The organism is Actinophytocola sp. (assembly GCF_049647105.1).
GTDB lineage: Bacteria > Actinomycetota > Actinomycetes > Mycobacteriales > Pseudonocardiaceae > Actinophytocola.
Genome location: NZ_JBARWZ010000276.1, coordinates 1 through 57346, shown reverse-complemented (window position 1 = coordinate 57346; position 57346 = coordinate 1). Strand labels below are relative to the sequence as shown.

56 protein-coding genes and 1 tRNA gene (1 of these 57 cut by a window edge) are annotated in these 57346 nt (G+C 70.1%); 35 read left to right on the top strand and 22 right to left on the bottom strand.

What is annotated here, in order from left to right; translation table 11 throughout:
- From WBA97_RS32490 to WBA97_RS32470, 5 genes are all read left to right on the top strand, one after another.
- On the top strand, window positions 1-625 hold the 3' portion of the coding sequence (locus WBA97_RS32490; RefSeq protein ID WP_424234796.1) for an ABC transporter permease. The gene continues 23 nt to the left of window position 1, outside the view; only the last 625 of its 648 coding nucleotides appear in the window; the start codon falls outside the window, past its left edge; its stop codon occupies window positions 623-625.
- Window positions 618-1751: an ABC transporter ATP-binding protein gene (locus WBA97_RS32485; RefSeq protein WP_424234795.1), complete on the top strand. Its 1134-nt coding sequence runs from the start codon at window positions 618-620 to the stop codon at window positions 1749-1751. The genes WBA97_RS32490 and WBA97_RS32485 overlap by 8 nt, the downstream gene beginning before the upstream one ends.
- The gene (locus WBA97_RS32480) at window positions 1748-2521 is read left to right on the top strand and encodes an ABC transporter permease (RefSeq protein WP_424234794.1); all 774 of its coding nucleotides are present in this window, start codon (window positions 1748-1750) and stop codon (window positions 2519-2521) included. The genes WBA97_RS32485 and WBA97_RS32480 overlap by 4 nt, the downstream gene beginning before the upstream one ends.
- Entirely contained in the window at window positions 2518-3492 is a 975-nt protein-coding gene (locus WBA97_RS32475) for a glycine betaine ABC transporter substrate-binding protein (protein WP_424234793.1), read from the top strand. The genes WBA97_RS32480 and WBA97_RS32475 overlap by 4 nt, the downstream gene beginning before the upstream one ends.
- A 255-nt stretch (window positions 3493-3747) precedes the next feature.
- On the top strand, window positions 3748-6489 hold the full coding sequence (locus tag WBA97_RS32470; RefSeq protein ID WP_424234792.1) for an FAD-binding and (Fe-S)-binding domain-containing protein: 2742 nt from the start codon (window positions 3748-3750) through the stop codon (window positions 6487-6489).
- Here WBA97_RS32470 and WBA97_RS32465 read toward each other — a convergent pair.
- From WBA97_RS32465 to WBA97_RS32445, 5 genes are all read right to left on the bottom strand, one after another.
- On the bottom strand, window positions 6467-7762 hold the full coding sequence (locus tag WBA97_RS32465) for a HAMP domain-containing sensor histidine kinase (protein WP_424234791.1): 1296 nt from the start codon (window positions 7760-7762) through the stop codon (window positions 6467-6469). The two genes, WBA97_RS32470 and WBA97_RS32465, sit on opposite strands and share 23 nt — an antisense overlap.
- 494 nt (window positions 7763-8256) lie before the next feature.
- Window positions 8257-8931 (bottom strand): response regulator transcription factor, encoded by a 675-nt coding sequence (locus WBA97_RS32460; RefSeq protein WP_424234789.1) that lies wholly within the window; start codon window positions 8929-8931, stop codon window positions 8257-8259.
- A gap of 19 nt (window positions 8932-8950) precedes the next feature.
- Window positions 8951-9109: a hypothetical protein gene (locus WBA97_RS32455; RefSeq protein WP_424234788.1), complete on the bottom strand. Its 159-nt coding sequence runs from the start codon at window positions 9107-9109 to the stop codon at window positions 8951-8953.
- Entirely contained in the window at window positions 9106-9489 is a 384-nt protein-coding gene (locus WBA97_RS32450; RefSeq protein WP_424234787.1) for a hypothetical protein, read from the bottom strand. The genes WBA97_RS32455 and WBA97_RS32450 overlap by 4 nt, the downstream gene beginning before the upstream one ends.
- 71 nt (window positions 9490-9560) lie before the next feature.
- Window positions 9561-10034 carry a DUF6474 family protein gene (locus tag WBA97_RS32445; RefSeq protein WP_424234786.1) on the bottom strand — a complete coding sequence of 158 codons (474 nt, stop codon included), beginning with the start codon at window positions 10032-10034 and terminating at the stop codon, window positions 9561-9563.
- Between the two features lie 82 nt (window positions 10035-10116).
- Here WBA97_RS32445 and WBA97_RS32440 point away from each other — a divergent pair, with 82 nt between their 5' ends.
- On the top strand, window positions 10117-11757 hold the full coding sequence (locus WBA97_RS32440; protein WP_424234785.1) for a TM0106 family RecB-like putative nuclease: 1641 nt from the start codon (window positions 10117-10119) through the stop codon (window positions 11755-11757).
- A gap of 300 nt (window positions 11758-12057) precedes the next feature.
- Window positions 12058-12813: an SDR family NAD(P)-dependent oxidoreductase gene (locus tag WBA97_RS32435; protein WP_424234784.1), complete on the top strand. Its 756-nt coding sequence runs from the start codon at window positions 12058-12060 to the stop codon at window positions 12811-12813.
- 165 nt (window positions 12814-12978) lie between these two features.
- Here WBA97_RS32435 and WBA97_RS32430 read toward each other — a convergent pair whose 3' ends face one another.
- The gene (locus tag WBA97_RS32430) at window positions 12979-13941 is read right to left on the bottom strand and encodes an aldo/keto reductase (RefSeq protein ID WP_424234783.1); all 963 of its coding nucleotides are present in this window, start codon (window positions 13939-13941) and stop codon (window positions 12979-12981) included.
- A gap of 125 nt (window positions 13942-14066) precedes the next feature.
- Here WBA97_RS32430 and WBA97_RS32425 point away from each other — a divergent pair, with 125 nt between their 5' ends.
- Entirely contained in the window at window positions 14067-15008 is a 942-nt protein-coding gene (locus tag WBA97_RS32425) for an oxidoreductase (protein ID WP_424234782.1), read from the top strand.
- Window positions 15005-15697: a class I SAM-dependent methyltransferase gene (locus tag WBA97_RS32420; RefSeq protein WP_424234781.1), complete on the top strand. Its 693-nt coding sequence runs from the start codon at window positions 15005-15007 to the stop codon at window positions 15695-15697. Before WBA97_RS32425 ends, WBA97_RS32420 begins: the two co-directional genes overlap by 4 nt.
- Before the next feature lie 2 nt (window positions 15698-15699).
- On the opposite strand, the gene WBA97_RS32415 is transcribed toward WBA97_RS32420, so the two are convergent.
- Complete coding sequence (locus WBA97_RS32415; protein ID WP_424234780.1) at window positions 15700-16293, bottom strand: class I SAM-dependent methyltransferase; 594 nt, start codon at window positions 16291-16293, stop codon at window positions 15700-15702.
- A 133-nt stretch (window positions 16294-16426) separates the two neighbouring features.
- On the opposite strand from WBA97_RS32415, the gene WBA97_RS32410 reads away from it, so the two are divergent.
- From WBA97_RS32410 to yidC, 4 genes are all read left to right on the top strand, one after another.
- Window positions 16427-17440 carry a hypothetical protein gene (locus WBA97_RS32410; RefSeq protein ID WP_424234779.1) on the top strand — a complete coding sequence of 338 codons (1014 nt, stop codon included), beginning with the start codon at window positions 16427-16429 and terminating at the stop codon, window positions 17438-17440.
- Window positions 17437-19359 (top strand): glycosyltransferase, encoded by a 1923-nt coding sequence (locus WBA97_RS32405; RefSeq protein ID WP_424234778.1) that lies wholly within the window; start codon window positions 17437-17439, stop codon window positions 19357-19359. The genes WBA97_RS32410 and WBA97_RS32405 overlap by 4 nt, the downstream gene beginning before the upstream one ends.
- A 16-nt stretch (window positions 19360-19375) precedes the next feature.
- Window positions 19376-19684: a DUF6412 domain-containing protein gene (locus WBA97_RS32400; protein ID WP_424234777.1), complete on the top strand. Its 309-nt coding sequence runs from the start codon at window positions 19376-19378 to the stop codon at window positions 19682-19684.
- A gap of 65 nt (window positions 19685-19749) precedes the next feature.
- Window positions 19750-20589 (top strand): membrane protein insertase YidC, encoded by an 840-nt coding sequence (gene yidC, locus WBA97_RS32395; protein WP_424234776.1) that lies wholly within the window; start codon window positions 19750-19752, stop codon window positions 20587-20589.
- A 21-nt stretch (window positions 20590-20610) separates the two neighbouring features.
- On the opposite strand, the gene WBA97_RS32390 is transcribed toward yidC, so the two are convergent.
- From WBA97_RS32390 to WBA97_RS32340, 11 genes are all read right to left on the bottom strand, one after another.
- The gene (locus tag WBA97_RS32390) at window positions 20611-24147 is read right to left on the bottom strand and encodes a glycosyltransferase (protein ID WP_424234775.1); all 3537 of its coding nucleotides are present in this window, start codon (window positions 24145-24147) and stop codon (window positions 20611-20613) included.
- A gap of 22 nt (window positions 24148-24169) precedes the next feature.
- Window positions 24170-25297 (bottom strand): SHOCT domain-containing protein, encoded by a 1128-nt coding sequence (locus WBA97_RS32385; RefSeq protein WP_424234774.1) that lies wholly within the window; start codon window positions 25295-25297, stop codon window positions 24170-24172.
- 101 nt (window positions 25298-25398) lie between these two features.
- Window positions 25399-26550 carry a hypothetical protein gene (locus WBA97_RS32380; protein WP_424234773.1) on the bottom strand — a complete coding sequence of 384 codons (1152 nt, stop codon included), beginning with the start codon at window positions 26548-26550 and terminating at the stop codon, window positions 25399-25401.
- Window positions 26551-26750: 200 nt separating this feature from the next.
- Window positions 26751-27701: a lysylphosphatidylglycerol synthase domain-containing protein gene (locus tag WBA97_RS32375; RefSeq protein ID WP_424234772.1), complete on the bottom strand. Its 951-nt coding sequence runs from the start codon at window positions 27699-27701 to the stop codon at window positions 26751-26753.
- Window positions 27694-28401, bottom strand: coding sequence for a class I SAM-dependent methyltransferase (locus WBA97_RS32370; protein ID WP_424234771.1), 708 nt, complete (start codon window positions 28399-28401; stop codon window positions 27694-27696). Before WBA97_RS32370 ends, WBA97_RS32375 begins: the two co-directional genes overlap by 8 nt.
- On the bottom strand, window positions 28398-29420 hold the full coding sequence (locus WBA97_RS32365; protein ID WP_424234770.1) for a glycosyltransferase family 2 protein: 1023 nt from the start codon (window positions 29418-29420) through the stop codon (window positions 28398-28400). The genes WBA97_RS32370 and WBA97_RS32365 overlap by 4 nt, the downstream gene beginning before the upstream one ends.
- The gene (locus WBA97_RS32360) at window positions 29417-31162 is read right to left on the bottom strand and encodes a hypothetical protein (RefSeq protein ID WP_424234769.1); all 1746 of its coding nucleotides are present in this window, start codon (window positions 31160-31162) and stop codon (window positions 29417-29419) included. The genes WBA97_RS32365 and WBA97_RS32360 overlap by 4 nt, the downstream gene beginning before the upstream one ends.
- Window positions 31163-31245: 83 nt before the next feature.
- On the bottom strand, window positions 31246-32997 hold the full coding sequence (locus WBA97_RS32355; protein ID WP_424234768.1) for a hypothetical protein: 1752 nt from the start codon (window positions 32995-32997) through the stop codon (window positions 31246-31248).
- A 9-nt stretch (window positions 32998-33006) separates the two neighbouring features.
- Window positions 33007-34326 carry an alginate O-acetyltransferase AlgX-related protein gene (locus tag WBA97_RS32350; RefSeq protein ID WP_424234767.1) on the bottom strand — a complete coding sequence of 440 codons (1320 nt, stop codon included), beginning with the start codon at window positions 34324-34326 and terminating at the stop codon, window positions 33007-33009.
- Window positions 34327-34345: 19 nt separating this feature from the next.
- Entirely contained in the window at window positions 34346-34627 is a 282-nt protein-coding gene (locus tag WBA97_RS32345; RefSeq protein ID WP_424234766.1) for a hypothetical protein, read from the bottom strand.
- Between the two features lie 211 nt (window positions 34628-34838).
- Window positions 34839-34911, bottom strand: a tRNA-Gly gene (locus WBA97_RS32340).
- Between the two features lie 183 nt (window positions 34912-35094).
- Here WBA97_RS32340 and WBA97_RS32335 point away from each other — a divergent pair.
- The 4 genes from WBA97_RS32335 (at window position 35095) to WBA97_RS32320 (ending at window position 39194) form a co-directional block, all read left to right on the top strand.
- On the top strand, window positions 35095-36489 hold the full coding sequence (locus WBA97_RS32335; RefSeq protein ID WP_424234765.1) for a sigma-70 family RNA polymerase sigma factor: 1395 nt from the start codon (window positions 35095-35097) through the stop codon (window positions 36487-36489).
- A gap of 73 nt (window positions 36490-36562) precedes the next feature.
- Window positions 36563-37015: a DUF983 domain-containing protein gene (locus WBA97_RS32330; protein ID WP_424234764.1), complete on the top strand. Its 453-nt coding sequence runs from the start codon at window positions 36563-36565 to the stop codon at window positions 37013-37015.
- A gap of 27 nt (window positions 37016-37042) precedes the next feature.
- The gene (locus WBA97_RS32325; protein ID WP_424234763.1) at window positions 37043-37906 is read left to right on the top strand and encodes an Fpg/Nei family DNA glycosylase; all 864 of its coding nucleotides are present in this window, start codon (window positions 37043-37045) and stop codon (window positions 37904-37906) included.
- Window positions 37907-37949: 43 nt separating this feature from the next.
- The gene (locus WBA97_RS32320) at window positions 37950-39194 is read left to right on the top strand and encodes a histidine kinase (protein WP_424234762.1); all 1245 of its coding nucleotides are present in this window, start codon (window positions 37950-37952) and stop codon (window positions 39192-39194) included.
- Between the two features lie 153 nt (window positions 39195-39347).
- Here the strand turns inward: WBA97_RS32320 and WBA97_RS32315 are convergent, their stop codons facing one another.
- Entirely contained in the window at window positions 39348-39662 is a 315-nt protein-coding gene (locus WBA97_RS32315) for a hypothetical protein (RefSeq protein ID WP_424234761.1), read from the bottom strand.
- A gap of 47 nt (window positions 39663-39709) precedes the next feature.
- Here WBA97_RS32315 and WBA97_RS32310 point away from each other — a divergent pair, with 47 nt between their 5' ends.
- The 8 genes from WBA97_RS32310 (at window position 39710) to WBA97_RS32275 (ending at window position 47584) form a co-directional block, all read left to right on the top strand.
- Entirely contained in the window at window positions 39710-40543 is an 834-nt protein-coding gene (locus WBA97_RS32310) for a S49 family peptidase (RefSeq protein WP_424234760.1), read from the top strand.
- Between the two features lie 55 nt (window positions 40544-40598).
- Window positions 40599-41432: a LytR/AlgR family response regulator transcription factor gene (locus tag WBA97_RS32305; RefSeq protein ID WP_424234759.1), complete on the top strand. Its 834-nt coding sequence runs from the start codon at window positions 40599-40601 to the stop codon at window positions 41430-41432.
- Between the two features lie 10 nt (window positions 41433-41442).
- A complete protein-coding gene (locus tag WBA97_RS32300) occupies window positions 41443-41877 on the top strand; it encodes a hypothetical protein (protein WP_424234758.1) in 435 nt (144 codons plus the stop codon).
- Window positions 41878-41899: 22 nt separating this feature from the next.
- Window positions 41900-43687, top strand: a complete 1788-nt coding sequence (locus tag WBA97_RS32295) for a cation acetate symporter (protein ID WP_424234757.1) — start codon at window positions 41900-41902, stop codon at window positions 43685-43687.
- 64 nt (window positions 43688-43751) lie between these two features.
- Window positions 43752-44768, top strand: coding sequence for a sensor histidine kinase (locus WBA97_RS32290; RefSeq protein WP_424234756.1), 1017 nt, complete (start codon window positions 43752-43754; stop codon window positions 44766-44768).
- Window positions 44765-45520, top strand: coding sequence for a LytR/AlgR family response regulator transcription factor (locus WBA97_RS32285; protein WP_424234755.1), 756 nt, complete (start codon window positions 44765-44767; stop codon window positions 45518-45520). Before WBA97_RS32290 ends, WBA97_RS32285 begins: the two co-directional genes overlap by 4 nt.
- Window positions 45520-45870, top strand: a complete 351-nt coding sequence (locus WBA97_RS32280) for a hypothetical protein (protein ID WP_424234754.1) — start codon at window positions 45520-45522, stop codon at window positions 45868-45870. The genes WBA97_RS32285 and WBA97_RS32280 overlap by 1 nt, the downstream gene beginning before the upstream one ends.
- A 25-nt stretch (window positions 45871-45895) precedes the next feature.
- A complete protein-coding gene (locus WBA97_RS32275) occupies window positions 45896-47584 on the top strand; it encodes a cation acetate symporter (protein WP_424234753.1) in 1689 nt (562 codons plus the stop codon).
- Here WBA97_RS32275 and WBA97_RS32270 read toward each other — a convergent pair.
- On the bottom strand, window positions 47557-47772 hold the full coding sequence (locus tag WBA97_RS32270; RefSeq protein ID WP_424234752.1) for a hypothetical protein: 216 nt from the start codon (window positions 47770-47772) through the stop codon (window positions 47557-47559). The two genes, WBA97_RS32275 and WBA97_RS32270, sit on opposite strands and share 28 nt — an antisense overlap.
- A 77-nt stretch (window positions 47773-47849) precedes the next feature.
- Between WBA97_RS32270 and WBA97_RS32265 the strand changes: the two genes are divergently transcribed.
- The 4 genes from WBA97_RS32265 to WBA97_RS32250 all read left to right on the top strand — a co-directional run bounded on the left by WBA97_RS32265 (window position 47850) and on the right by WBA97_RS32250 (window position 50940).
- Window positions 47850-48674, top strand: a complete 825-nt coding sequence (locus WBA97_RS32265; protein ID WP_424234751.1) for a helix-turn-helix domain-containing protein — start codon at window positions 47850-47852, stop codon at window positions 48672-48674.
- A gap of 11 nt (window positions 48675-48685) precedes the next feature.
- Window positions 48686-48862, top strand: a complete 177-nt coding sequence (locus WBA97_RS32260; protein WP_424234750.1) for a DUF397 domain-containing protein — start codon at window positions 48686-48688, stop codon at window positions 48860-48862.
- 138 nt (window positions 48863-49000) lie between these two features.
- Window positions 49001-49336, top strand: coding sequence for a DUF485 domain-containing protein (locus WBA97_RS32255; protein WP_424234749.1), 336 nt, complete (start codon window positions 49001-49003; stop codon window positions 49334-49336).
- On the top strand, window positions 49333-50940 hold the full coding sequence (locus WBA97_RS32250; protein ID WP_424234748.1) for a solute symporter family protein: 1608 nt from the start codon (window positions 49333-49335) through the stop codon (window positions 50938-50940). The genes WBA97_RS32255 and WBA97_RS32250 overlap by 4 nt, the downstream gene beginning before the upstream one ends.
- A 49-nt stretch (window positions 50941-50989) precedes the next feature.
- On the opposite strand, the gene WBA97_RS32245 is transcribed toward WBA97_RS32250, so the two are convergent.
- Window positions 50990-51379: an SgcJ/EcaC family oxidoreductase gene (locus WBA97_RS32245; protein ID WP_424234747.1), complete on the bottom strand. Its 390-nt coding sequence runs from the start codon at window positions 51377-51379 to the stop codon at window positions 50990-50992.
- Between the two features lie 102 nt (window positions 51380-51481).
- Here WBA97_RS32245 and WBA97_RS32240 point away from each other — a divergent pair, with 102 nt between their 5' ends.
- Genes WBA97_RS32240 through WBA97_RS32225 form a run of 4 tightly spaced genes read left to right on the top strand, consistent with a single transcriptional unit; the run spans window position 51482 to window position 54140 of the window.
- Window positions 51482-52003, top strand: a complete 522-nt coding sequence (locus WBA97_RS32240; protein ID WP_424234746.1) for a SigE family RNA polymerase sigma factor — start codon at window positions 51482-51484, stop codon at window positions 52001-52003.
- On the top strand, window positions 51990-52856 hold the full coding sequence (locus WBA97_RS32235; protein WP_424234745.1) for a hypothetical protein: 867 nt from the start codon (window positions 51990-51992) through the stop codon (window positions 52854-52856). The genes WBA97_RS32240 and WBA97_RS32235 overlap by 14 nt, the downstream gene beginning before the upstream one ends.
- 47 nt (window positions 52857-52903) lie before the next feature.
- Window positions 52904-53242, top strand: coding sequence for a rhodanese-like domain-containing protein (locus WBA97_RS32230; protein WP_424234744.1), 339 nt, complete (start codon window positions 52904-52906; stop codon window positions 53240-53242).
- Between the two features lies 1 nt (window position 53243).
- Window positions 53244-54140, top strand: a complete 897-nt coding sequence (locus tag WBA97_RS32225; RefSeq protein WP_424234743.1) for a DUF4328 domain-containing protein — start codon at window positions 53244-53246, stop codon at window positions 54138-54140.
- A 3-nt stretch (window positions 54141-54143) separates the two neighbouring features.
- Here WBA97_RS32225 and WBA97_RS32220 read toward each other — a convergent pair whose 3' ends face one another.
- Window positions 54144-55328 (bottom strand): cytochrome P450, encoded by a 1185-nt coding sequence (locus WBA97_RS32220; RefSeq protein WP_424234742.1) that lies wholly within the window; start codon window positions 55326-55328, stop codon window positions 54144-54146.
- 32 nt (window positions 55329-55360) lie between these two features.
- Between WBA97_RS32220 and WBA97_RS32215 the strand changes: the two genes are divergently transcribed.
- On the top strand, window positions 55361-56155 hold the full coding sequence (locus WBA97_RS32215) for a glycerophosphodiester phosphodiesterase (RefSeq protein ID WP_424234741.1): 795 nt from the start codon (window positions 55361-55363) through the stop codon (window positions 56153-56155).
- An 11-nt stretch (window positions 56156-56166) separates the two neighbouring features.
- Window positions 56167-57108 carry a DUF5926 family protein gene (locus WBA97_RS32210; protein ID WP_424234740.1) on the top strand — a complete coding sequence of 314 codons (942 nt, stop codon included), beginning with the start codon at window positions 56167-56169 and terminating at the stop codon, window positions 57106-57108.
- The last annotated feature ends 238 nt before the right edge of the window (window positions 57109-57346 follow it).

The following is a 57346-nucleotide window of genomic DNA, read 5'->3' as shown; positions in this document are numbered from 1 at the left end:
CGACCGATGGCCGCGGCTCGCCGCCGAGGCCTACCAACACGCCAGCGTCGTCATCCAGTGCACGCTCGTCGCCGCGCTCATCGGCGTTGTCGCAGGTATCGCCGTGTATCGCAGCCCGGTCGGCTCGACCATCGCCACCGCGCTGGCGAGCACGATCCTGACGATCCCGTCGTTCGCGCTGCTCGGTCTGCTCATCCCGTTCGTCGGGCTCGGGGTGGCACCGACGGTCACCGCGCTGGTTTTGTACGCCCTGCTGCCGATCATTCGGAACACCATCGTCGGTCTAGGCGGAGTCGACAACGCGGTCACTGACGCGGCCCGCGGCATCGGCATGAACCGGCTTCGGGTGCTGACGCTCATCGAGCTGCGGCTCGCGTGGCCCGCGATCCTCGCCGGCATGCGGGTGGCGACGCAGATGCTGATGGGCATCGCCGCGATCGCCGCGTACGCGAAGGGCCCGGGACTCGGCACCGAGATCTTCTCCGGGCTGAACCGTGCGGGCGCCGCCAACGCAACCAACCAGGCGCTCGCGGGCACGATCGGGATCGTGCTGATGGCGCTGCTCATCGACGGGCTGTACCTGCTGGTCGCCCGCCTCACCACCTCGAGGGGGATCCGTGCCTGAGCAGACCAGCGTGGGCATCGAGCTGGCCGACGTGACGAAGCGGTACGCGGGCCAGGCGGAGCCCGCGGTCGACGGGTTCACGATGACGATCAACCCGGGCGAGACGACGATCTTCGTCGGCCCGTCCGGTTGCGGCAAGACCACCACCATGCGGATGATCAACCGGCTGATCGAGCCGACGTCCGGCCGCATCGCCATCGGCGGCGACGACGCGTTGTCGCTGAACGCAGACGACCTGCGGCGGCGCATCGGGTACGCGATCCAGCAGGCGGGCCTGTTCCCGCACCTGACCGTCGCGCAGAACGTGGCGGTCGTGCCGGGCCTGCTGAAGTGGCCGAGGAAGCAGATCACCGAACGGGTCGAGGAGATGCTGTCGCTGGTCGGCCTCGACCCGGCGGAGTTCGTGCACCGGTACCCGCGCCAGCTGTCGGGCGGGCAGCAGCAGCGGGTCGGGGTGGCGCGGGCACTCGCGGCCGACCCGCCGGTGCTGCTGATGGACGAGCCGTTCGGCGCGGTCGACCCCATCACCCGGGGCAACCTGCAGGACGAGCTGCTGCGGCTGCAGGCGGAGCTGCACAAGACCATCGTGTTCGTCACCCACGACTTCGACGAGGCGGTGAAGCTCGGCGACCGGATCGCGGTGCTGGGCGACCGGTCGCGGATCCTGCAGTACGACACCCCGGAGGCGATCCTCGCGAACCCGGCGGACGACACGGTGGCCGGCTTCGTCGGCGCGGGTGCGTCGCTGAAGCAGCTGACCTTGTTGCGGGTGCGGGACATCGAGCTGGGCGAGGCGGCGACCGCCGCCCTCGACGAAGCGCCTTCCGCTGTGCGGCAACGACTTGACGCGGAGGACCGCAAGTTCGTGCTGGTGCTGGACGAGCGGAGCAGGCCGCTGCGGTGGGTGCATGCCCGGCAGCTCAGTGGCGAGTCGCTGGCGGCGCTCGGGAGACCGGTCGGCGTTGTCGTGTCCACGCAGTCGACGCTGCAGGACGCACTGGAGGCGATCCTCACGGAGGGCGGCGACGCGGTCGTCACGGGTTCGCGCGGCGAGTACGCCGGGACCGTGCAGCTGGACACGGTGGTCGCGAAGATCCGCGAACTGCGTGAGGAGCACCAGTCGTGAGTGTCACGGACGCGGTGCTGACGACCGAGTCCGGGTCGCGGCGTGCGGAGCTGCTCCGCCTGTTCCTGCAACCGATCGCGGCGGTGGTGCTGGTCGGCGGCGTGCTGGTGTGGGCGTTCAGCCAGGAACTGGACGCGATCGAGGTGGTGTCGCTCAACGCGGCCACGCTGCTGACGGCGACGTGGGAGCACCTGCTGATCACCGCCGCGGTGACGGTTCTCGTTGTGGTGGTGGCGATCCCGCTCGGCATCGTCCTCACCCGGCAGTGGGCGCGGTGGTTCGCGCCGCTGTTCCTCGGCGTCGCGACGATCGGCCAGGCGGCACCCGCGATCGGGGTGATCGTCCTCTACTTCTTGTGGACAGAACAGGAAGGGCTGTGGGCGGCGGCCATCCCGCTGGCGTTCGTGTCGCTGCTTCCGGTGCTGCGCAACACGATCGTGGGCATCCAGCAGATCGACCCGGCACTCGTCGACGCGGGGAGAGGCATCGGCATGTCGTCGTTCACGGTGTTGCGCAGGGTGGAGCTTCCCCTTGCCGTACCACTCATTCTGGCCGGCCTGCGGACGTCGCTGGTGCTGGCGGTGGGCACGGCGACGCTCGCGTTGTTCGTGAACGGCGGCGGCCTCGGCTTCGTGATCGACTCCGGCTACAAGGTGGCACGCACGACGGTGCTGCTCACCGGCGCCGCACTGGCGGTGGGGCTGGCGTTGCTGGTCGACTGGCTTGGCGCGCTCGCGGAGCGGTACCTCGGCCCGAAGGGGTTGCGGTGAAGCGGCTGGCCGCGCTGGCCGCGGCGTGTGCGGTGCTGGTCGGCGGATGCGGGCTGGAGGCGGGTTACAAGCTGCCGTTCGAGGTGAGCCCTGGCTCGATCCAGCCGGAGCCGTCTTTGGCGGGTGTGTCCATCCGGGTGGGGTCGAAGAACTTCACCGAGCAGATCCTGTTGTCCTACATCGCGGAGGTCGCGTTGTCGGCGGCGGGCGCGGACATCGAGGACCTGACGAACATCCAGGGATCGCCCGCGGTGCGGCAGGCACTGGAGGCCGGCGACATCGATCTCTACTGGGAGTACACGGGGACCAGCTGGATCAACTTCCAGCAGGAGACCGTGCCCATCCCAGACGAGCAACAGCAGTACGACGCGGTGAAGAAGGCGGACCTGGAGCGGTTCGGCATCGCGTGGCTGGAGTACTCGCCGGTGAACGACAAGTACGCGCTGGCCACCACCCGCGAGTTCGCCGACGAGCACGGGCTGAAGACGATGTCCGACATGGTCGCGCTGCTGGAAAAGGATCCGTCGCTCGGTTCGTTCTGCATGGAGTCGGAGTTCATCAGCAGGCAGGACGGGCTCCTCGGCGCCGAACAGAAGTACGGCTACGACGTGCCGGACGGCGACATCAAGACCTTCGGTGTCGGCGCCATCTACGCGACGCTGGCGACGGGCCGCACGTGCAACTTCGGCGAGGTCTTCACCACCGACGGCCGCATCCTGACCCTGGACCTCGCGGTACTGGAGGACGACAAGAAGTCGTTCCCGCAGTACAACGCGGCGGTGACGGTCCGCAAGGAGTACCTGGACCGCTACCCGGCGATCGCGGAGGTGATGGAACCGGTGTCGGCGAAGCTGAACAACGAGGTGATCCTGGAGCTGTCGGTGAAGATCGACGGCGAAGGCCAGGACCCGGCGGTGGTCGCCCGCGACTGGCTGGTGAAGGAAGGCTTCGTGACGAACCCGGCGGACTGACGGCGGCCGACTGACGGTGGCCGACTGACGGCGGCGGACTGACGGCGGCGGACTGATGGAGGGTCGGCCTCCGGCCCCCGGTCACCACGCTACGGCAAGGCACCGACAACGCCCGGCCGTCGCGCTGTGGCCCTGTGGACAACCGCCGCACCTGTGGACAACCACCCGAAACCGTCGGCCCCTTCTGGCAGGCTGGAAACCGGGGGCCGGAGGCCGACCCGCCTCGAGTCCCGATCCGTGGCAGCATCGGTGGCCATGGATCTTCAGCGCAGGCTGACCGAGACCGTGTCGGGTGACGTGAGCTTCGACGCGGGCACCAGAGCGCTGTACACGATGGACGCCTCCAACTACCGGCAGGTGCCGGTCGGGGTGGTGCGGCCGGACAGCGTCGACGACGTGGTGGCCGCGGTGGCCGCGGCGCGTGAGCACGACGTGCCGGTCGTGCCGAGGGGCGGCGGCACCAGCCTCGCAGGCAACTCGACCGGCGGCGGGCTCGTGCTGGACCTGACGCGCCTCGACCACTTCACCATCGACCCGGAGACTCGCACGGCGCGGATCGAGCCGGGCGTGGTGCTCGACGACCTGCGGGCCGCGGCCGCGCCGCACGGGCTGACGTTCGGGCCGGACCCGTCGACGCACAGCCGCTGCACGCTCGGCGGCATGATCGGCAACAACTCGTGCGGCTCGCACTCCGTCGCGTGGGGCACGACGCTCGAGAACGTGGTCGAGCTGGACGTCCTCACCTACGACGGCGTCCGCATGACCGTCGGCCGTGACCGCGAACTCCCGCCGGAACTGCGGAAACTGGTCGACGAGAACCTCGCGGTGCTGCGCACGGAGTTCGGCAGGCTCGGGCGGCAGGTGTCCGGGTACGCGCTGCACCACCTGCTGCCAGAGCACGGCCGCGACCTCGCGAAGGCGCTGGTGGGCACGGAGGGCACGTGCGTGACGGTGCTCGGCGCGACGGTCCGGCTGGTGGACCTGCCGAAGGAGCGGGCGCTCCTGGTGCTGGGCTTCGCGGACGACGTCGCCGCGGCCGACACGGTGCCCGCGATCCTGCCGCACCGGCCGCTGACCGTGGAGAGCATGGACGAGCGGATCGTCGCGTTGCGCGCGGCCCGCAACCCCGAGCCACCGCCCGCCCTGCCCGACGGCGGCGCGTGGCTGTTCGTCGAGGTCGACGGGGTGGCGGCCGCGCACGCCATCGCCGAGGTGGTCGGCGTGCCGCACCAGGTGCTGACCGACCCTGCGGCGCAGCGTGCGCTGTGGCGGCTGCGTGAGGAGGGGTCGGGCATCTCGACCCGCATGGCGGACGGGTCGGAGGCGTGGCCCGGCTGGGAGGACACGGCGGTGCCGCCGGACCGGCTGGGCGCCTACCTGCGGGAACTGCGTGCGCTGCTGGCGAAGCACGGCCTGCGCGGGGTGACCTACGGCCACTTCGGCGAGGGCTGCATCCACATCCGCATCGACTTCGACCTCGTCCACGACGATGGGCGCGTGGTGTTCCGCCGGTTCATCGAGGAGGGCGCGGACCTGGTGGCCCGGCACGGTGGATCGCTGTCTGGCGAGCACGGCGACGGACAGGTGCGTGCTGAGCTGCTGCCGCGCATGTACTCACCGGCGGCGATGGCGTTGTTCGAGCGGTTCAAGGCGTTCTGGGATCCGCGCGACCGGATGAACCCCGGCATGGTGGTGCGCCCGTACCGGGTGGACGAGAACCTGCGGTTCGTCCCGCTGTCGGCGGTGCGGACGGCGTTCGCCTACCCGCACGACGACGGTGACTTCGGGCAGGCCATGCGGCGTTGCGTGGGGGTCGCGAAGTGCCGCAACCACTCGGGTTCGGTGATGTGCCCCAGCTTCCAGGTGACCGGCGAGGAGCGGCACTCGACGCGCGGCAGGGCGAGGTTGCTGTACGAGATGCTGGCGGGTGACGTGATCACCGATGGCTGGCGCTCGACCGAGGTGCGGGATGCCCTGGACCTGTGCCTGTCGTGCAAGGGGTGCAAGAGCGACTGCCCGGTGAACGTGGACATGGCCACCTACAAGGCGGAGTTCCTGCACCACCACTACCGGCGGCGGCTGCGGCCGGCGTCGCACTACTCGATGGGGTGGCTGCCGCTGTGGCTGCGGCTGGCGGCCCGGATGCCACGGGTGGCGAACGCGGCACTGTCGGGCCGGCTGGCGCCGATGCTGAAGCGGATGGGCGGGATCGCGCCGGAGCGTGCGCTGCCGGAGGTCGCGCCGGAGTCGTTCACCCGGTGGTTGAGCCGGAATCCGGGTTCTGGCCGGCCGGTGGTGTTGTGGCCGGACACGTTCACGAACTTCTTCACGCCGTCGGCGGGGATCGCGGCGGTGCGGGTGCTGCGGGCGGCGGGCTTCAACCCGGTGCTGCCGAAGGGTTCGGTGTGCTGCGGGCTGACGTGGGTGTCGACGGGTCAGCTTTCGGTGGCACGCAAGGTGATGCGGAGAAGCCTGAAGGTGCTGACCCCGCACCTGGACGCGGGCACGCCGATCGTGGGCCTGGAGCCGAGCTGCCTGTCGGCGTTGAAGACGGACGTGCCGGAGCTGACGGGCGACACCCGCACGGTGTCGAACTCGTTCACACTGGCGGGTTTCCTGCGTACGTACGCTCCAGAGTGGACTCCGCCCTCGGTGGACCGCGAGGCGGTCACGCAGGTCCACTGTCACCAGCACGCGACGCTGGGGTACTCGGCGGAGACCGAGCTGCTGGCGGAGGCGGGCGTGGACATGACGGCGGTGCCGACGGGCTGTTGTGGTCTGGCGGGCAACTTCGGCTTCGAACGCGAGCACTACGAGGTGTCGCAGGCACTGGCGGAACGCGGGTTGTTGCCCGCCGTACGGGCGGCGGCCGAGGACGCCGTGGTGATCGCGGACGGTTTCAGCTGCCGCACGCAGGTGGCGCACGGCAGTGACCGCAAGGCGGTGCACCTGGCGGAGGTGCTGGCGGAGGGACTCACCGAGGAAGGGTCACGCTGAACCTGGCGCCACCTTCCGGTGCGGGTCCGGCGTCGACGGCGCCCCCGAGCCGGGTGACGAGCCCGTGCACGAGTGCCAGCCCGATCCCGGTGCCGACGGGTCGGACCCCAAGGTAGCGCGAGTGGAGGACGCCACGCTGGAACGCGGCGCGGTAGTCCTCGTCGGAGAGACCGGGCCCGCCGTCACGCACTTCGAGCACCGCGCCACCGGGCACGACCCGCAACGCGAGCACGACCGGCGCTCCGGCGGGGGTGGCACGCAGGGCGTTGGAGGCGAGCCCGTCGACGACCTGCCGAACCCGCCGCGGATCGGTCCGCACGACGACGGGCTGTCCGGGACTCTCGACCCGGAACGGCACCCCCGCCACGGCACACCGGCTTTCCCACACCCGAGCGGACTCGGCGAGGAGAGTGGAGAGATCGACGTCGAGGACGTCGAGCCGGAAGTCGTCGGCCCCGAGCCGCGCGAGGTCGAGGAGATCGGACACGAGCCGGTCGAGCCGCCCGGCCTCGGTCTCGATGGTGCGACCGACGGCAGGCACCTCGTCACCGGTCACCACCCCGTCGGCAAGTGATTCGGCAAACCCGCGCACAGCGGTGAGCGGCGTCCGCAGCTCGTGCGACACCGAGAGGAGGAACTCGCGCTGCCGGGCCTCACTGCGAGCGAGGGCGTCGGCAAGCGCGTTGATCGCCTCCCCGACCTCCACGAGTTCCTTGGGCCCGTCCGCGGGCACCCGAAGATCACGCCGCCCGTGCCGCATGCTCACCGCGACGTCCGCTGTACGCCGCAGCGGACGGGCCAGCAACCGAGCGAGCACCATCCCGGCGAGCGCGGCGACCAGGATGCCGACCCCCAACGCCAACAGCAGGCTGCGAAGCAGGTCCCGCCCGGTCCCGCTGGCGAGATCCACCTGCTGGACGAGCGCGACCGCACCCCGGTCATCCACCGCGCGCCCCTCGACGATGTACTCGACCCCGCCGATGGTCACCGTCCCGTGCAAGGGCCGCTCGGCGGTCACCTGGGCAAACCCGGCTCGCCGCGCCGCACGCACGGCCTGCTGGTCGTCCCCGGCGATCCCACCGTTGCGCCCCCGCCGCACCACGCCCACGTTGAGCCCGTCGAGAATCTCGGCCACCCGCCGACCAGCAACCGGCACGTCCCCAAGCTGCGCGGACACGACGTCCGCCTGAGCGGAAAGCTGCTCCCGCAGAACATCCCGCGACTGCTTGACCACCAACCCGGCAGACACCAACCCGGCGACGAGCGCGGTCACCCCAGCCACCACATACCCGAGAATGGTGACCCGAGCCCACAACGAAGACCGCCGCCGCACCGCCTGATTAGAGTCCAAAGTGGACTCAGGCGGCCGTCCCGGCGGCCAGGAAGCCTGCCGCGCACCCCCGGCGCCAACCCGCCACGCGTCGGCCGACGCACCCGCAGGGTGCGGTTGCCGGACCGCGCTCCAAGGCCGTGGCGTCGGTCCCGCCCCGTCCCGCCACGGCTCGACCTGCCCGGCTTGAGGGGGCTGCTTGGCTTGCGCGGGATGCCCAGCTTGCAGAGGCTGCCTGGCGTGTGCGGCTTGCCTGGCGTGTGCGGCTTGCTGGATTTGCATGGTCTGCCCGGCCTGCGGCATCTGCTGAGTCTGCTCGGCCTGCTCGGCCCTGTCTTGTTCTGCTTCCTCCCTCTGCTCTGCCTTCGCCGGGGCTTCGAGGCGTTCGGCCGGTGTCTCGCTCGTTGGTGTCTCTGGGCTTGGGTCCGCTGGGCCGGTCATGGTGGGTCCGCGGCGTAGCCGATGCCTCTTACGGTGCGGATGGGGCTTGCCGTGCCGAGTTTGGCTCTCAGTTGGGCCACGTGGACGTCCACGGTTCTGGTGCCTGTCACCGAGTAGCCCCACACCGTGCTGAGGAGCTGACGCCTTTCGAAGACGTGCTTCGGGCGGCGCATCAGTTGGGCCAGCAGGTCGAACTCGGTGGAGGTCAGCGAGATCTCCACGTCGTTCGCCCATGCCTTGCGTTGGGTCAGGTCGATGCGGGTGCTGCCCAGCTCCAGCACCTCCGTTGCGGTCGGGCCTCTTCGCAGGACGGTGCGGACCCTGGCCACCAGTTCGCGTGGGCTGAACGGCTTCGTCACGTAGTCGTCGCCGCCCAGTTCCAGGCCCAGGACGCGGTCCACCTCGTCGTCGCGGGCCGTGACGAACAGGACCGGGGTCCAGTCGCCGTCCGCGCGCAGTGTCCGGCAGATCTCGATGCCGTCCATGGTGGGCAGCCCGACGTCCAGGACCACCGCCGCCGGGCGCATTCTGCGTACCGCTGCCAGTGCTTCCGCGCCGTCCTTCTCGACGTGCACGCCGAAGCCCTCCCGCAGCAGGTACCGCTGCACGAGGTCGGCGATGGCCGGGTCGTCCTCGACGACCAGCACGAGCCCCCGGCCCTCCTCAGGCATGGCTTTGTATAGCACTCATTCAGTCGCCGGCCATTTCTGACTCGATCGCGTCCAACGTGGATTCGACGTCGTTGACCTGCTGGTCCACACCGGACCCGCCGGGTGCGCCTTCGCCCCGGCAGCCCGCGCCGAGCACCAGGACCGGCAACAGGACGAGCGCGCAGGCCAGCCGCCTCACTTCGACTCGCAGTGCGCGGTGCGGAAGTCGGCGGCCCACTGCTTGGCCTTGGTCAGGTCGTCGACGCGGCCTGCGCGGCGGTCGGCTCGCTCCTCCAGTAACTGGGCGCTCGTCTCGCGGCCCGCTTCGCGTTCCGTGGCCGCGCGTGTGCGCAACCACTCGGCGGAGCCGCGGACCTCGGCGCCGCCGTTGATCCGTTCGAGCAGCCTGCCCGCGCGCTTCTCGATCCTGGGCACGCGCTTCTCGCAGAGGTTCTGCACCTGCTCGGGGCTGAGCGTGATCGTGACCGGCTCGGACGGGTCGGTCTGCGCGGTCGCCGTCGCGGCGCCGGCGAGTACGAGGCCGACGGCGAGTGCTGTGGTGGTGAGGAGTTTGTGCATGGGACCCACTTTGGCGGGCCGAGGTGAGCAGAAGGACAGGGAAATGTTCGGGTTTTGTAAGTGGGCCGGAGTCAGACGCCCAGTCGGTTCAGGAGGCGCTCTTCCAGCTGGTCCAGCTCGGTCGACGCGGCCTTGTGCGCGGCCTTGCGGCGGGCGGTCGGCATCCGCTCGGCGGCCCTGACCGCGGCGGCCAGCTGGCGCAGGGTCGTCTCGCCCCGGTCGGCGAACGTCCTGTCGTCCGCCGTGGCGTCCTGGCGCTCCCGCAGCTCGGTGATGGCGGCGGCGGCACCGGAGATCCGCGCGTGCAGCGCGCCGCCGCGGCCGGAGAAACGCGCGAGCTCCTCGATGGGCACGCCGAGGCGCCGGGCGCGGCCACGGTCGTACCGGTCGCGCACCTCGCCGAGCCCACGCAGTACGTGCGGTGCGACCACGGGGATCAGGGCAGGTCCGATGATCTTGGCGACGGCGAGGACGTTCTTCGCGTTCTTCGGCGTGAACCTCGACTCGGCGTCACCGTCGGCGGACTTGCGCTTCCTCAGTGCCATGGCATGAACTTATCGGTGCTGACCAGCCCCGGCACCCGCTGCCCGCCAGGTTCTGTCGGTGGTCCCGCCTAGACTGCGTACCGTGACGACATCGGTGCTACTCGACTCGGGCGTGGTGAACCGCTGCCGCCGTCGGGTGCATCTCGAGCACGACCCGACGATGGCCGACGCACCCACCGCGCCGCCCGATCCGACGGGCGAGCAGCGCAAGGCCGACGCGGCCGCGCACCGTCGCTCGATCGCCGACGAGATCGCGGGCCTGGTCGGCCCGGGCTGGACGGAGATCCCGCGCGGACCCGAGGTGCGCGCGAGCGACCGCGAGCGGATGACGCTGGACGCGATGGCGGAGGGCGCCCGGTTCATCTGGGCCGCCCAGCTGCCGCGGGATGTGGCGGGTGGCCGAAAAGGCCATATCGATCTGCTGGTCGCGGTCGACGGCGGGTACGTGCCGGTACTCGTGGTGCGGCACAAGGTGAGCGATCCGGGGTCGGGCGCGCAGACCTCACCGCTGTCGAAGCCCTGGCCGGACGCCAGGCGCCAGGACAGGCGGCGCCGCGTGCGCCCGCAGCCCAGGGACGTGCTGCGTCTCGCGCACACCTACCGGCTGCTGGAGGCGTGTGGGCGCGCCGCACCCGGCCCCGCGATCGCCGGGGTGGTCGGACTCGACGGCGACGCCGTCGTGTGGCACGACCTGGAGGCGCCGACCTGGCCCGGCGGCCGGGACGCGCTCGCCGAGTACGACGCCAGGTTCGCCGACCGGATCGCCGTGGCGAACGCGGCCGCGACCGGTGCTGATGCGCTGGCACAGCCGTCACGGATCGTCGAGTGCCGCTCGTGCCCGTGGTGGCCGATCTGCCAGGTGGAGCTGCAGCGCACCAGGGACGTGAGCCTGGTCGTGCGTGGCGAGGAGGCCGCGAGCCTGCGTACCGCGGGCGTGCGGACGGTCGACGACCTGGCTGTGCTCGACCCGGACGACGAGTCGCTGCCGCCGACCGGCATGCCGATGTCCGACGCGGTGGGCCTCGCGAAGGCGTGGCTCGCGGACCTGACCGTCGTGCGCAGGGTGCCCCGCATCCACGTGCCGCGTGCCGAGGTCGAGGTCGACGTCGACATGGAAAGCTTCGGTGACTCCGGTGCGTACCTGTGGGGTGCGTTGCTGAGCGGCGCCGACGTGGGCGAACCGGCGGGCTACCGGGCGTTCGCGACGTGGGAGCCGTTGCCGACCGACGACGAGGCGAGGTCGTTCGCCGAGTTCTGGCAGTGGCTCATGGTCGTGCGGCTCCGTGCGCGTGCACGAGGGCTGAGTTTCCGGGCCTACTGCTACAACGAACTGGCCGAGAACCGGTGGCTCCTGTCGTCCGCGAAGCGCTTCGCGGGCAAGCCGGGCATCCCGACGACCGGGCAGGTGCAGGCGTTCATCACGTCCGAAGCGTGGTTCGACCTGTTCGGCAGCGTGCGCGACCACTTCCTGTGCTCACGTGGCAAGGGGCTGAAGACGATCGCGCCCGCGGCGGGCTTCACATGGCGCGACAAGGAGGCGAGCGGCGAGAACAGCATGCGCTGGTACCGCGACGCCGTCGGCATGGACGGCGCCCGCCCGGACGACGGTCAGCGGACGCGGCTGCTCGAGTACAACGAGGACGATGTCCGGGCCACGCATGCGTTGCGGCGCTGGATGTCGTCACCCACCGTGTACGAGGTGCCATACGTTGGTGATTTGTAGCACACGGTGATCCGACGTATCCCCCGGACGGGTGGCAGATCACCCCGCATGGCGGACGCGCGTGCAGCGGCCCGCCTACCAGGCTTGATGTCATGGAACTCTTCGCCGCCGCCGGCCTCTTCGTCGGGCTCGCACTGCTCGCCGCCATCCCGCTGGTGATCCTGCTACACATGACACAACGTCACTCGGACGACAAGGGCTAGCCGGAACCGGCCGCGGTCGGGTTCCGGCCGGTCGGCATGATGCGGCGCCACGGACGGGACCAGGATGGCTGGAGTGATCGAGCGTTAACCTGTCGGCATGCTGATCAGTGACACTTCCGCCATCGTGACGGGGGGCGCTTCCGGGCTCGGCGGCGCGACCGCCAAAGCACTGGCCGACCAGGGCGCCCGTGTGTTCGCCATCGACCTGCCTGCCGCCATCGACAAAGCGCCAGAGGTCGCCGGGGTCACCTACGTCGGGGCCGACGTGACCGAGCCCGACCAGGTGCAGTCCGCCGTCGACGCGGCCGCGGGGCACGGGCCGCTGCGGACCGTCGTGAACTGCGCGGGCATCGGGCCGTCGGCGCGGATCCTGTCCAAGAAGGGGCCGCACGACCTCGCGCTGTTCAAGAAGGTCGTGGAGATCAACCTGATCGGCACGTTCAACGTGGTCACCCTCGCCGCGCAGGAGATCGCCAAGAGCGAGGCCGACGAGCACGGCCAGCGCGGCGTCGTGATCAACACGGCCTCCATCGCGGCGTTCGACGGGCAGATCGGGCAGGCCGCCTACGCCGCGTCCAAGGGCGGGGTCATCGGGCTGAACCTGCCAGCGGCCCGTGACCTCGCGTCATCCGGCATCCGCGTCTGCACCATCGCGCCGGGCATCATCGACACCCCGATGCTCGCGACGGTCAGCGACGAGTTCCGCGCGACCCTCGCCGCCGGGGTGCCGTTCCCGAAGCGCCTCGGCAACCCGGAGGAGTTCGCGAACCTCGCGCTGTCGATCATCGCGCAGGACTACCTGAACGGCGAGGTCATCCGCCTCGACGGCGCGCTGCGGATGGCGCCTCGCTAGTGTCTCGCGCCGGAAATTCGGTGCCTGAGTCGGCGGATCCAGGTTTCTGCTGGCAAGGCGCCGGTTCGCCCTCGTACTGGACCCGTACTTGGGTGGACCAGCAACGCCGCCAGCAGGAAGCTGGGCCGTCGAATCAGGTGCCAGATTTCCGGCGCGGGACACTAGTCATCGCCTGCCCGGCGGGCAGATCTCGTCGAGGACCAGCAGGTCGTCGTCGCTCGGGTGCCACTGCGTCGCGGCGGCGTTCGCGATCACCTGGTCCGGCGTGGTGGCACCGGCGATCACCGAGCCAACCGTTTTCTGCGCGGCCAGCCAGCCGATGGCGACCGTCGCCATCGGCAGGCCGCGCTCCTCGGCGAACGCGCGCAGCTTCTCGATGCGGTCCCACGGCGCCTCGGCCAGCAGGCGGGCGCGGCCCGCGAGCCGCGCGTTGGACGGCGGGTCGGTTTCGCGGTGGTACTTGCCGGTCAGCAGGCCGTTGGCCAGCGGAAAGTACGGCAGCAGCCCGAGCAGGAACCGCTGGCACGCCGGGATGATGTCCCGCTCCGCCTCGCGTTCCAGCAGGGAGTAGTGGTTCTCGGCGGCGACGATGCCCGACCAGCGGTTGGTGCGGGACAGCCACACGGTGTCCGCGACCTGCCAGCCCGCGAGGTTGCACACGCCCGCGTACCTGATCAGGCCCTCGCGCACGAGGTCGTCCAGCGCGGACAGCGTCTCCTCGATCGGGGTGGTCGGGTCGGCGCGGTGCAGCTGGTACAGGTCGATCCAGTCGGTGCCGAGCCTGCGCAGCGACGCCTCGACCGCACGCTTCACGTACCGCCGCGAGCCGCGGGCGCCGAAGTCCGGGCCGTTGCCGCCCTGCATGTCGACGCCGAACTTCGTCGCGATCACCGCGTTGTCGCGGCGGCCGGACAGTGCCTGGCCGAGCAGTTCCTCGCTGCGGCCGCGCGGCGCGCCGTACACGTCGGCGACGTCGAAGAAGTTGATCCCGGCATCGACCGCGGCGGCGAGGAGCGCACGGGAGCCGGCCAGCGACTCCGCTGCCGTTCCCGGGCGGCCCAGGTTGTTGCAGCCGAGGCCGACGGCGCTGACAACGAGACCAGATTCTCCCAGGTGACGGAGTTCCACGGCGACAGGCTACTGACGGTGTCGCTTCCGATCCAGCTGCCAATCGGGTTGGCATTGACATTGGACACATCGGTAATCCGCCGTCCGATCCCACGTGACCGGTTCCGTGAGGCAGGCTGTGCAGCATGAGCAAGGCATCTGAGGTGGACAAGCCGTCGGCGGCGGACTGGCTCGCCGACCACATCTCGAGCCAGGTCGGACGCGTTTTCGTGGTGACGGGGGCGAACAGCGGACTCGGACTGGAGACCGCACGGGCACTCGGCGCGCGGGGCGCCACGGTGATCATGGCGGCGCGGGACACCGAGAAGGGCGCGGCCGCGGTCGAGAAACTGCGCGCCGAACAGCCGGACGGCCGGTTCGACCTGCGGCACCTCGACCTCGCCGATCTTGACTCGGTGCGGGAGTTCGCCGCCGGGGTCGAGCACGTGGACGTGCTGGTCAACAACGCAGGCGTGATGATGCCGCCGAGGACCCTCACCGAACAGGGCTACGAGCAGCAGTTCGGTGTCAACCACCTGGCGCACTTCGCGCTCACGATCCTGTTGTTCAACACGCTGCTGGCCGGCCGGGACCCGCGCGTGGTGACGGTCAGCTCGGGTCTGCACAAGCGTGGGCGCATCCACTTCGAGGACCTGCAGGGCGAGCACGGCTACCACCGCATCAAGTACTACTCGCAGTCCAAGCTCGCGAACGTGGTGTTCGCCCTGGAGCTGCACCGTCGGCTGCGCACGGCCGGGTTCGGGCTGCGCAGCGTGCTCGCGCACCCCGGCTACGCGGCGACGAACCTGCAGTCCACCGGCCCGACCGGCGTCGGCAAGCTGATCATGAAGGTGACCAACCGCATCATGGCGCAGGAGGTCGCGATCGGCGCGCTGCCGCAGATCTACGCGGCGGCGGGCGCGGACGTGGAGAGCGGCCAGTTCTGGGGACCGGACGGCCGCAACGAGAGCAAGGGCTTCCCGACGCTCGTCGAACCGCTCGACGAGGCACGCGACCGTGAGCTGGGGAAACGGCTGTGGGACATCTCGGAGGAACTGACCGGAGTGCACATCGACCTGGCCCCGTGACCGACCGGCACGTCCGGTCGGTCGAGGACGTGCTGGTCCTCCTCGACGGCCTGTTCACGGAGCACAGCGCGGCCAGGTGGGACGACTTCTACGCCGACCGCGACAAGCCGGTGCCGTTCTTCGCGGCAAAGCCGGACGAGAACCTCGTGTCCTACCTCGACCGAGGGCTGGTCACGCCGGGGCGGGCACTCGACCTCGGGTGCGGGCCCGGTCGCAACGCGCTGCACCTGGCGGCGGCCGGGTTCACGGTCGACGCGGTCGACCTGTCGTCGGCAGCGGTGTCGTGGGCGAGGGAACGTGCCAGGGAAGCCGACGTCCGGTTCCTGTGCGGCGACGCGTTCTCGCTCGAACTGGGTGAGTACGACCTGGTCTACGACTCCGGATGCTTCCATCACCTGCCGCCGCACCGGCGGGTCAGCTACCTCGCGCTGCTCGGCCGGTGCCTGAAGCCGGGCGGACACTTCGCGCTCGCCTGCTTCGCGGCGGGGTCGATGGGGTCGGAGGTGCCGGACGAGGAGCTGTACCGCCAGGCCAGCCTCGGCGGCGGCGTCGGGTACTCACCCGAGTCGCTGCGGTGGATCTTCGCGGACCTGACCGAGATCGAGCTGCGGCGGATGACCGAGGAGCCGCCCGAGTCCGCGCTTTTCGGAATGCCGTTCCTGTGGACGGCCCTGTTCCGGCGGAGCTGACGTCACGTCGCGCTGATCAGCAGGTACCGCTCGTCCTCGATGCGGCTGCCCCACAACGCGGCGTCGTCGAGCCGTCGGACGATGGCCTCCTGGCGCCGGCCGAGCACCAGGGCCTGGCAGTCGGCCGCCGTGAGTCCGGCTCCGGTGAACCAGCGGCCCTCGATGAGCACCAGGCGTCCGCCGGGTCGAAGAAGTTCCACCCACCTGTCCAGCGCGGCGCCCGGATCGGGCAGCGCCCACAGCACGTGCCGTGCCAGCACGACGTCACACGACGCCGGGGGATAGGGCGGAACGGCGGCATCACCCTGCCGGAACTCCGCGGGCACGCCGGCGGCCAGGGCCTTCCTTCCCGCGGCGTCGATCATTCGGGCGGACAGGTCAAGGCCCCGCACCACGTGTCCGGCCCGCGCCAGCAGCACGGCAAGGCTGCCCGTCCCGCAGCCAAGATCAACCACTGAGGCCGGTGCCGTCGGCATCAGCGGCAGCAGCACGTCCGCCCACGCCGCCCGGACGTCCGGATCCCGCAAGCCATGATCGGGCTGCTCGTCGAAGGTGTCCGCCTGTGCGTCCCAGAACTCTCGCGTCTGCTCGCTCACCGCCACGATTCTGCCGGGACCCACCGACAATTATGTGTGCGGAACGTGACGTGGGACACGCCGAAGGAGGCTGGCTCGATTGGCTGAACACGGTCGGTATCGGCAGGGGTTCCGGGATGGGTACAGTCTCGCCGTGCCAGCACCAAGTACCGGGGTGGGCGCGGTCGCGATCTGGACATCGGCCGACCAGCCCGGCCTCGGAGACCAGCTACTCGGACGGGTGATCCAGCAGGAGCTGCTCGCGCGGCTGCCCGGCTGGCGAATTACTCTCTGCTCACCGGACGGCTGGCATCGCCCGGCCGTGGCGGACGGGGGTCTCGTCACCGAACCGCTGCGTGACCGCTCGCCCGGCGAACTCGCCGCGGCCGCGACGCTCACCGTCGTGTGCTCCGACGACCCGTTCACCCTCGACCTCGCCACCCGTCTCGACTCCGCGCACCCGGTGGTGCCGTTCGCGGTGCGGGACGTGCCTTCGGCGCTCGCCGCGCGGGCCGGGTTCGTCGCCGAGGCCGACCCGGCGCTCCTGCCGGACCGCGTTGTCGACAAGGCCACGCTGCCGACGCGGGTCGCCCAGCTGCGCCAGCTCGGTGAGCTGCCCGACGGCGACTACGACGTGTCCGAGCTGCCCGCCGATGCCGTGTTCGAGGACCGGTTCGCGATCCTGTCCGGCGCGAAGTCGGTGACCACCGACGACGAGCACGTCACGGCCGTGTGCGCGTGGCTCGGTGTGCCGTGCGACGGGCCCGCGCCGCGCGGGTCGGTGAGCGAGCTGCGGGCCGGTCTGGACCGGGTCGCGGACCTCGCGGAGAAGACGCTGGCGGAGCGGGGCGCCGACCTGGATTCCCGGGCCGCCGTGCTGGCCGAGGAGAACCACGCGCTGCGGCAGGCGCACTTGCTGCTGCGGCAGCGGATGTTCGTCGAGCGGCAGCGCCTCGCCGAGCCGCTCGCGGAAATCTGGCGGGAGCGGGACGCGGCCCTCGACGATGCGGCCGGGCTTCGAGCCCGCAACCACGAGCTGGCCAGGCAGAACGAGGAGATGGCCGCGCGGCTCGCGCACGTCGAGAGCGAACTGTCCGCCTGGCAGGGCACGAAACTGGTGCGCTGGACGCGGCCGCTGCGCGACGCGTACGGGAAGGCGCGGGGATGACGCCCAGGATCACCTTCGTGCTCGTGTCCTACGGCGGGCGCGAGCTGGTGGTGCGGTGCCTGGAGTTGCTCGCCGAACACACCTCCCAGCCGTACCGGGTGATCGTCGCCGACAGCGCATCGCCGGATGGCACCGGTGAGTGGCTCGAGCAGAACCTGACCGGCGCGACCGTGCTGCGGATGTCCGAGAACCTCGGTTTCGGTGCTGGCGGCAACCTCGCCGTGCGGCACGCGGATACGGAGTTCCTGTGCTTCCTCAACGCCGACATCGAGGTCACCGACGGCTGGCTGGACCCGCTGCTGGCGTTCCTCGACACGAGGCAGGAAGCCGCCGCCGTGTCACCGGTGCTGCTCAACCCGGATGGCAGCGTCCAGGAGGCGGGCAGCGTGATCGGCGGCGACGGCTGGTGCCGCGCCATCGATGATGGCCCACTGTTCGTCCGCGAGGTCGACTTCGCCTCCGCCGCCTGCCTTGTCATGCGCCGCAAGGCGTTCCTGCAGGCAGGCGGGTTCTCCCCGGAGTACGAGATCGCGTACTTCGAGGACGTCGACCTGATGCTGTCGCTGAAGGCGCACGGCTGGCAGACGTGGGTCGAGCCGGCGTCGACCGTCGTGCACGAACGTCACGGCAGCAGCTCGTCGGCACGCGCGAACGAGCTGATGCGGCTCAACCACACCACGTTCACCAGGCGCTGGACCGACGAGCTGGCCCGGCGCGCGCCGGTGGTCGGGCTCGACGAGCACCCGCACCGCACGTGGTGGCTGCGCGACCAGATCGCGCCGTACCGGGTGCTGCTGATCGACGACCGCGTGCCGCAGCCGGACCGCGGTCGCGGCGACGGCCGCACGATGGCCGTGGTCAACGCCTGGCGGGAGGCCGATCCCCGTGCGCGCGTCACGTTCTTCGCGGTGTCGCCTGAGCGGGCCGAGCAGGTGGCGCCCGCGCTCGCGGCACGCGGCATCGAGGTCGTGTACGGCGTCGGCGATCCAGGCCGCTGGTCCCGCGAACGCGCCGGGCTGTACGACGTGATCGTCGTGTTCCGGCCGCACAACTACGTCGGCTACGGCAAGCCGATCGCCGACGCCCAGCCGCAGGCCGTGAAGGTGTACGACGCGGAGGCGTTGTTCCACCGGCGCCCGGAACAACACTTCGGCACCGCCGACGACGCGCGGGACCGCAGGTCGTGGGCGGTGCAGGCGGACCTGTTGCGGCAGCAGGAGGTCGACGCGTTCACGTGGGCCGACGTCGCGGTGTGCGTGAGCGAGGAGGAGGCCCACTGGGCGCGTCGCGTCGCGCCGGGTTCCTCGGTGCACGTCGCGTGCTACCCCGTGTTCGTGCCGGACGAGGTGCCCGGCTTCGAGGCCCGGCGGGACATCGTGTTCTTCGGCGGTTTCGACTCGACGCCGCGCACCCCCAACGAGTTCGCCGTGCTGGAGCTGGCCGGCGAGGTGCTGCCACCGCTGCGGACGCGGCACCCCGACCTGCGGATGCGGGTCGTCGGCGCGGACCCGTCGCCAGCGGTGCTGGCGCTGGACGGCCCCGCGATCGAGGTGGTCGGCAAGGTGCCCGACCCTCGGCCGCTGCTGGAGTCGGCGCTGCTGCACGTGGTGCCGATGCGGTACGGCGCGGGCGTGAAGATCAAGTTCGTGGACTCGATGGCGGCCGGGCTGCCGTTCGTGACGACCCCGGTCGGCGGCGAGGGCCTGCACCTCGGGTGGACGGCCCGGCACCTGATCGGCTCGTCGCCCGCCGAGCACGTCGACCTGTGCCACAAGCTGCTGACCGATCCCGTGCTGTGGACCGAGGTGCAGCAGGGCCTGATGGAGATCTGCCGCGTCCACTTCTCGGCCGACGAGTTCCGCCGCCGCATGCGGGACGTGCTGGTGGCGTGCGCGGTACCACCGCCGGTCGCCGTCTGATCGGTACAGTGACGGCATGGCGCGGGCTTCTGTGGTGATGCGGGCGAGGCTGATCCTCGCCCTCTTCCTGCCCGCCCTGTTCATCGCGCTGCCCGCGGTGGGTGGCGCGAGCCCGCTCGGCCTGGCCACCGCGCTGACCGCGGGCCTCGCCGCCGCGCTGGTCATCGCGGTCGTGCTGCCGGTGCGGCTGGAGAAACCCGTACAGGTACGCACACTCAGCCTGCGTGAACGCGCGAAACTGACCGTCTTCCTGCGGTTGCGCGATCCTGACGCGCCGGGACGCACCCGGCCGCGAGCTCCGGGGTTCGGCAGCGCGGCTGCCTGACCTCTCTTTTGTAAGGCAGTCGCTCCCGCCTGCCCATGTACCCGCATGAACTCCAGGAGCGACCCTTGTTCGACATCTTCCTGTACCCGGTCTCGGCCATTCTCTGGTTCTGGCACACCGTCTTCGGCGCCCTGCTCAGCCCCGACAGCGGGGTGGCGTGGGTGCTCGCCATCGTGTTCCTCGTCTTCACCATCCGCACCCTGCTCATCCGGCCCGCGCTCGGTCAGCTGCGGGCCGGGCGGCGCACGCAGAAGCTCGCCCCGCAGGTGCGGAAGATCCGCGAGAGGTACGGCAAGGATCGCCAGCGCATGGCGCGGGAGATCCAGAAACTGCACGCCGACAACGGCACCAGCCCGTTCGGCGGCTGTCTGCCCGCACTGCTGCAGATCCCGGTTTTCCTGAGCCTGTACTGGGTGCTGCGTGACTTCACGCCCGGCGCGACGTCCAACCACGTCTTCGACCAGGCGGGCGTGACCTCGTTCCTGAACGCGGACCTGTTCGGCGCGATGCTCGGCAACTGGGTGAGCCAGCCGGTGGCCGACCTGCTGGCGTTCGGCACCGACCGGCCGAGGATGCTCGCCGTCGGTGTGCCGCTGATGCTGATCGCCGGTGCGGCCACGTTCCTGTCGATGCGGATGTCACTGAAGCGGCAGGCCACGCTGAACCCGCAGATGGCGGGCATCAGCAAGGCGATGATGTACCTCGCACCAGTCGGCATGCTGGCGTCCGGGCTGTTCTTCCCGGTGCCGATCGGGGTGCTGCTGTACTTCCTCGCCAACAACGTGTGGACGTTCGGTCAGCAGCACTTCCTCATGGCCAAGGTCGACCGCGAGGAAGCCACGCAGGAGAAGGACAAGCCGAAACCAGCCGCACCACGCCCAGGACAGAAGCCAAAGCGCCACTAGCCAGATCCTGTCCGGTGGATCCTAGAGTTGGGTGGGTAGGCGCAATCGCTTGCCGCGCAACGACTTCCACCGCACCGCTGCCGCCAGGAGCCTGCGTTCCGTGCCCGCCGTCTGCGGACGGTCGGCACGGGCGCGGCGGACCAGCGGTGTCAGGTCGCGCTCGACACGGGTCAGCTCGGCGATCTTCTCCCGCTCCGGGCCGAGCCGGTGCCAGTTGCGCATCAGCAGCACGGTCGAGTACTGGGCGACCCGCCGCAGCTCGTACTCCGCGACCGCCTCCAGTTCGGCGTCGTCCCGGCGGCCGCCGAGTGCGAGGCCGAGCCAGCCAAGCCCGGTCGGCAGGCCATCGTCGAGCCGGTCCTCGCGGTGCCCGGTGACCGCCGCGCCGTGCTGGCGGTAGGAGTACAGCGGCCGCTCCACGAACTCGATGCGCCCCGCGGCGAGCGCGGTCGCGGCCATCCAGTGGTCGTGGAACGAGGACGGGGTGCCGGGCGGGAACGGCAGCACGAGATCGCGGACCACGTCCGCTCGCACCATGCTCGACGCGCCGGTCACGGTGTTGAGCAGCAGCAACGCGTCCAGGTCGGTCTGCTGGTTGTGCCTTCGCCGCCAGAACGACGTGCCGACCACCTCGTCGTGCTCGTCGATCAGGCGCATGTCGGAGTACGCGAGCGTGACGTCCTGGTCGTCGAACCGCTCGACCAGCGTGTCCAGCTTGTCGGCGTCCCACACGTCGTCCTGGTCGGACAACGCGACGAAGTCGGCGTCGACGGGCATGTGGGTCATCGCGCGCTCGAAGTTGCGGTAGAAGCCGACGTTGTCGGGGTTGGCCACGACCACGAACCGGTCGTCGCCGTCGATCAGGCGCCGGATCGTCGCCACGTGCTCGTCGCCGGACGCGTCGTCGGAGATCACGCACACCCAGTTCGTGTGCTTCTGCCCGCGGATCGAGTCGAGCTGGTGTGCGAGGAAGTCCGGGTCGGGCCGGTAGGTCGCCATGCAGATCGAGACCTTCGGGCCGTCCGATGGCCAGCGCACGGCCGACGGTGCGAGGTTGGTCGGCGCCAGCGTCACGGGGGGCAGCTGCCGCGTCAGCGTGGTGCCGTCGACCAGCTCCACCATCAGCGTCAGCGCCAGCTCGCCGGGTGCGTCGGCACCCGCGACCGGGACCCGGAACGACACGCCGCAACCGTCGGGCACCCGCACCCCGCCGGGCCGCAGCGCGGCGGCCACGTCAGGGCGGTGGTGGCCGAGGCTGCCGGGCACGTGCCGCGAACCGGCCCGCACGGACACCGCGGTCACCCCGACCGACGCGTGCGCGACCCAGCCGTCCAGCTCCAGCACCTGGCCCGCGCCGACCGGCAGCGTCTCCGGCACCTGGAGGTCGAAGTGGAGTCCCGCCTCACGGGCGGACTCGGCGCGGCGCCGGTACCGGCCGGCGAGCTTGCGAGTCAGCCCGGGTGCCTGCCGGCCGAGCCTGCGCAGCAGGCCGTCCGGCTCGTCGCCCGGCCTGCCGATCGCGAGGTCGCGGACCCCGCGCATCAGCCTGCCCGCGGGCCACAGCGACTTCTGCGCGACCCGCACCAGCTTCGCGTTCTCCAGCGCGTCCAGCCGGGCACTCGTGCGGTGCAGCCGGCCGCGCAGGTCCTCGGCCTCCGCGTCGAGCGCGGCACGGGCCGCCTCGGTCCGCTGGTTGGCCTGCCACGCCTCCGCCGCCTCGGCGACGGCCGAGGTCAGGTCGTTGAACGCGCGCCCGATGCGGTCGTCCTTCAGGTCCATCTCGGACCGCGTCATCGCGAGCCCGTGCTCGGCCTGACCGAGGCGCTCGGTCAGGTCCGCGACGTGCGCGCGGTGCGCGGCCAGGTCGCGCGCCAGGTGCTGTTCGCGCAGCAGGGCGGCGTCCCGCTCGTGCTGGAGCGCGTCGTCGGACGCACGCAGCCGCCGCAGCCCGCCGGGGAGCTGCCACAGCGGCTCGCCGTGGTCGGCGGTGATGTCGTGGTCGATGGCGGCCGCGATCCTGGCGGCCGGATGACCGGTCACCTGCTCCTGGAGCGCGGCCTCGGCGGCCACCAGCTCGGCCCACCGGTGCTCGAGCGCGGCGGTCAGGCCGGTCAGCGCGCACAGCTCCTCGAGGATGCCCCGGACGGTGGTGCGGTCCGGCCACGGGTGCGGCGCGTGGCCATGCAGGGTCTCGCGGGCGAACTCCAGCAGCGCCCGCAGCATCACCAGCTCGGCGTCCACGCCGTCACCCGCGTGCCACTCCAGGTCGACGCGGGTGACCGTGCCGTCCGGCCCGATGATCAGGTTGCCGGGGTGCACGTCGAGGTGGTCCGGCGGCAGTACCGGCACGTCCTGGCGGTGCGGCAGGAACGGGTGGGGCAGGTCGGCGGTGTCGAGCGCCCTGGCCTGCGCGGTGCAGGTGCGGCGCCACAGGACGAACAGGCGCGCCAGCTCGTCGCGGTCGCACACCCGCATGGCGTCGAGCAGGCACGCGTCCAGCGGACGGCCGGGGTGCAGCGGCTCGGTCACCACGTGCACCTGGCGTAGCCACGAATCCGGGACGCCGAGTCCGCTGTGGATGGTCTGGAGCGTCTGGTCGTCCGCGAGCCGCCGCGTCCGTCGCCACTCGGGCCTGCGCGCGCCGCTGATCAGCCACGCGACGCCCGGCTGGACCACGTTCGCCAGCGCCGCCTGCGACTTCGACGCCACGACCAGGAACGACGGGGCGACCGAGACCCCCATGCCCTCGGCCATCGCGAGCCGGTGCGCGGCCCGGCCGGACACCGCACCGTCGTTGCCGCCGAACGAGCCCTGCAGCGGGTCGCGGACCAGCTTCTCCACCAGCTCGGGGTCCTGCCGGAGCGCGGACTCGTCCAGCACCACCCTCGGCAGCTTGTAGTCCGGGTAGGGGAACAGCCACCGCTGCGCCGTGAGGCCCGCACCCGCGAGCAGCTCGCCGAGCGTCCGGTGGGTCCACGTGCGCGGGCCGCGTTGCTCACCAGGGAAGTCCGCGAGACCGATCCACGAATTGTCGTGGTGGTCATCGAGGCCACCGAGTAGGTAGCGCAGTCCCAGCTGGTTCTCGATCGCGAGCACGACCACGCCGTCGTCGGACAGCGCGCCGGTCACCGCTGGCAGCAGCGCCGCCGGGTCGTTGTACTCCAGCACCCCGCACAACAGCGCGAGGTCGAACGGGCCGGCATCCGAGAGCCCGTCGGTCAGTGTGTCCTGGACGATCCGCACGTCGGCGAGGTCGCGACAGCGTTCCCGCGCCGCGGCCGCCCGGTCGGGCACGCCCTCGATGCCGAGCACCGACGCGCCCGCCTCGCCGAGCGCCCTGGACAGCACGCCCGAACCACAGCCAAGGTCCACGACCCGCAGCCCTGGCGCGATCCGCAGCGGCGCGAGCAGGCCGAGCCGTGCGGGGGAGAAGTGGTAGGCCGTCTCCCAGGTCTCGACAAGCCGCGACAGCTCGGTGGACCCCGCGCTCACATCCTGTGCGGACCGCAGGGCCGCCAGCACCGCCGACTCGGCGCCGTCGGCGTAGTCGATCGTCATGAGCCCATCGTCGCGCAGACCGTCACGGCGCAGGCGGGAACTTGTCGGTCTGTTCCGGGAGCAGCTCGTTGAACGTCGCCTCGACGTTCGCCGAGTCCTTGCCGTACACCTCGACCCGCACCAGGTAGCCGTCGTCGGTCAGGTAGTGGGCGCGGTACGCGGTGTCCTCGTCGGGCTTGCTCGCGGGCAGCCGCCGGACCTTGACCCCGTTCTCGTTGCTGAGCAGCTCGTACTTGGCCGCCTGGTAGTGCTGGTCGATCGCCGTGAGCACGGCGGCAGGGTTGGCCGTCTCGCCGATCTTGAACGCCCACAGACCGGTGCGGACGCCGGACTCGACGTCGGTGACGAGGCCGCTGACCTCGGAAACGCCGACGGACTGCAGCAGCTGCGCCTCTGGTTTGGTGGGCACCTCGTCCGCGACCGCCTGCGCGATCGGGACCGTCCGGTTGTAGACCTTGGCGCCGGGCAGATCGAGGAACGGGCCCTCCGGGATGTCCGGGGGCGGCGGCTTCGGCTTGGTGGTCTTCGGCTTCGACTGCTCCGAGGTCGGGTTGTTGGCCTGGTTGCCGCCGCTGTCCTTGAAGCCGAAGAACCAGATGGCACCGCCCGCGAGCGCGAGCACCACGACGACCGCCACGATGATGCCCGCGACCTTGCCCGCACCGCCGCGGGACTTCTCCTCGAAGACCTCCGGGCCCTGCCTGGGCCAGCTCTGCTGCCCGAACTCCGGCGGCAGGTCCTCGTTCGCCCACGGGGGCGGAGTCATGGCCTGCGGGTGCGGTTGCTGGCTCTCCCACGGTGGTGGCGGCTGCGGCGGCGGGAAGTGCGGGCGCTGCTGCTGCGCCTGCGTGTTCGGCACGATCTGGGTGCTGTCCGCGTCGGCCGCGCCGACCACCTGCGTGTGCTCGCCCGTGGTCCGCCCGGACACGATCTGCGTGTGGTCGCCGCTCTCGAAGCCCTGCTGCTGCGGGGGCTGCACGGGCCGGAACACCGCCGTCGGCTCGGCCGCCTGCTGCTGTGGCTGGTCAGGCGCGCTCTGACCGGACGCCTGTGCGATCACCCGGTCGCGCCGCGTGCGGTACTCGTCCGCGGAGATCTGGCCGGACGCCAATGCGCTGTCGAGCTGTGCGAGCTCGTCTTGCCAGGACATGAAGTGCCCTCCAACCAGATGAAATGGCCGCCGACGCACTGCCCCGCCGTGGCCTGGGAAAGACTATTGGGTGCGGGGTGCGGTCACACGCCCGGGTGGTTCTACTTCGCGGGTGGTGCCGCGTCCGTGACCGCGGTCATCGCCCGTTGGAACTGCACGCGCATCTCGTCGACGTCCCCGGCGGGAATCTGCAGCACGAACATCAGGATCGTGGTGTCCCCATAGGTGTACACCCCGCGCGTGCCAGAGGCCTCCGAGTTGGTGACGGTGGACACATCCACCGTGTCCGGTACGCCCTCGATCTCGGTCGGCTTGAAGCCGAGCTGCCCCTGGATGTCGATGATGCTGGCGGTCAGTTCCTCTGCCGCCTTCGCGTCCTCGCTCTGGAACGAGTAGAGCAGGTAGCTGTAGTCGCCATCGGTCGTGCCGTTGTGCACGAGCTGGTCGGCGCCCGCGCCCGCGAGCAGCGTCGCCTCGGCGGGCGCGATGACCTTCAGCTCGCTGGCCCGGCTGATGTCCATCCCGCCCGAGTTCAGGCCGGGCTCGCCGGGCAGCTCTATCTTCATGATGTCGACCGGCTCCGGGGCCGGTTCCTCGGCGGAGGTGGTCTGCTGCTGCCCGTCGTCCGCCGCCTCCTGCGGGGCCTCGTCGTCGCCGCTGAACGCGAAGAGCCACACGGCGCCGCCCGCGAGCGCGAGCAGGACCAGCACCACGACGCCGATCAGCCACGGCTTCCTGTCGCCGCGAGGTGGCTTGTTGCTGGTGAACAGGTCCTGCGCGTCCATGGGCGTGACGGCGGGCCCTGGCAGTTGCTGCGGCGGGAGCGGGAAGGCGCCGGTGGGGGCGGACGGGTCGGGGAACTGCGTGGCCCACATGGGCTGCTGCGGCGCGGCCTGCATGGGCACGTGCTCGGCGGTGACGACCTGCGTGCGCTCGACGTCACCGTTCGCGCCGCCCGCCTTGGCGGTCGCGCCGTCCATGGTGGCGGCGTCGATGACCTGGGTCTGCTCCGCCTCGGCGCTCTCGACGTTCACGACCTGCGTGACGTCGGCGTTCTCGCCGTCGTCCTGGGTCTCGCCATCTGGCGGGACGACTGGCTGCGGGCCGGTCGGCGGGCCGATGATCGACGACGGTGGTTGCGCGGACGATGCTGCCGCGAGGATCTCGTCCCGGCGCTTGCGGTACTCGTTCGCGGCGAGCTCACCGCCCGCTAACGCGCTGTCGAGTTGCCTCAGCTCTTCCTGCCAGGTCATCCAGCGCCCTTTCCGCAGTGTCCTGTCCGCGATTTTCCCACCTGCGCCCCATCGCACCGCAGGTGCCTCCACAAAAGCGGCACAGGAGGTCAGCGGGGACCGCCGTACCCGCAGGTGTCGAGATTAGGTGAGGAGTCACGTACCGCACTGGCACATGGTCCAGAAAAACGGCACGAGTTCGATCCGCCGCGGCAGCGGGATCACACGCCCGCGGCTTGTCCCGCCTTGGCCGCCTGGTTCTGGCGGGCACGGATCAGGCCGTACCGCAGCGCCAGGACCAGGTCCGCGAGGGTGTGGCCGACCCGCAGCATCAGGCTGACGGTGGCCGCGGCGGGTGCGCCCAGCAGCGGGGTGAGCGCGAGGATCAGCACCGCCTCACGGGCGCCGACACCGGCGGGTGCGAGGAACACGAGCAGGCCAACCAGCCAGCCGAGCGCGAACGCGCCGGTGCACACGAGCGCCAGTTGCAGCACCGAGTCCGTGAACGGGGCCGCGAGCACGTAACCGGCCGCGCCGTAGCCGAGCCACGCCGGCAGCATCCACAGCAGCGGCTTCAGGAGCCCGGACCACCGCAGCACGGGAGGTTCGGACCCGGACCGCTTCGCGAGCTTGCGCGCCAGGAAGTTGATCACCTTGGGGTGCAGCCCGACCAGCGCCAGCGGGATGCACAGCCCGGCCCAGCCGAACCTGTCCACCAGCGACGGCTGGCTCACCAGCAGCAACGCGCCGACGATCACCGACGTCACCGTGTGGATGACCAGGAACACCGACCCGGCGAGCAACGCCATGCCACCCGGCACACCACGCTCGCGGGCGAACTTCATCTGCGCGAGGAACGGCCACACCGAGCCCGGCAGGTACTTTCCGACCTGCGCGGGGAAGAAGATCTCCCGCGCGGCGCGGGAGGACACCGGCGACCCCAGCGCGCCGAGGCAGTGCTTCCACACCTCGGCGGTCGCCATGAGGCCCAGCACGATCGCGGCGAACGCCACGACCGGCCGCCACCACGCGATCTCGCCGAGCGCGTCGAGCATCGACGGGAAGTCGTCGCGCAACGCCCAGACGGCGACCCCGACGGCGACCACCACGAAGACCAGGGCCAGCACGTCCGCCCGTCGGCTCGGTTTCGGGGTGGCGGCCTCGCTAGTCACGCCAGATCAACCCGGTCGTCGTCGGATAGGGCAGCGTCGGCGTGCCCCCCTTGAGCAGCTCGATGCGCAGGCCTGGCATCACCGAGATGACCTCCCAGTACCGCTTGCGCTTGATGTTGTCGAACACGACGACGCCGCCGTCGGCAAGGTGGTCGAGCGAGCGGCGGAACGCGTCGACCCTGGCCCGGCCGTCCACCACGATCAGGTCGAACGGCCCGCCGACCTCGTCGATCGTCGAGACGTAGTCGCCGAAGTCGAGGTCGGTGTGCCCGACGCGACCGGAGCGCACGACGCTGTCGGCGGTGGCCGAGGTCGGCGGCACGGCGTGCAGCTTCACGTTGCCAGGGGAGTCGGCCAGCATCCCGCGCACCGACTCCGCCCACCCGGTGTCGTGCTCGACGCTGTCGACGTGCGCGGCGCGCTTGGCGAGCCACAGGGTGCTCGCGCCGGCGCCGTACTCGAAGATCCGCGCGTCCGGGCGGCCGGACAGGAACTCGTCCACCCGCTGCATCGCCGGGTAGCTCCACCAGGCCATGTCCATCCGGACCATGTCACCGGCGTCGAAGATCGAGAACAGGGTGCGGACGTGCCGCGCCTTCGGCGACGCGCTGTTCTCCAGCTTGGTCAGCAGGCCGGTCTTCTCCGCGGCCTTGCGGACGGTCCTGACACCCGACACATAGGCGCCACGCAACCCACTCATGCTTCCACCTTCTCGGAAACCACGACCTCCGCGTCACGGGCGGTCGGCTCGACGGGAGTTCGCTGGGAGATGAGGTCTGTCGCTTCTCGCCGGTTCGCGGTCCGGTGCAGCACGATCTCGGCGATCAACCCGATCGAGATCAGCTGCACGCCGAGGATCACGAGCAGGATGCCCAGCATCAGCAGCGGCCGGTCGCCAATGGCCTGGCCACCGAACAGCTTCACGATGGTCAGATAGGCCAGGACGAGGAAGCCGATGAAACCGGACGCCAGGCCCAGCCCGCCGAACAGGTGCGCGGGGCGGCGGCCGTACTTGGTGATCGTCATGACCGTCAGCAGGTCGATGGCGCCTCGGACGTACCGCTCGAAGCCGTACTTCGACTTGCCGTGCTCACGCGGGCGGTGGTTGACCGCCAGCTCCCGCACCCGGTAGCCGGACTGGTGCGCGAGCGCCGGGATGTAGCGGTGCAGCTCGCCGTACAGCGGCACCCGCCGGTACACCTCGGTCTTCGCCGCCTTGAGGCCACAGTTGTGGTCGTTGATCTTGAGACCGGTCATGACGTTGGTCATCGTGTTGAAGAACTTCGACGGGATCCGCTTGCCCAGCGGGTCCTTGCGGTCCGCCTTGTGCCCGGACACCAGGTCGGCACCGTCGTCCAGCTCGGCGAGCAGGCGCGGCACCTCGGCCGGGTCGTCCTGCAGGTCGGCGTCCATCGTGACGACGCGCTCGCCGCGTGCCTCGTCGACGGCGGCGGCCAGCGCGGCGGCCTTGCCGAAGTTGCGGCGCAGCCTGATGGCACGCACGCGCGGGTTCGCGGCGGCGAGCTGGTTCATCACGTCCCAGCTCGTGTCGGTGCTGCCGTCGTCGACGAAGATGACCTCGTACCCGGCCTCGACCGAGGAGAACGCCTCGTCGATCTGGCCGACCAGCGTCGCCAGCGTCGCCTCTTCGTCCTTGACCGGTATCAGGACGCTGACCTGCACTTCTGGCCGTGTTGTCGGCACTGTCTCAATACTCACTTCTGGTCCTCGTCGTCCGGAACTTCCGCAGGCATCCAGCGCTTCGCGCCGCTGTCCAGGATCACCACGACCCGGAGGTCATCCTCGTCCGGTCCCACCATGCCGAACCCGGTGTCCGCGTTGATGCCCAGATACTGCTGGGCGATGTCCGAACGCACCCGGTCACTGACGCCGCCCCCCACGACCTCGCCGGAGGAGTCGACAAGCACGGTACAGCGCACCGGGTCCTTCACTCCCGTCGCCCATCCCCACACCAGCTGTGACCCCGGCTTCTCCTCGACCTTGTCGACGGTGCCCGCGGGGGAGGCAGGAGTACGGCCTCCGGCGGGCGCGACCATCTCCTTCACGCCCGTGAGATCGATCGTGTCACCCAGTTCGGGGCCGCCGCACCCGAGCGTGAAGTCGTCGTTGAACGGGTAGTGACCGAGCGCCTCGAGCCGAGGCACCAGCTGATGCCCGGCCGGCGGCAGCGCCCATCCGAACGCGTTGAGGTAGCCGGCACGCAGCGCCACGGACTTGATCTCGTGGTCGGCGTCCTCGGCACGCACCGTGTCGGCGGTCGGCACCCCGAGCGCGAACCCGGTGACGCCCGCGACCACGAACGCGACGGCGAGCTTGCGCCAGTGCCGGGCCGCGAAACCGTTGACGACGGTGCCGATGATGACCAGCAGCGGCAGCGAGATCAGCACGGACACCGACGTGTAGCGGCTGTGCTGGCTGTAGTCGAGGCCGAAGTCGATGCGTGAGATCGCGATCATCGCGGAGCCGAAGAACCCGTGGCAGCCGAGTCCCCACCAGAACCGCAGCTCGGGTTCGCGCGCCGCCTTCACGGTCGCCATCGCGGCGTACCCGGCGATGATGATCGCGCCGGCGAACACCGCCATGCCGGTGTTGTTGGCGGCCCAGATGTGGCCGATGACCGCGAAGAGGCCGTAGATCGCGGTGCCGATGTCGCTCTCGGTGCCCGACCCCGCCGCGTTGTGGTTGACCGACATCCAGCCGCCGACGATCACCGCGCCAAGCGCGAGCGGCAGGACCCGCCGCCACAGGGGTTCCTTGCGCATGATCGCGACGAGCGCCAGGGACGGCCACGCGGCGAACGCGGTGCCGTAGGTGATGCTGCCGAGCAGCGCCATGCCCCACGCTGGCCACCACTTGCCCCTGACCGCGAACAGCAGCGCGGCGACCGAGATCAGGTTCGCGGTCAGCCAGGCGGCGCCGCTCATCGCGTGGGTGAAGTTGTGCAGCCCGTGCAGGCTGAAGATCAGTGCGGACGACGCGAGCACGATCGACGCGCGCACCACGACCGGCAACGACTTCGGGATCGCGAACCGGATCAGCACCACGGTCGCGAGCGCGATCAGGATGTCGAGGTAGCCAAGGATCCGCTGGTTGCCGCCGAAGAGCGTCGCGTCGAGGTAGAACAGCAGCGACGGGACCGCGATCAGGTGCTCGTTGGAGGCCTTGAACAGGCCGCCGACGTTGAGCCCCCCGTCCAGGCTCACGAACCGGACCAGCGCGTACCAGTAGTCGACGAAGTGCAGCTGCGGCGACTTCGACACCTCGATGGCCATCGCGGCGGCGGGGACGAGCGCGAGGAACTCGATGAGACGCGCGAGCCAGCGGGGCGTGGTGAACCGTTCCAGCTGGTGCCGCCACGTGCCGGCGGGTGCCGGTGTCGCGGCGCGCTCCTCCTCCGAAGCCGAATCCGGCTCCGACTTGTCCGTCACCGTGCTCGTCACGCCACACCCCTCCGTGCCAGGTCCACGCCGACCAGCCTGTCAAAGGCCGGAATACGGGTGGCGCGCGACCCGTCGAACGGCCCCTACTCGATGGTCGGAGTGGGGAGCCAGAACAGCCAGCCGTCATCCAGGACGACGACCACCCGGCCGGCCGGATCGGTCGGTGCGGCCACCGCGAAACCTGTGTCGACTGGTGCCCAGTCGAGCTTTTTCATCACGTCCGGCCTGGTCAAATGGTACTGGCCGCCGCCAGTCACCTTGCCATCGCTGTCGGTGACCAGGACACATACGACATCGCTGCGTCCGCCGGTGGCCCACCCGCGCATCAGGATCGTGTCCCCGAGGGTCTCGAACTCGTCGACCTCGCCAGCGGGCCGCCGCTGGTCCTCCTCGATCTCCGGCATGGGCCGCATCTCGTCGACGGCGAGGCGGTCGCCGAGCTCGGGTCCGCCGCAGCCGATCGTGAAGTCGTCGGTGTACGGGTAGTGGTGGAGTGCCTCGAGCCGGGACGCGATCCTCTTGGTCTTGGGAAGGCCCTCCCAGAGGCGGTTGTCCAGCTGGGCGCGCAACGCGACGGCCTCCAGCGGCGCGTCGTCAAGGTAGGTACTGACCGCCGTCTTCGTCGGCGCGCCGAGCGTGAACCCGACGAGCCCGATCACGACGGCCGCGATCGTGAACCGCGCCGCGCTCTTCGGCCACCGGAGTAACGCGACGGTCGTCCCGATCACGAGCAGCGGCAGCGAGGTGAGCACCGACAGCGACGTGTACCGGCTGGCCAGCCCGACATCGTTGCCGAAGTCGGTCCGCGCGGCGGCGATCATCCCGCACGCCAGCACCCCGTACAGGGCGAGCGCCCACCAGAACCACAGCAGCCTGCTGCGCGCGACGGGCACGGTGAGCAGCGCGATGAGCCCGAACAGGATGGCCCCGCCCGCGATGACCGCGAGACCGGAGGACGCGCCGGTCCAGAGGTGCCCGATCAGGGAAAGGAACGCGTGCAGCAGGGTGCCGATGCCGTCGCTCTCGGCGCTCGGGCTCGACTCGAGGCCCGACTGCAGGTGAACCCATTCGGCGATGACCACGACACCGAGCCCGATCGTCGTGAGCCGGCGCCACAGGGGTTCCCCGTGCAGGACCGCGATCAGGAACAACACGGGCCACACCGCGAACCCGGTGCCGTAGCTCATGCACGCCACCAGGCCGACCAGCCACGCCGGGAACCACTGCCGCTTCAGCGCGAAGATCAGCGACGCGATCACCAGCAGGTTCGCGAGGAGCCACGCGGTGCCGCTCATGCCGAGCGCGAAGTTGTGGAAGCCGTGCAGGCTGAACACGAGCGCGGACGCGGCCACCACGAGGCCCGCGCGCAGCACGTCGGGCAGGATGCGCGGCAGCGTGTGGCGCAGCAGCACGACCGTGATCACGGCGATCACCACCGTGAGGTAGCCCAGCACCCGGTTGTCGCCGCCGAAGAACCGCGCGTCCACCCAGTAGAAGAACGACGGCACCATCAGCGGGTGCTCGTTGTTCAGGGTCCAGATGCCGCCGAGCCGGAAGGTGCCGTCCGGGTTCGTGATCCGCAGCAGCACCGACCAGTAGTCGTACTGCTGCAGCCGGGGCGACCCGGCGACCTCGAACACCATCACGATCGCGGGCAGCAGGGCGAGCAGTTCGATGCCGAACGCGAGCCTGCGGTGGTAGAGCCACGGCCTGCGCACGGGCACGCGATCCGGAGCGGGCTCCGGCCTGGCGTCCTGCTCGTCCGGGGCGGTCTGTACCTGCCCGGCGTCCCGGTCTTGCCCGGCCCGCGTCTGGGGCGCGGCTCTGTCAGTCACTGTTGAACCCTAACCAACCGGATGTTTCTGCAACTCGTCATCCAGCCGATCCAGGAATCGCTGGTCCAAAAGGTCGATCGCGCCCGCCGCGATGTTCCGTTCGACGACTTCGAACACGACGATCTCGGCGTCGGTGAAGGTGTCGATCACCTCGTCCGGCCGGTTGAGCGCCGACCGGTAGTACTGCATCGTCAGGTCCGCGAACGCGGCAGGCAGATAGCTGGACGCGTTCACCAGGAACGAGTCCCCGAACACGGCGGTCGGCGCGTACACCATGCCCCGCAGCTCATCCGAGTCGTAGCGCTTCGGCTCGATCAGGTCGATGGTGGCGTTGCGGGCCCGGTCGTAGCGTCCGTCGGGCTTGAGCCGGTAGTTGATGATCTCGTTGTCGCCCTTCCTGCCCACGAGCCTCGGCAGGTCGGCGGTCACCAGCTCCACTTCCTTCTTCTGGATGCGCCACGTCTCGGCGACCCCCGGCTTGACCTCCTGGGCGACGGCCTTGACCATCTCCAGCGCACCCTCGCTCGTCCAGTGCGTGTCCAGCGGGTAGTACATGGGCTTGTCGTTGCGTTCCGCCGCGGCGGCGAGGCGGGGCCGCATGTCCATGCCGCCCGCGACCCCGATGGACTGCTGCCACAGCTCCGGCGTGACCGGGGCGGCGCAGTCCTTGCCAGGGTAGGTGTCCGGCAGGTGCTCGGGCACCATCGTGGTCTTGTCCGGCACGAGGACCAGCACGAACGTGCGCCCGGACCGCTCGACCACGTCCCGCAGCTTGGCGAGCTGGGCGATGGTCTGTGCCAGCGGCTTCGTCGGATGGCACTTGGACAGCGCGTCGGAGCCGTAGTAGAGCCAGTCGTCCGTGCCCTCGACGACGTCCCGGAACCCGGCCTGCTCCGCCCCCTCCGACGGGCCCTCGATGGGCGTGTCCCGGTCGGTGTCCGGATTCTCGTTCTGCTCAGTGGGCGTGCCGGGCAGCGGCCCGGTTGGCGTGCTGCCACCCTGGTCGAACGGCGGGGGCTCACCGAAGAACGTGCGGCTGGCCCAGTCGGCGGCGCTGAGGGCCTCCTCGCGGAACACGAGGTTGTCGGTCGCCCACGGCTCCATCCCGGTGAACAGCCCCCAGCCTTCGCCGAAGCCGGGGAAGCTCGCGAGCTCGTGGTTCTCGATCTCGCTCGGCCGCATGCCGACCACCCACATCAGGGTGGGGGTCGCGAAGAAGACCAGTGCGCTGATCAGCGCGGTGAGCTGCCGCTTCCCGTGTCTCGGGCGGTGCAGGGAGTGCTCCCTGGGCAGCCACGCCTCGTGGACGGGTGGCAGCTCGGTGGTCACGGGTGCACGCTAGCCGGTCTCATGTCGCGGAACTGTCATCTTCTTCAAGCTTCTCGGCGATCGAGGCGTTGACCACAGTCGTCTTGTCCTGCGTCCCGACGATCTGCGTCATCTCACCGGACGGCGCCTCCCACGCGGCGGAGACGGGGATGTGCACCTTCGACTTCTCGGACGGCGGCGTGTCCGCCTCGGCGTCCGCCTCCGCGAGGATCTCCTCGCTCATGGTCCGGTACTCGTTCGTCGTGATCTCCCGGGCCGTCAGCCGCTCGCCGAGCTCCCGAAGCCGTTCCTGCCAGCTCATGCACAAGTTGGTATCACGATGTCCGTAAAATGGGGCCATGGCGGACACGCTGGACCTGCGAGCAACCGGCCTCGGCCCTCCGCGCAACAGAAAGCACGCTGGGTCGGCGCCAACGGCACCGTGGGGTCTGCGGGGGTCGCTCCCGCAAGACAATGACGACCGACCTGGCGAGCTTGCGCAGCAAGCGAGCAGGGTCGGCCAGAGATCGTCGAGCGGACGACGGGACTCGAACCCGCGACCCTCACCTTGGCAAGGTGATGCGCTACCAGCTGCGCTACGTCCGCAATGCTGAGAAGCATAGCGGATGGCCTAGTGGCTTTGGCGGAGAGGCTGAATGGCGCAGTCTCCTACGCCGTAGGACTTAATACCTTCGTAGGTATCGCCTTCACGTTCTTAACGTTTGCCGTCCACTCGAAACGGTGTGTGGCATGTTTGGCAAATCCCATGGTGGTCGGGATGGAGGTGTCGTGACCAGCGAGGCTGTGGAAGCACCCGAGGGTGGGGACCGGACGCTGCTCGAGCGGCTCCGCGGGGGCGAGGACGCCGCCTTCGGCGAGCTGTTCTCCCGGCATTCCGCCGCCGTCTTCCGGCTGGCGCTCGGGCTCGTGAACGACCGGGCCGAGGCGGACGACCTGACCGCGGAGGCGTTCTTCCGCGTGCTGCAGGCCATCCGGCGCGGCGCGGGGCCCGTCGACAACGTGCGTGGCTACCTGCTGATCGTCGTGCGGCGCGTGGCGTGGGAGTGGAGCCTGCGGCGCAAGGACGTGCCGGTCAGCGACGAGGAGCTGACCCACCGCGCGCCGTCGAACCCGGACACGGCAGGCCAGTTCACGGAACGCAACCTGATCCGCCGCGCCTTCACCTCGCTGCCGGAACGCTGGCGCAAGGTGCTCTGGAAGATGGAGGTCGAGGGCGAGCGCCCGGCGGCCGTGGCCACGAACTTCGGTCTCAGCCCCAACGCGACGGCGGCCCTCGCACGCCGCGCGAGGCAGGGGCTGCGTGCCGCCTATCTGCAGGCGCACCTGGCTTCCGAGCGCAGTGCCGTCGGCTGCCGGTCGGTGCTGGAGAAGCTCGGTGCCTACACCGCGGGCACCACGTCGGGCATCGAGCGCCGCCGCATCCGCTCCCACCTCTCCACCTGCACGTCCTGCACCGCGATGTACGCCGAACTGCGGGACATCTTCGTCGGGCTGCGCCCGCACACCGCGCTCGCGACCGTGCCGGTGGCCGGGGCCGCGCTGTGGCAGCTGGGCGCCGCCCTCAAGGGCCTGTTCGCGAGCACGAAGATCCAGGTCGGACTCGCCGCGACGTCGGCGGCCGCGGTCGGCGTGCTGGGGATCGCGTTCGCGCCGTGGGGCGGCGGGGACGACTCGAAGCCGATGGAGCTGGCCGGCAAGCGGGCCATCGGGACGCACGCCGACGCCCATCCGGTCCGGCCGCCGACCACGATCGACGTGCGGCGCGGCAGCCTCGAGGACTCGATCTCTCCGCCGGAGAAGGACGACGAGCCATCCGATCGGGACGCGGGCGCGCAGGAGACCAGCACGCCCGTGACGCCGACGTCGGGGGCGCGGGCAGGCACGCCGCCGGTGGGTTCCGTCAGGACGACGGAGGGCGGTGGCCGCACCGACGTGCCCATGTCGAGCGAGGCCGCGACGTTCGACGAGAGCGTGCCGATCGTGTACCGCGAGACCACGGTCGAGACCTACAGCCAGGAGTACGGGGACTACACGCTCGTCCAGGAGACGACCACGGTCACCGAGGTGAACTCACTGAATCAGACGCGTACCACCAGGTCGACGACGTCCTACACGCAGCCCCGGGAACCCGGGGTAACGGCGAAGAGCGCACCAACCACCTGACCGGGTCCTGACAACGCCCCCGGGCATGCGCCATCATTGAAGTTGATGTTGCCGGGCGCCGGGAGGCGATCGAATGACGCGCATTGTGGACGGAGCTGACGGGCGAAAGTGGGTCATTCGCAGCGAGATGGAGTGGCGCCAGCCTGCCACCGATGACGACTTCGAGCACGACGTGAGCGTTGGCAATCTGTCCGCGTTCGTGCTGCTCGCGTTGGTGGTCGTGCTGGCCGTGGTCCTGGTGGTGGCGATTCCCGACGATGTCGTCGCGCCGTGGAGCAGCAATATGCTGTGGCTCGGCCTTCTCATCGTGCTCGCGATCCTGTTCTTCCCGGCCCGCTGGGCGCTGCGCAGGCCGTGGACCGTGGTCGCCGAGACCGGGAACATGGGCGATGGCGAGCCTGAGGAACGCTGGGTCGGTACCGTCCGCGGCCTGTTCACCGTGCGTCAGCAGGTCAACCGCATCACCAAGGACATCCAACTCGACTCGCAGCCGGGTCTCGAAGGTCCGCTGCAACCCGTGGCGTAACCGCCGGAATCGGGCAAGACTGAGGCCGTGCCAGAACTCCCCGAGGTCGAGGCGCTCGCACAGCACATCCGCGAGCACGGTGTCGGCCGCGCCGTGGCGCGGGTCGACGTCGCCTCGCTGTCCGTGCTGAAGACCGTGAGCCCGCCGTGGACCGAGCTGCACGGCAAGGAGGTGACGGGTGCGGGCAGGCACGGCAAGTTCCTCGACATCGAGGTCGGGGACCTGCACCTGATCATCCACCTGGCCCGCGCGGGCTGGCTGCGCTGGGCAGGCAACCTGTCGGCCGCGCCGCCGAAACCGGGCAAGGGCCCGCTCGCGTTCCGCGTGCACCTCGGGCCGCCCGGTCAGGGCCCCGGCTTCGACCTCACCGAGGCGGGCACGAAGAAGGGCCTCGCGGTGTGGATCGTGGCCGATCCGGACGACGTGCCGGGCATCGCGGCACTCGGCCCGGACGCGCTGGCGGTGACCCGTGACGAGTTCGTCACAGTGCTGGCCGGCAGGACGGAACGCCTGAAGAACGCGCTGACCACGCAGAAGATCATCGCCGGTGTCGGCAACGCCTACTCCGACGAGATCCTGCACATGGCGCGGCTGTCGCCGTTCGCGACCGCGGGCAAGCTGGACGACGAGCAGACCGACCGGCTGTACGAGGCGATGCGCGAGATCCTCACCAGCGCTGTGAGCAGGTCCGTCGGTCAGCACGCTGCGACGCTGAAGGGCGAGAAGCGATCCGGACTTCGGGTGCACAACCGCGCGGGCATGCCGTGCCCGGTGTGCGGTGACACGGTGCGCGAGGTGTCCTTCGCGGACAAGGCGTTCCAGTACTGCGCGACCTGCCAGACCGGTGGAAAGCCGCTCGCCGACCGCCGGATGTCGAGGTTGCTCAAATGACCCTCCCTTGCCACGGAAGGTGCCGCGGCCGGAGCATTGACCGGTGACCGACCTGTGGAACCAGCAGACCATCATCGGCTGCGGTGTCGCGATAGTGCTGGTCGCTGCCCTGTTCCTCTGGTTCCGGTCGCGTAAGTCGGACAACTCGGTCGACGACGCCGTGCTGGACGCCGTGCAGCGGTTGTCGAAGACGGCCCCGGCCATGCGCAGCGGGCTCACCGAGGAGGCCGCCGACCAGTGCGCGAAGCACCTGGTGGAGATGCTCAGGTGCGTTGCCATCGGGATCACGGACGCGAACGGGCACCTGCTGTCGTGGGACGGCCATGCCAACGAGCACTACGCCGACCTGACCGGCGCGATCGACATCGCCGTCCGCAACGGCCAGCGCGCGCACATCCACCACACGAACCTGGACTGCGCCCACAGAAGCCGCTGCCCGATGCGCACGGCGGTGATCGTGCCGCTGATCCCGGACGGCCAGGTCGAGGGCGCCCTGATCGTGGTCGGCGGGGTCAACTCGAAGCGGCTGATCAGGGCCGCCGACGAGGTGGCGCAGTTCGTCTGCATCCAGCTGGAGCTGGCGAAGCTGGACGAGTCGAAGCAGCAGCTCGCGAAGGCCGAGGTGCGGATGCTGCGCGCCCAGATCTCGCCGCACTTTCTCTACAACGCGTTGAACTCGATTTCGTCGCTGATCCGCACCGACCCGGAACGGGCGCGTGACCTGCTGCAGGAGTTCGCCGACTTCACGCGGTACTCGTTCCGGACGACCGGCCAGTTCACGACGCTCGCGGACGAACTCCGCAACATCGACCGCTACCTGACCATCCAGAGCCAGCGCTACGCCGACCGCCTCAACGTGCGCATCAAGATCGCGCCGGAGGTGCTGTCGGTGGTGGTGCCGTTCCTGGTGCTCCAGCCGCTGGTGGAGAACGCGGTGCAGCACGGCCTGGCCTCCAAGCCGGGTGGTGGGACGGTGACGGTCGTGGCGCAGGACAACGGCAACGAGGCGCTGATCAGCGTGGAGGACGACGGTGTGGGGATGGACGCCGACCGCCTCTTCGCCGACCTGCGCGACGCGCACAAGACGGGTTCCCACGTCGGCATCGGCAACATCAACCAGCGCATGCGTCAGGTGTTCGGCGACGAGTACGCGCTGATGGCGGAGACCGCGCCGGGCGCGGGCATGAAGGTGATCCTGCGCGTGCCGAAGTTCTTCCCCGGCGTCCGCCCGGACCTCCCGAAGTTCGGCGAGGAAACCGACACGAAGACAACCCAGCCCACCACCTGACCCGCGAGTCCAACCCGCACGACCCGCGAGTTCGACTCGCACGACCCGCGAGTTGAACCGGCACGACCCGCGAGTGCGACAATCACGTCGGCGGCGGTGGCGCGTTTGTCGAACTCAGGGTTCATCCCGGTTGGACACGCGGGTCGTACGGGTTCAACTCGCGGGGGGTGTGGTGTGGTGGCCCGGGTGGTGCCAGTGGACGTGGCCGTCGACGACGTCCGCGTCCATGCCCGCCCAGTGCGGGTCGACCTTCCAGTGGGACGCCGCCCCCGGCGTCGCGTCCTGGTAGGCGCCCCGGTCGACCGACCCGAACACGGCGAGCCCCGGCCGCGCCCACACCGCCGACAGCCGCCGCTCCACCCAGGCCTGTGCCGCCTCGCACGTCGCGAACTCGGCGACATCGATCTGCGACAGGTGCGACTCGTCCCCCATGCCAAGCCACGCCCGCCAGCGCACTTGCCTCCCCATACGGAACATGAGCGAGCGAACACGCGCGGGATACGTAGGGTGGTTCCATGAGTGTCACGGAAAAGCTGACGGCCCGGCTCCCCATGAACCGGGGCTCCGCCAAACCCGTCGTCGCCGTGGTCAAGCTGCACGGCGTCATCACCCCGACCCCGTCGCCGTTGAGCCGGGGCACGATCAACATCAACACCGTGGAACCGGCCCTCATCAAGGCCTTCGACCACGAGCGGCTGTCCGCGGTCGCACTGGCGATCAACTCGCCTGGTGGCGCCCCGACGCAGTCCGCACTGGTGAGCGAGCGGATCCGGGAGCTGGCCGACCGCAAGAAGGTCCCCGTCATCGCGTTCTGCGAGGACGTCGCGGCGTCCGGCGGCTACTGGCTCGCGTGCGCCGCCGACGAGATCTACGCGCATTCGTCGTCGCTCGTCGGCTCGATCGGGGTGGTCACCGCGGGGTTCGGTCTCAACGGGCTGCTCGAGCGGGTCGGTGTCGAGCGCCGCGTGTACACCGCGGGTGCGCACAAGGTGCGCCTCGACCCGTTCCGGCCGGAGAACGACGAGGACGTCGAGTGGCTGAAGGGGCTGCAGTCCCAGCTGCACGACCAGTTCGTGTCGTGGGTGAAGGAGCGCCGCCGCGACCGGCTGAACGACGACAACGACCTGTTCACCGGTGAGGTGTGGACCGGCGCGAAGGCGAAGGAGCTGGGCCTCGTCGACGGGGTCGGCAACCTCCGCGCCGTGCTGACCTCGCGTTTCCCGGAGGCGGAGCTCGTCGTGGCCGAGCCGAAGCGCCCGCTGCTGGCTCGGCTCGGCGTGGGTGGAGCGGCACAGTCCCTGCTCGCGGCCGTCGAGCATCGGGCAATCTGGTCCCGTTACGGACTCTGACCGTGTCACCCACGAGGGGCAACCCCATGGACAGATTCCACTTCCCATCGGCAAGATGCGGGTCACCGTGAGTACTTCACCGAACACCCCGGGTCTCGTCGTCCTAGCCGTGGACGACGAGAAAGACGGCATGGACCTGATGGTCGAACGGCTCGAGGCGAACCGCTACGTGCGCCGGGTCATCCCGGCGTTCGACGCGACCGAGGCGCTGCGCCAGCTGGGCGGCGACGATCCGGAGCTGACCGCGCGCCGCTACGCGGGCAAGCCGATCGTGGACGCGGTCTTCTCCGACCTGAAGATGCCGGGACTGACCGGCATGGAGATGGCGAAGGTACTGGCGGGCTTCAAACCGTCGCCGGTGCTGGTGTTCATCACCGGGCACGGCGAGGGCAACGACGCGGTCGAGGCGTTCGACCTCGGCGCGGTCGACTTCATCCCGAAGCCGTGCGACCAGGGCCGGATGGACCGCGCGGTGCAGCGGGTGATCTCCAAGCTGCGTGGTGACGGGCTGGTCGGCGAGGCGCCGCAGGTCGCGTCGGAGCCGGCGGACGACGAGGTCATCCCGGTCGAGCTGGCAGGCAACACGAAGCTGATCCCGCGCTCGTCGGTGCGCTGGGTGGAGGCGCAGGGCGACTACGCGCGCCTGTTCACCACCGAGGGCTCGCACCTGGTGCGGATCCCGCTCGCGCAGCTGGAGGAGCGTTGGGAGAAGGCGGGTTTCGTCCGCATCCACCGCTCGTACCTGGTGCCGATCAACCTGATCACCGAGCTGCAGCTTGGCGGCAACGGCTACCACGTGGTCATCGGCGACGACGAGCGCAAGCTGCCGGTCAGCCGCAGGCACACGCGTGAGCTGAAGGACCGGATCGTCCGGCGCGGCGGCTTGTGAGCGGGCGCTCGTGAGCAGGCATTCGGCAGGGCCGCCAGGGCGGGACGAACAGGGTGCGCGCGGCAGGTCCTACCAGGACCCGCCGACGAAACCGCGCCGCAAGCGAGTGGTGCTCGCCGACTCGCGGGCGCCGGTCACCCGGCTGCGCACGGTCATCGAGCTGGAGGAACAGACCAGTTACGGCGAGGAGCTGATCCGCCAGCTGATCCGCGCGCAGTTACGCACCGCGGTGAGGTTCTGGCTTGGCACGATCGGCTTCTTCCTGGCCCTGCCTGCCCTGTTCTTCTTCCTCCCGCAGCTGTCGCAGATCAACTTCGTCGGCGTGCGTCTGCCATGGCTCGTACTCGGACTGCTGCCGTTCCCGTTGTTGTTCGGCGTCGGATACTGGTACAACGTGGTGGCCGAGGGGCAGGAGCGCGACTTCGTGGCGATGGTCGAGAAGTAGCGGTAGACAAGTAAGAGGATCGGTGAGCGCAAACATCTGGGCCCTGGCCGGGGCGCTCGCGGTCATCGTCGCGACTTTCTCCATTGGCTGGCGCTCGTCGCGTCAGGCCAGCAACGCGCAGGACTTCCTGGTCGCCCGCCGCACCGTCCGCTCCCGCCGCAACGCGGCCGCCGTCTCCGGTGAGTACCTGTCCGCCGCGTCGTTCCTCGGGGTCGCCGGCCTGGTGCTGAAGGACGGCGCCGACGCGCTCTGGTATCCGATCGGGTTCACGGCGGGTTACCTGGCGCTCATGCTGTTCGTCGCCGCGCCGCTGCGCCGCTCCGGCGCCTACACGCTGCCGGACTTCTGCGAGGCGCGGCTCGGTTCCCGCGCGCTGCGCGGCATGGCCGCGGTGTTCGTGGTGTTCATCGGGATCCTGTACGTGGTCCCGCAGCTGCAGCTCGCGGGCCAGGCGCTGGCGAACATCCTGCCGGTGCCGACGTGGGTCGGTGCGACGCTGGTGACGGTCGTGGTGATCGTCAACGTGTTCGGCGGCGGGATGCGCGCGATCACCGTGGTGCAGGCGTTCCAGTACTGGCTGAAGCTGTTCGCGATCGCGGCGCCGACGTTCGTCATGTGCCTGCTGTTCATCGGCAACGGCGGTCCGCGTGACGGGCAGGCCACGACGCTGACCGAGGCGTTGCCGCCGACCTTCACGAGCGCCACCGCCATCGACGTCAAGACGCCGGTGTTGTTGCAGGTCGAGGAACCGGTGTGGCTCGCGGCCCGGGGCGAGGTCAACGGCGAGCCCGCGGGCGGCTCGGTCTACTGGGGTCCCGGCCTCCACGAGGTCAGTGCGGGCACCACGCTGTACTTCTCGAAGGGCTCGTCGGTGCCGGTGGTCGCCGGCGCGCCGACGGACAACGCGAGCTGGCTTTCGCCAACGTCGAGCACGGGCGACCTGTTCACCACGTACTCGCTGATCCTGGCGTTGTTCCTGGGCACCATGGGCCTGCCGCACGTCCTGGTCCGCTTCTACACGAACCCGGACGGCCGCGCCGCGCGCCGCACCACGCTGCACGTGCTGATGTTCCTGTCGCTGTTCTACCTGTTCCCGACCATGCTCGGCGCGTTGTCGCGGCTGTACGTGCCGGAGCTGCTGGTCACCGGTCAGACCGACGCCGCGGTGCTGGCCCTGCCAGCGGGTATCGCGCCAGGCATCCTCGGCGACATCCTTGGCGCGATCCTCACCGCTGGTGCGTTCGCGGCGTTCCTGGCGACGTCGTCGGGCCTGGTGGTGAGCGTGGCCGGGGTGCTGTCGACCGACGTGCTGCGTGGCCGGGTGCGTGACTTCCGGTTCGCGACGGCCGTCGCGGGCGGGGTGCCGCTGGTGCTCGCGATCGCCGTGCGGCAGACGGACATCTCGCTGACCGTCGGCATGTCGTTCGCGCTGGCCGCGTCGACGTTCTGCCCGGTCCTGCTGCTCGGGGTGTGGTGGCGCAGGCTCACGTGGGTGGGTGCCGCAGCGGGCATGGTCGTCGGCGGCGGGCTCGTGCTGACCGCGTTGGTGATCAACACGATCAGCGGCCTGACCGGTAACTGGGCGCCGGCCGAGCTCGGCCAGCCCGCGCTGGTCACGGTGCCGGTCGCGTTCCTCACGGTGATCCTCGTGAGCAAGGCGACCGCGACGAGGATCCCCGCCGATGTGGCACAGATCCGGCTGCGCATGCACGCGCCGGACAACCTCGGGCTCACCCGCGACCGCGCGGTGGCGAGCTTCGGCACGGCGGAGGAGCGATCACGACTGGCGGACGGTCGCCATCGCAAGTAGCGGGATCGGGCGATCGCGCCATTAACATCTAGGCGAGCTCGGTCGTGGACGATGGGAGCCCCGGATGGCGGTGTCAGTGCTCGGCATGGCACGCAACATCGCGGACGGGCTGAAGGACGGGCTGGCCGGCGCCGGTGTGCGTTCGGCGGCCCGCGGTCTGCGCAGGCTGCTGGACGCCGACTTCGTCGCGCTGGCCGACCTGTCCGGCCACGCCGTGTGGGCCCCGGACGAGCCACCGTTCTATGAGGACGCGAACGCGCTGGTCGAACGCGTGTTGCACAGTGAGAACCGCGAGGGCCGGTCACCGCTGGTGGCGGTGCCGTTGCATGTGGACCACGAGCTGGCCGGTGTGCTGGTGGTGGCGGGCGCGTCCCGGCGGGCGGCGGTGCGTGAGGCGTCGACGTGGGTCGTGGAGTCCGTCGAACGCGGCAGGCTGGCGGCGTCGGCGGAACAGGCGGCGCAGGCCGAATTGCGTGCGCTGCGGGCGGAGATCTCGCCGCACTTCGTCTACAACGCACTGACGGTCATCGCCGCGCTGGTCAGTTCCGAGCCGGACCGGTCGCGTGAGCTGATGCTCGACTTCGCCGACTACATCCGCTACAGCCTGGCGAAACACGGCGAGTACACGACGGTCGCCGACGAGTTCCACGCGATCGAGACCTACCTGGCGCTGCAGCGTGCGGTGCTGGGGGACCGGCTGCAGGTCCAGGTGCGGGTGGCGCCGGAGGTACTTGCCGTGGCGCTGCCGTACCTGGTGCTCCAGCCTCTGGTGGAGAACGCCGTCCGCCACGGCATCGAGCCGCGCGCGGGGACCGGCCACGTGCAGGTCCGCGGCGAGGCGGAGGGGAACGACTGCGTGATCAGCGTCGAGGACGACGGGCTCGGCATGGACCCGGCGCTGGCGGAGTCGATCCTGGCGGGCCGGGGCGGCGTCGACAGTGTCGGTCTGGCCAATGTGGACAGACGACTCCGTAGCGTCTATGGCCCGTGGTACGGGCTCGTGGTGGAGACCGCGGTCGGTGAGGGAACACGTGTGGTGGTCCGGATCCCCAGGTTCCAACCGGGAGTGATGCCAGGATGACGGGATTGTCCGTGCTGGCGGTCGACGATGTCCCGCCCGCACTCGCGGACCTGTGCCGCCTGCTGGCCGGCTCGCCGGAAGTTTCGGCGGTCGCGAGTGCCGGCGACGCGCTGTCCGCACTGCGCATGATCCAGAACGGCCGCTACGACGCGGTGTTCCTTGACATCTCGATGCCCGGCCTCGACGGTCTGGAACTGGCGTCGTTGCTGGCGCGGCTGAACGAGCCGCCGGTGATCGTGTTCGTGACCGCGTACGAACAGCACGCGGTGGCGGCGTTCGGCATCGGCGCGGTGGACTACCTGCTGAAACCGGTCCGCGCGGAACGTCTCGCCGACGCGCTGGCCAGGGTCAACCGGATGTTCCCTGCCATCCGCCCCGCGCAGGAGACCCCGGACACGATGGCCGCGCTGCCGGTGGAGTCCGACGGCCGCACGAGGTACGTCCGCCGCACGGAGGTGCACTACGTGGAGGCGCATGGCGACTACGTCCGCCTGCACGCGGCGTCCGGGGTGCATGTGGTGCGGATGCCGATCTCGCGGCTTGAGGAGTACTGGACGCCGGCGGGTTTCGTCCGTGTCCACCGGAGTTTCCTGGTGGCACTGGACGCGGTCCGCGAACTCCGCAGCGACTCGGTCGGCGGCCTGCTGGCGCACACCGACCTCGGCGATGTCCCGGTGTCCCGCCGCCACGCGAGGGACCTGCGGGAGAAGCTCCTTTCCGCGGCGAAGGCCGGCCAACTGGACCGCCGGTAATGCCGGGCCACAAGCGCGTCGCGGTGATGAGCCCGCAGACCCGGCTGGCCCTTTCCCGCCGCAGGGCGCGCGGCCGCTGGCGAGTCCCCAAACTGGACGGCCCCGGTGCCGACCGCGCGGTCGAACTGCACCGCCGCCAGCTCCGGCTGGCCGTGGCCCCGCTGGCCGTCCTGTTCGCGGGCATCCTGGGCCTGCCGATGCTGTTCGCCCTGTTCCCGGCGCTGGACGAGGTCCGCCTGCTGGGCATCCCGGTCTCGTGGCTGGCGCTGGCCGTGCTCCCGTACCCGGCGCTGGCCCTGCTGGCGGGCTGGCAGCTACGCAGAGCCGAGAGAGCCGAGGACACCGAATGACCAGGTCCGGCCACGCGAGGCCCGCGTGATCCTCGCGTTCGCGGTCGCCCCGGTCGTGCTCATCACGCTCCTCATCGGACTGCGTGGGGTCGCCGCCATGCGCACCACGTCCGACTTCCTCGTCGCCTCCCGCCGCGTGTCCCCGCTGCTCAACTCCGCGGCGGTCTCCGGCGAGTACCTCTCCGCCGCGAGCTTCCTCGGGGTGGCGGGGCTCGTGGTCAAGGACGGCATCGGCGCGCTCTGGTACCCGGTCGGGTTCACCGCCGGTTACATCGCGATGCTCGTCCTCGTCGCCGCCCCCATGCGCCGCTCAGGGGCGCTCACCGTGCCCGACTTCGCCGAGGCCCGTCTCGCCTCACCGGCGCTGCGCCGCGTCACCGCCGCCGTCATCCTCGTCATCGGCGGCCTCTACCTCGTCCCGCAGTTCCGCACCGCGGGGCTGGTCCTGTCCGCCGTCAGCAACTCGCCCTACTGGGTCGGCGTCGTCATCTCGGGCGCTGGCGTCGCGATCACCCTCGCGCTCGGCGGGATGCGTGCCGCGACCTACGTGCAGGCCTTCCAGTTCGTGCTCAAACTGGTCCTGTTCATCGTGCCCGCGATCTGGCTCCTCATCCAGGTCAGCCCGCAGACCAGGGACGACGCCCTCAACCCGGTCGAGTTCACCCGCTTCACCGAGGACACGACCGTCAAGTTCCGCATCGGCACCACCCTCGAGCGCGACGGCGAACGCTGGGAGATCCCCCAGGGCGCCACCGTCGAGTTCAAGGAGGGCACACCGGTGCCGGAGGTGGTCGGCGAGGCGCGGCCAGGCGGCGTTGGCTGGGCCCGCCCGCTACTCGACATCGCCGACGCGGATCATCCGCTGCTCAGCACCTGGGCACTGACCGTCGCGCTGGCGCTCGGCACCATGGGTCTCCCGCACGTGATCATGCGTTTCCACACCAGCCCCGACGGCCGCGCCGCTCGCCGCACCGCCGCGTTCACCGTGGGCCTGCTCGGCATCTTCTACCTGTTCCCCGGCATCTACGGCGTCCTCGGCCGGGTCCTCGTCCCGCAGCTCTACCTTTCCGGCGACACGGACACCGCGGTCGTCGCGCTTCCGGCGCAGGTCGACACGGGCTGGGCAGGCAGCCTCTTCACCGCCCTGCTCACCGGCGGCGCGTTCGCCGCGTTCCTCGCGACCTCGCTCGGTCTGCTGCTGGTCGTCTCCGGCGCGATCGCCTACGACCTGCTGCCAGGCGGTCTCCGCCGCCTCCGCGTCACCGTGGTGCTGGCCGCCGCGGTCGTGGTTCTCCTTGCGCTGCAGGCGATCCGCATCGACGCGGGCGTGCTCGTGACGTGGGCGTTCACGGTCGCCGCGTCCACGTTCTGCCCGCTGCTGGTGCTGGGCATCTGGTGGTCGCGGCTCACGGTCGCGGGTGCGATGTCCGGGGTTCTCGTCGGGCTGTTCACCTCGTCGAGCGCGTTCGCGGGCACGTTGCTCGGCCTGCCGGTGACCGGCTGGCTCGCGATCCTCGTGGCACAGCCCGCACCATGGACGGTCCCGCTAGCCTTTCTGACGATGATCATCGTGTCCCTGCGCGGCAGGCCACCGTCGTGGGCACGGACGGCCATGCTTCGCCTGCACCTCAACGAGGACCGGGAACAGACCCCGGCGGACCGGCTGCGCGCGCTCCGCGAGGGCGCTCAGCCGTCCCAGACGAGCCGGAGCTGAAATGTGCTGCCGTACCGCCGTAGCGCGGATTCCGCGTTCGGGTGCAGACCGAAGACGGCCTGGTTGGTGCTGAGGTTTCTGCAATAGGTTACGGCTTCCTGATCGTTCGGTGTCGTGATCTCCAGTCCCCACGCGAACACGTTGTCGTCGTCGTCGGCGCTGACCAGTGTGAACAGTCGTCCTTCCATGGCAATTCATTGTGCGGATGAACTCGCCAGGGCTGGGTTTCCCAGGGTTGGGTCCACCAACTGAGATCATGATTCACGTGGGCAAGCGAGCACCGTTTCTGCGGCGCAGGCTGGGGCGCCGGTTGCGGGAGATCCGCGAGGGGGCCAACTTCACGCTGGCCGAGGCCGCGAAGCGCTTGGACAAGACCCGAAGTGCCTTACAGCGCATCGAAACGGGTGCCACCCGCGCGGACGTGCATTTCATCCGCTCTGCCATGGACGTCTACGACCGCTACGACGAAACCCTCATCGGCGAAGCCCGCGAGGCGATGAAGCCACCGTGGTTCCGCTCCTACGGCATCGAGGACATGGGTTACGTCGACGTGGAAACCCACGCGGCTTCGGTGAAGGAGTTCTCCGGTCTGAAACTGCCGGGTCTGCTGCACACCGAGGCATATATCCGCGCACTGTTCGCCCACAGCCGCAGACGTCGTTCACCCGAACAGCTACGCAACGACATCGAAGTTCGAATGATCCGCCAGGAGCGGCTCACTAGTGAGCGCGATCCGCTGGAGCTGGACGTGATCATCGACGAGTCGGCGCTCCGCCGTGACGTCGGAGACGAAGCGGTGATGCAGGAGCAGTTGCGGCACCTCGTCGAGATGGCCGAATTGTCGTGCGTCAGCCTTCAGGTGCTGCCTCTCAAGATTCACAGCGCACTCGACGGTGGCTTCACCTTGTTGTCATTTCACGACCGTGACGAACCCGATCTGCTCTTCGTCGAGTACGGCACCGGAGCGCTGCATATTGAAGAAGACCCCGAGGTCCGCGCCTGTAGACTGAACTTCGATCGGCTGGGCGTCGAGGCGCTGAGCCCTGACGACTCGGTCGCGCTGATCAAGCGAATCGGCCAAGGACGATAGAGGCGGTCAAAGTGTCCACTTGGCGGAAGAGCAGCCGCAGCACGCAGAACGGCAGCAACGGCAACTGTGTCGAGGTGTCGTTCCCTGGACTCTCTGTAGCTGTCCGTGACTCTAAGTCGCCCAAGCGAGGGACCCTGGTCGTGTCCACCGCCGGTTGGGCAAGCTTTTTGCACGTCACCAAAATGTGATCTGCGCCACTCGTCGCGCAATCGCACCGTTCGTCGACCGTTAGTCGTGCGACGAAGCGGTTGATCCACGATCGATACACGCCACGGCAACGCCTTCCTAGGGTCTTACCACCCGGTTTGAATCCCCATGGAGGCACCGTGAGCACTACCGACCAGGGTCCGCCAAACCCTGACTGGGAAGCCATCCAGCAGAGCGCGGAATTCACCCAGTTGCGCCGCCGCCTGCGCAACTTCGTGTTCCCGATGACCGTCGCGTTCCTCGCCTGGTACCTGCTGTACGTGCTGCTGTCGGACTACGCGCACGACTTCATGAGCACCAAGGTCTTCGGCAACGTCAACATCGGGCTGATCTTCGGTCTGCTCCAGTTCGTCTCCACCTTCCTGATCACGAGCCTGTACGTGCGGCACGCGAACCGGAAGCTCGACCCGGTCGCCGACAAGATCCGCAACGACTTCGAGGGTGGTGCGGAATGAACCTGGCAGCGGGCGTCGAGGGCAGCAACACAGCCCTGAACATCGGCATCTTCGGCCTCTTCGTGGTCGTCACGCTGGTGATCGTGTTCCGTGCGAGCCGGTCGTCGAAGACGGCGGTCGACTTCTACGCGGCCGGTCACTCGTTCAGCGGCGCGCAGAACGGCGTCGCGATCTCCGGTGACTACCTCTCCGCCGCGTCGTTCCTCGGCATCGCGGGCTCGATCGCGGTGTTCGGGTACGACGGCTTCCTGTACTCGATCGGGTTCCTCGTGGCGTGGCTCATCGCGCTGCTGCTGGTCGCGGAGCTGCTTCGCAACACCGGCAAGTACACGATGGGTGACGTGCTGGCGTTCCGGATGCGGCAGCGCCCGGTCCGCGCGGCGGCCGCCACGTCGACGCTGGTCGTCTCGTTCTTCTACCTGCTGGCGCAGATGGCGGGTGCGGGCGGCCTCATCGCGCTGCTGCTCAACATCGAGAACAAGGCAGGCCAGGCGCTGGTCATCGCGATCGTCGGCGTCGTGATGATTCTGTACGTGATCATCGGCGGCATGCGTGGCACCACGTGGGTGCAGATCATCAAGGCGACGCTGCTGATCGCGGGCGCGTTCGTGATGACCCTGTGGGTGCTCGGCAAGTACGGCTTCAACCTGTCCGAGCTGCTCGGCGGCGCGGTGGAGAAGGTCGGCGAGGGCGGCGAGGCGCTGCTGAACCCGGGCGCCCAGTACGGCGCGACCGGCCTGTCCCGGCTCGACTTCGTGTCGCTGGCGCTCGCGCTGGTGCTCGGCACGGCGGGCCTGCCGCACATCCTGATGCGCTTCTACACCGTGCCGACCGCCAAGGAAGCGCGGAAGTCCGTGGTCTGGGCGATCTGGCTGATCGGCATCTTCTACCTGTTCACCCTGGTGCTGGGCTACGGCGCGGGCGCGTTGGTCGGCCCGGAGGCAATCCTTGCCGCGCCTGGAAAGTCCAACTCGGCGGCCCCGCTGCTGGCGTACGCGCTGGGCGGCACGGTGCTGCTGGGCATCATCGCGGCGGTCGCCTTCGCGACGATCCTCGCGGTGGTCGCGGGCCTGACGATCACGGCGTCGGCGTCGTTCGCACACGACATCTACGCCAACGTGATCAAGAAGGGCGCTGCGGACGACAAGGTGGCCGAGGTCCGCGTCGCACGCATCACCGCACTGGTGATCGGCGCGGTCGCGATCGCGGGCGGCATCGTGGCGAACGGCCAGAACATCGCGTTCCTGGTGGCACTGGCGTTCGCGGTGGCGGCGTCGGCGAACCTGCCGACGATCCTGTACTCGCTGTTCTGGAAGGGCTTCAACACCCGGGGCGCGCTGTGGAGCATCTACGGCGGTCTCGTGGTCTGCCTGGTCCTGATCGTGTTCTCGCCCGCGGTGTCGGGCAAGGAGACCTCGATGTTCCCGACTGTGGACTTCCACTGGTTCCCGCTGGCCAACCCCGGCCTGGTGTCGATCCCGGTGGCGTTCCTGCTGGGCTGGATCGGCTCGAAGACCTCGAAGGAGAGCGACGAGCAGAAGTACGCGGAGATGGAGGTCCGCAGCCTCACCGGTGCGGGCGCCGAGAAGGCCGTGGCCCACTAGTTCCACGTGACCCGAACGGCCCCGGCGATTCCGCCGGGGCCGTTCGGCTTCACTTGGGCACCAACGTGTTCTGCCGCGCGGTGATCAGCCAGCGGCCGTCCTCCTTGACCAGCACGTACAGCGCGCACATGGCGTGGTCCAGGTCGATCGGCTCGCCGTCGGCGGTCACCGCGTACGCCTCCTTGTAGGCCAGCGCAACGTCCGGCCGCACGAAGCGCACGTCCCTGACCACGTACCTGGCGTACTGGTCCCGAAACGGCCCCGCGAGCAACGCCTCGCTCGCCGCCATCACCTCGTCGATGCCCACGAGCCGCACGCCCGTGGCACCCACGAGCGCCGCGTCCGGCGCGACGTGCTTGTTCATCAGGGTGGCGTCGCCCGCGTTGAACCCGCGTTCGACGTCCGCCACGATCTGCCTGATCTCGTCGATGTCGCTCACCTTCACAAGGCTCGTACCTCGACCAAGCACGAGGTCAACCTTCGCGTGCAACCCTCGCTCATGGATCCGCGTAGAAGGGGCAGGACATGAGGAGGTCGGACGGTGCGAGGGCGAGACCAGGAGTTCGCCGAGTTCTTCTCGGCGCGCTTCGAGGGGGCTCGGCGGATCGCGTACGCGATGTGCGGATCTTGGGCGGACGCGGAGGAGATCGCACAATCCGCGTTCGTGAAGCTGTACGCGCGTTGGTCGAAGATCCGCATAGAGACCGTCGACGCGTACTTGCGCACGGTCGTGACCAGAGTCTTCCTCGATACGAGAAGACGGGGCCGAGCCCGTGAGCAGGTCGTGGCCGAACCGCCGGACACTATCGCGCCCGCCGACGCGGGGCCGGGGGAGCGACTCGCGCTGCGGGCCGCGCTCCTCGCCGTGCCGCCGGGTCAGCGTGCGGTGCTGGTCCTGAGGTTCGTCGCGGACCTGTCGGTGGATCAGGTGGCCGAGACGCTCGGCTGCTCCACCGGCACCGTCAAGAGCCAGACGGCACGTGGTCTGTCCGCTCTGCGTGCGGCCTACCACCAGGGCGAAGTCAGCCTAGAGACGCGAGGAGCGCGAAATGTTCGACGATGACAACGCGGCGCGCCATGCGCTCGGGACGCTGAACGACGAGCCGGCCCCGCCGGTCGCGACGACGGTCGACCAGGTGCTGCGCCGCGGCAGGCGGCGCGTGTTCGTGCAGCGCGCGAGTGCGGTCGCCGGCGTGGTGACGGTGGTCGCCGCGATCGGGCTCACGGCGGTGCTGTTACGGCCGGGCGGGGACGGTGGCAGCGGCGTGCGGGTGGCCGGCTCCACCACACCGACGCCTGCCCCGGCAGGGCCGCTGCCGGGCTGGGAGACCATGGAGATCGACGAGACGACCTGCAAGCAGGGCCCGTCGGCCAACCTGCCGGCCGCACCGACGCAAAAGCTGCTGCCCGCGTCGGTCGTGGAGCCCGCGTTCTCCGGCGTGGCCCAGGACGTCCTCGGCTCGCCAACGATCGCCATCTACTCGGACTGGCCGGAGTACTCGCCGAAGGCGGAGGGGCCCCGCGGCTACTCCCAGCTCGAGGTCCCGATGGACAACGGCAACGGTGAGCTCCAGCTCGAGGCGTACGTGTACGGCGGCACCCCGGTCGAGATGGCCGACGCGTCGCTGTACGCCTACGGCGACTGCAAGGCCCCCGCCAGGCGCGTCCTCGACGACGGCACCGTGCTGCAGCTCTTCCAGCTCGAGAACCGCAACCCGGAGCAGCCGAGCCAGCACCTGCAGATCTACCGGCCGGACGGGCGCGAGTACATCATCACGGCCGCCGGGTGGAGCGAGGAGGACATGGCGCCGGTCGCGGGCGGTGGATACACGTACGAAGGTGGCCGCGGGAAGTTACCGGCCACGGGGAAACAGCTGGCGGAGATCGCGACCAGGATGGTGGCGATCCTGGGTTGACCAGCTCACACGCGTTCTACGGGAGGACGTGGCAGCATCGTGGTGTGATGCCACAGCAGGTGCCGACCGTGATCGTTCCGGATCTTCCGGAGTCGCTGCCGGAGGGAGTGACGCTGGTCGACGTGCGGGAGCACGACGAGTGGGCCGCCGGTCACGCCCCGGAAGCGGTGCACATCCCCATGGGGGAGATCGCGGGCAGGCTGGACGATCTCCCGGCGGACAACGAGGTGTACGTGGTGTGCCGCAGCGGTGGCCGTTCCGCCCGCGTGACGGCGTACCTGAACGCGAACGGCTGGGACGCGAAGAACGTCGACGGAGGCATGCAGTCGTGGCAGGCCGCGGGCCGCCCGCTGCACGCGGACAACGACGCACCGACGGTCATCTGAGGTGACGCAGCCCCGTCAGCGCTGGGTCGCGACGGCGCCTCCTGGCGCCGGTCGCCGCTCACGCCCGCGCAGGCGCCTGCCGTACGCGGGCCCGCCCGGGTACAGCGCGCCACCTCGGTGGGGCTTCCCGGCACTGGCGTGGCGCTGGCCGACGACCATCCCCGGCACCAACCCGGACCAGCCGGTGACCGTCGACCGCGTACGCGTGGTGGCAGGCCACGCCTCGTCGATGATGTGGGCGCTGGCGTGCCTGGCGGTGATCACCGCGGGCGGCGAGGTCTGGCGCTACGTGCTGCTGCTCCGAAGCCGGACGGGTGCGCTGTCGTCGCGCCTGGTGGGCATGTCGGACGCGGTGGTGACGATCGCGGGCGTCCTGACCATGGCGTTCACGGTGCTGGCGGCGATCGTCGCACTGTGGTGGCTGTACCTGGCCCGCCACGCGGCCGCCGAGCTGGCCGACCAGGAGGTGAGCCGCCCCGACTGGCAGGTGCTGGTGTACCTGCTGGTCCCCGGCGTGAACCTGGCCATGGCAGGCGTGGTGCTGACCGAACTGGAACACCAGATCCTCCGCCGCCCGGCCGCCGAACGCCCCCGACCGACGAAGCACGTCGCCATCTGGTGGGCAGTGTGGGCGGCGGCGGGAATCCTGTTCGCGGTGACGGTGGCCTGGCGCTTCCGCGACAGCGTCCAGTCCCACGCGGACGGCATCATCCTGAGCGGGCTGACCGACCTGTCGGCGGCGGCGGTTGCGGTACTGACGGCTCTGACGATCCGCCGCCTGTCCACGCTCCTGGCCCCGATAGACCCCACGACCGTCCGCTACCTGCGCGTCCTCCGCGTGGAAGGCGCCCCGGAGCCACCCCTACGCGCCACGCGCCGCGTCCCATCCCGCCGCTGACAGCTAGATCGTGACCGGCAGTGAGTGCAGTCCCCGGATCACGAACTCCGGGCGGCGGTCCGGTTCCGCCGCCAGGCGCAGCCCCGGCAGTTCGGTCACCAGCGCCTCCAGAGCCGCCGCGATCTCCACCCGGGCAAGCGGCGCACCAACGCAGTAGTGGATGCCCGCCCCGAACCCCAGGTGCGCGTTCGGCGACCGCCCGACATCCAGCCGGTCCGGCGACTCGAACACCTCGGGATCCCGGGCGGCCGCCCCCAGCAGTGCCGCGATCCTGTCGCCCGGCTCCAGGGCGTACCCCGCGACCGTGGTCGGCGCGGTCGCCGTCCGCTCGAACAACTGCAGCGGCGCGTCGAACCGGATCAGCTCCTCCACGGCGGTGGGCAGCAGCGACGGCGACGCGATGAGGCGCTCCCATTCCGACCGGTGTGTCAGCAGCGCCAGCATCCCGTTGCCGATGACGTTCACCGTCGCCTCGTGACCCGCCATCAGCAGCAGGACGGCAGTGCCCACCAGCTCGTCGTCGGTCAGCCGGTCCGTGCCGTCGCGGACCGCCACCAGGTCGCTGATCAGGTCCGGGCCCGGTGCCGACACCCGCGTGGCCGCGAGCGCGCGCAGGTAGTCGACGAACTCGCTCGCCGCGTCCTCGGCGGCGCCCGCCTGTGCCGGGGGCAGCCCGTACTCGTACATCTTCACGATGGCGTTCGACCATGGTTGCAGCCGTGGCCGGTCCGCCTCGGGAACCCCGAGCAGCTCGGCGATCACCTCCACCGGCAGCGGCGCCGCGACGTGCGCCAGCAGGTCGGCGGCGCCGTCCGCCTCGATCGCCGACGACAGCGACGCCACCAGCGACGACGACAGCGACCGCACCCACGGCCGCAGCCGTTCCGTGTGACCGCGCGCGAACGCCGCCGAGATCAGGCGCCGCAACCGGGTGTGGCGCGGGGGTTCGTTCTCCAGCAGCGAGTTCTGGTGCAGCAGGTTGAACGCCGCGAAGTCGGACGCTGGCTCCCTGTCCCTCCACAAGCGACCCGAGGACCGGTTGCGCAGCACCTCCGAGCACGCCTCGTGCGACACCGCGACCGCGACGCCGAGCTCCTCGTGCCAGTGCACCGGGCCGTCGGCCCGCAGCGCCGCGAACACCGGGTACGGGTCGGCGAGGAAGGCCGGGTCGCGCGGACCGAACACCATGCCTCCACGGTAGCTGTGCGATGATCCCCGCCGTGCAGCCCGCTGTTGTCGCGCATCGGGGTGCGTCCGCACACCGAGCCGAGCACACCGTCGCCGCCTATGCGCTCGCCATCGAGCAGGGCGCGGACGGCCTCGAATGCGATGTGCGCCTCTCCCGCGACGGTCACCTCGTCTGCGTCCACGACCGCCGTATCGACCGCACGTCCACGGGACGTGGCGTCGTCTCCACGCTCACGCTCGACCGTCTGTCCGGACTGGACTACGGCAGCTGGCATCCCGGCATGCCGGAGCACGCCGACGATCTCGTGCTGCGCACACCGGACGAGTCCGAGCGCGGTGTGCTCACGCTCGAGTCCCTTCTGGAGCTGGCGAAGGCGCACCCCGACGTCAAGCTCTTCGTCGAGACCAAGCATCCCGTCCGGTACGGCGGGCTGGTCGAGGCCAAGCTCATCGCGATGTTGCGCCGCTACGGCCTCGCCCGCCCGAAGTCCAAAGAGGACTCGCAGGTCGTGATGATGTCGTTCTCGTCGCGGGCGGTGCGGCGCGTGCGCGGGCACACCCCAACGCTCCCCACCGTGCTGCTGCTCGAGCAACTGTCCGTCGCCCGGTGGGACGGCACGCTCCCGATGTTCGCCGACTACGTCGGCCCTGGTGTGCACCTCCTGCGGACCGACCCGGACTACGTGGAGCGGGCCCGGTCGTTCGGGTACGAGGCCTACGTCTGGACCGTCGACGAACCGGCCGACGTGGATCTGTGCGCGAAGCTCGGGGTCCGCTACCTCGCGACGAACTCCCCGGCCACCACCCGGCGTCTGCTCAACCGGTAGCGTCTCGCACCATGGCCAAGCGTTCCGCCGTGAAGAGCAAGAAGACCACCGACGGCATCAACCCGAGGCAGGCCTGCCCGTGCGGGTCCGGCAAGCGGTACAAGGCATGTCACGGTCTGACCGGTGGTCCGATCGAGGTGCCGGTCGGCCGCCCGTTCGAGGGGCTCGCGGGTGAGTGCGAGCTGATCGCGCTGCGTGAGTTCGTGCCGTCGGCGACCTCGCCGCTCGCGCTGTCGGTGAGCACCGACCGCACGGTGACGCTCGCGACGGTCCTGCCGATGGCCGCGGCCGCGCTGGTCCGCGCCGACGGCAGCGCGTACGTCGGGCTGCAGGTGCAGACCCGCTCCAGCGACATCAGCCGCGACGTGGCGCGCGCGCTGCGCTGGGCGGTCGAGGCCGAGGCGGGTGACGTGCTCCCGGTCGTCGGCCCGGAGACCGAGGACGGCGAGCGCGAGCGCCTGCAGGACATGCTGGACGTGAAGGCCGAGCTGGACCCGACGCTGCACAGCGACTTCTCGTGGTGGCTCCCGGAGGGGGAGGAGCCGACGGGCGAGGTCGCGCTGTCGCTGGAGCGCGCGAACCAGGCCATCATGCCGACCGAGCGCATCGGCCCGGCCGCGTACTGGGTCGACGCGGGCGACCGCGCGCACCTGCGCTGGGTGCGGCCGGAGCCGGAGGAGCAGCTACTGTTCGCGCTGGCCAGGCTGCACGCGCGCGGTGAGCTGGGACTGGGTGAGGGGTCGCGCTACGCGGGTTCGTTCCGCGCGCACGGCCTGCTGGTGCCGGTGTGGGACCTCGACACCGAGCAGCACGCCCGCGAGTGGACCAAGCCCGCCGAGGAGCTGGGTGCCCGGCTGGACGAGGCACTGGCGTCGCTGGAGAAGACCCCGCTGACGGGCGACGAGCGCCGCGCCCGCGACGGTCTCATCGGCCGCCAGGTCACCATCCGCTGACCGCCGCCGTACCAGTAGTCCACAGCGGCACCGGTTATCCACAGCCAGCACAGAATTCCCGCAACTGTCGGTGAACGCCGATAGACTGGCCTCGGGGTGGCCCCCCGGGTTCGGGCAGGGTTCCGTCAAAGTCGATCACCTGCGTGGAGCAGGCACGATCCTCTGGTTGATCATGTGATTGTCGAAGTCGCATGATCTTGTGAGAGGGCCGTGCCTGCTGTGTCATCATCCCTGATCC

Bases quoted from the DNA above. Each gene is read 5' to 3' on its own strand.
- WBA97_RS32470 (WP_424234792.1), top strand. From the start codon at position 3,748: ATGGATCTTCAGCGCAGGCTGACCGAGACCGTGTCGGGTGACGTGAGC.
- WBA97_RS32460 (WP_424234789.1), bottom strand. From the start codon at position 8,931: ATGCCTGAGGAGGGCCGGGGGCTCGTGCTGGTCGTCGAGGACGACCCG.
- WBA97_RS32450 (WP_424234787.1), bottom strand. From the start codon at position 9,489: ATGCACAAACTCCTCACCACCACAGCACTCGCCGTCGGCCTCGTACTC.
- WBA97_RS32445 (WP_424234786.1), bottom strand. From the start codon at position 10,034: ATGGCACTGAGGAAGCGCAAGTCCGCCGACGGTGACGCCGAGTCGAGG.
- WBA97_RS32435 (WP_424234784.1), top strand. From the start codon at position 12,058: ATGCTGATCAGTGACACTTCCGCCATCGTGACGGGGGGCGCTTCCGGG.
- WBA97_RS32425 (WP_424234782.1), top strand. From the start codon at position 14,067: ATGAGCAAGGCATCTGAGGTGGACAAGCCGTCGGCGGCGGACTGGCTC.
- WBA97_RS32405 (WP_424234778.1), top strand. From the start codon at position 17,437: ATGACGCCCAGGATCACCTTCGTGCTCGTGTCCTACGGCGGGCGCGAG.
- WBA97_RS32400 (WP_424234777.1), top strand. From the start codon at position 19,376: ATGGCGCGGGCTTCTGTGGTGATGCGGGCGAGGCTGATCCTCGCCCTC.
- WBA97_RS32390 (WP_424234775.1), bottom strand. From the start codon at position 24,147: ATGACGATCGACTACGCCGACGGCGCCGAGTCGGCGGTGCTGGCGGCC.
- WBA97_RS32385 (WP_424234774.1), bottom strand. From the start codon at position 25,297: ATGTCCTGGCAAGACGAGCTCGCACAGCTCGACAGCGCATTGGCGTCC.
- WBA97_RS32380 (WP_424234773.1), bottom strand. From the start codon at position 26,550: ATGACCTGGCAGGAAGAGCTGAGGCAACTCGACAGCGCGTTAGCGGGC.
- WBA97_RS32370 (WP_424234771.1), bottom strand. From the start codon at position 28,401: ATGAGTGGGTTGCGTGGCGCCTATGTGTCGGGTGTCAGGACCGTCCGC.
- WBA97_RS32345 (WP_424234766.1), bottom strand. From the start codon at position 34,627: ATGAGCTGGCAGGAACGGCTTCGGGAGCTCGGCGAGCGGCTGACGGCC.
- WBA97_RS32330 (WP_424234764.1), top strand. From the start codon at position 36,563: ATGACGCGCATTGTGGACGGAGCTGACGGGCGAAAGTGGGTCATTCGC.
- WBA97_RS32315 (WP_424234761.1), bottom strand. From the start codon at position 39,662: ATGGGGAGGCAAGTGCGCTGGCGGGCGTGGCTTGGCATGGGGGACGAG.
- WBA97_RS32310 (WP_424234760.1), top strand. From the start codon at position 39,710: ATGAGTGTCACGGAAAAGCTGACGGCCCGGCTCCCCATGAACCGGGGC.
- WBA97_RS32305 (WP_424234759.1), top strand. From the start codon at position 40,599: ATGCGGGTCACCGTGAGTACTTCACCGAACACCCCGGGTCTCGTCGTC.
- WBA97_RS32290 (WP_424234756.1), top strand. From the start codon at position 43,752: ATGGCGGTGTCAGTGCTCGGCATGGCACGCAACATCGCGGACGGGCTG.
- WBA97_RS32285 (WP_424234755.1), top strand. From the start codon at position 44,765: ATGACGGGATTGTCCGTGCTGGCGGTCGACGATGTCCCGCCCGCACTC.
- WBA97_RS32280 (WP_424234754.1), top strand. From the start codon at position 45,520: ATGCCGGGCCACAAGCGCGTCGCGGTGATGAGCCCGCAGACCCGGCTG.
- WBA97_RS32270 (WP_424234752.1), bottom strand. From the start codon at position 47,772: ATGGAAGGACGACTGTTCACACTGGTCAGCGCCGACGACGACGACAAC.
- WBA97_RS32250 (WP_424234748.1), top strand. From the start codon at position 49,333: ATGAACCTGGCAGCGGGCGTCGAGGGCAGCAACACAGCCCTGAACATC.
- WBA97_RS32235 (WP_424234745.1), top strand. From the start codon at position 51,990: ATGTTCGACGATGACAACGCGGCGCGCCATGCGCTCGGGACGCTGAAC.
- WBA97_RS32230 (WP_424234744.1), top strand. From the start codon at position 52,904: ATGCCACAGCAGGTGCCGACCGTGATCGTTCCGGATCTTCCGGAGTCG.
- WBA97_RS32220 (WP_424234742.1), bottom strand. From the start codon at position 55,328: ATGGTGTTCGGTCCGCGCGACCCGGCCTTCCTCGCCGACCCGTACCCG.
- WBA97_RS32210 (WP_424234740.1), top strand. From the start codon at position 56,167: ATGGCCAAGCGTTCCGCCGTGAAGAGCAAGAAGACCACCGACGGCATC.